The 45,835-nt window shown below is 53.8% G+C and carries 45 protein-coding genes and 3 pseudogenes; 25 read left to right on the forward strand and 23 right to left on the reverse strand.

The window, feature by feature from the left end; all coding sequences use genetic code 11:
* Nucleotides 1–971, forward strand: a 971-nt coding sequence (locus ACW9IR_RS14680) for a hypothetical protein (protein ID WP_457463848.1), incomplete at its 5' end; no start/stop codon positions are given.
* Between the two features lie 9 nt (nt 972–980).
* Here ACW9IR_RS14680 and ACW9IR_RS14685 read toward each other — a convergent pair.
* The 4 genes from ACW9IR_RS14685 to ACW9IR_RS14700 form a co-directional block, all read right to left on the reverse strand.
* On the reverse strand, nt 981–2,810 hold the full coding sequence (locus tag ACW9IR_RS14685) for a P-loop NTPase fold protein (protein WP_457463850.1): 1,830 nt from the start codon (nt 2,808–2,810) through the stop codon (nt 981–983).
* Between the two features lie 22 nt (nt 2,811–2,832).
* Nucleotides 2,833–3,819, reverse strand: a complete 987-nt coding sequence (locus tag ACW9IR_RS14690; protein ID WP_457463852.1) for a hypothetical protein — start codon at nt 3,817–3,819, stop codon at nt 2,833–2,835.
* 372 nt (nt 3,820–4,191) lie between these two features.
* The gene (locus ACW9IR_RS14695; protein WP_457463854.1) at nt 4,192–5,766 is read right to left on the reverse strand and encodes a hypothetical protein; all 1,575 of its coding nucleotides are present in this window, start codon (nt 5,764–5,766) and stop codon (nt 4,192–4,194) included.
* A gap of 269 nt (nt 5,767–6,035) precedes the next feature.
* Nucleotides 6,036–6,251: a hypothetical protein gene (locus tag ACW9IR_RS14700; protein WP_457463856.1), complete on the reverse strand. Its 216-nt coding sequence runs from the start codon at nt 6,249–6,251 to the stop codon at nt 6,036–6,038.
* Between the two features lie 822 nt (nt 6,252–7,073).
* On the opposite strand from ACW9IR_RS14700, the pseudogene ACW9IR_RS14705 reads away from it, so the two are divergent.
* The 13 genes and pseudogenes from ACW9IR_RS14705 to ACW9IR_RS14765 all read left to right on the forward strand — a co-directional run.
* Nucleotides 7,074–7,507, forward strand: a pseudogene (locus ACW9IR_RS14705) (site-specific integrase); the annotation flags it as partial.
* A 261-nt stretch (nt 7,508–7,768) separates the two neighbouring features.
* Nucleotides 7,769–8,959, forward strand: coding sequence for a Fic family protein (locus ACW9IR_RS14710; RefSeq protein WP_185710990.1), 1,191 nt, complete (start codon nt 7,769–7,771; stop codon nt 8,957–8,959).
* A gap of 51 nt (nt 8,960–9,010) precedes the next feature.
* Nucleotides 9,011–9,475, forward strand: coding sequence for a hypothetical protein (locus ACW9IR_RS14715; RefSeq protein ID WP_457463858.1), 465 nt, complete (start codon nt 9,011–9,013; stop codon nt 9,473–9,475).
* A 22-nt stretch (nt 9,476–9,497) separates the two neighbouring features.
* A complete protein-coding gene (locus ACW9IR_RS14720; protein ID WP_457463860.1) occupies nt 9,498–10,007 on the forward strand; it encodes a hypothetical protein in 510 nt (169 codons plus the stop codon).
* Between the two features lie 98 nt (nt 10,008–10,105).
* Nucleotides 10,106–10,492: a hypothetical protein gene (locus tag ACW9IR_RS14725; protein WP_457463862.1), complete on the forward strand. Its 387-nt coding sequence runs from the start codon at nt 10,106–10,108 to the stop codon at nt 10,490–10,492.
* A gap of 116 nt (nt 10,493–10,608) precedes the next feature.
* A complete protein-coding gene (locus ACW9IR_RS14730; protein WP_457463864.1) occupies nt 10,609–10,989 on the forward strand; it encodes a hypothetical protein in 381 nt (126 codons plus the stop codon).
* Nucleotides 10,990–11,343: 354 nt separating this feature from the next.
* Nucleotides 11,344–12,456, forward strand: coding sequence for an AlbA family DNA-binding domain-containing protein (locus tag ACW9IR_RS14735; RefSeq protein WP_457463866.1), 1,113 nt, complete (start codon nt 11,344–11,346; stop codon nt 12,454–12,456).
* 299 nt (nt 12,457–12,755) lie between these two features.
* A pseudogene (locus ACW9IR_RS14740) lies at nt 12,756–13,718 on the forward strand (DUF4113 domain-containing protein); the annotation flags it as partial.
* Between the two features lie 83 nt (nt 13,719–13,801).
* Nucleotides 13,802–14,062 (forward strand): hypothetical protein, encoded by a 261-nt coding sequence (locus ACW9IR_RS14745; protein ID WP_457463868.1) that lies wholly within the window; start codon nt 13,802–13,804, stop codon nt 14,060–14,062.
* A 29-nt stretch (nt 14,063–14,091) separates the two neighbouring features.
* A pseudogene (locus ACW9IR_RS14750) lies at nt 14,092–14,877 on the forward strand (nucleoid-associated protein); the annotation flags it as partial.
* 50 nt (nt 14,878–14,927) lie between these two features.
* Nucleotides 14,928–16,181, forward strand: coding sequence for a hypothetical protein (locus ACW9IR_RS14755; RefSeq protein ID WP_457463870.1), 1,254 nt, complete (start codon nt 14,928–14,930; stop codon nt 16,179–16,181).
* 922 nt (nt 16,182–17,103) lie between these two features.
* Complete coding sequence (locus tag ACW9IR_RS14760) at nt 17,104–18,279, forward strand: hypothetical protein (RefSeq protein WP_457463872.1); 1,176 nt, start codon at nt 17,104–17,106, stop codon at nt 18,277–18,279.
* 975 nt (nt 18,280–19,254) lie between these two features.
* On the forward strand, nt 19,255–19,617 hold the full coding sequence (locus tag ACW9IR_RS14765; protein ID WP_320337504.1) for a DUF6124 family protein: 363 nt from the start codon (nt 19,255–19,257) through the stop codon (nt 19,615–19,617).
* A gap of 86 nt (nt 19,618–19,703) precedes the next feature.
* Here the strand turns inward: ACW9IR_RS14765 and ACW9IR_RS14770 are convergent, their stop codons facing one another.
* The 3 genes from ACW9IR_RS14770 to ACW9IR_RS14780 all read right to left on the reverse strand — a co-directional run bounded on the left by ACW9IR_RS14770 (nt 19,704) and on the right by ACW9IR_RS14780 (nt 23,383).
* Nucleotides 19,704–21,119, reverse strand: a complete 1,416-nt coding sequence (locus ACW9IR_RS14770) for an amino acid permease (protein WP_457463874.1) — start codon at nt 21,117–21,119, stop codon at nt 19,704–19,706.
* A gap of 127 nt (nt 21,120–21,246) precedes the next feature.
* Nucleotides 21,247–22,299: an ornithine cyclodeaminase gene (locus ACW9IR_RS14775; RefSeq protein ID WP_457463876.1), complete on the reverse strand. Its 1,053-nt coding sequence runs from the start codon at nt 22,297–22,299 to the stop codon at nt 21,247–21,249.
* Between the two features lie 49 nt (nt 22,300–22,348).
* Complete coding sequence (locus ACW9IR_RS14780) at nt 22,349–23,383, reverse strand: histone deacetylase family protein (RefSeq protein WP_457463878.1); 1,035 nt, start codon at nt 23,381–23,383, stop codon at nt 22,349–22,351.
* A gap of 119 nt (nt 23,384–23,502) precedes the next feature.
* Here ACW9IR_RS14780 and ACW9IR_RS14785 point away from each other — a divergent pair, with 119 nt between their 5' ends.
* Nucleotides 23,503–24,003 carry an Lrp/AsnC family transcriptional regulator gene (locus ACW9IR_RS14785; protein WP_093433799.1) on the forward strand — a complete coding sequence of 167 codons (501 nt, stop codon included), beginning with the start codon at nt 23,503–23,505 and terminating at the stop codon, nt 24,001–24,003.
* 119 nt (nt 24,004–24,122) lie between these two features.
* The gene (locus ACW9IR_RS14790) at nt 24,123–24,335 is read left to right on the forward strand and encodes a hypothetical protein (RefSeq protein ID WP_150708031.1); all 213 of its coding nucleotides are present in this window, start codon (nt 24,123–24,125) and stop codon (nt 24,333–24,335) included.
* Nucleotides 24,336–24,413: 78 nt separating this feature from the next.
* Here the strand turns inward: ACW9IR_RS14790 and ACW9IR_RS14795 are convergent, their stop codons facing one another.
* The 13 genes from ACW9IR_RS14795 to ACW9IR_RS14855 form a co-directional block, all read right to left on the reverse strand.
* A complete protein-coding gene (locus tag ACW9IR_RS14795; protein ID WP_457463880.1) occupies nt 24,414–25,982 on the reverse strand; it encodes a hypothetical protein in 1,569 nt (522 codons plus the stop codon).
* The gene (gene rffA / locus ACW9IR_RS14800; RefSeq protein WP_102902322.1) at nt 25,976–27,103 is read right to left on the reverse strand and encodes a dTDP-4-amino-4,6-dideoxygalactose transaminase; all 1,128 of its coding nucleotides are present in this window, start codon (nt 27,101–27,103) and stop codon (nt 25,976–25,978) included. The genes ACW9IR_RS14795 and rffA overlap by 7 nt, the downstream gene beginning before the upstream one ends.
* A 32-nt stretch (nt 27,104–27,135) precedes the next feature.
* Nucleotides 27,136–27,510 (reverse strand): EamA family transporter, encoded by a 375-nt coding sequence (locus ACW9IR_RS14805; RefSeq protein WP_110720593.1) that lies wholly within the window; start codon nt 27,508–27,510, stop codon nt 27,136–27,138.
* Entirely contained in the window at nt 27,510–28,436 is a 927-nt protein-coding gene (locus ACW9IR_RS14810; protein WP_457463883.1) for a hypothetical protein, read from the reverse strand. Before ACW9IR_RS14810 ends, ACW9IR_RS14805 begins: the two co-directional genes overlap by 1 nt.
* Nucleotides 28,433–29,098: an acetyltransferase gene (locus tag ACW9IR_RS14815; RefSeq protein WP_457463885.1), complete on the reverse strand. Its 666-nt coding sequence runs from the start codon at nt 29,096–29,098 to the stop codon at nt 28,433–28,435. The genes ACW9IR_RS14810 and ACW9IR_RS14815 overlap by 4 nt, the downstream gene beginning before the upstream one ends.
* Nucleotides 29,095–29,730 carry a methyltransferase domain-containing protein gene (locus tag ACW9IR_RS14820; protein ID WP_457463887.1) on the reverse strand — a complete coding sequence of 212 codons (636 nt, stop codon included), beginning with the start codon at nt 29,728–29,730 and terminating at the stop codon, nt 29,095–29,097. Before ACW9IR_RS14820 ends, ACW9IR_RS14815 begins: the two co-directional genes overlap by 4 nt.
* A gap of 96 nt (nt 29,731–29,826) precedes the next feature.
* Entirely contained in the window at nt 29,827–30,522 is a 696-nt protein-coding gene (locus ACW9IR_RS14825; RefSeq protein WP_102902327.1) for a WbqC family protein, read from the reverse strand.
* A 257-nt stretch (nt 30,523–30,779) separates the two neighbouring features.
* Nucleotides 30,780–31,571 carry a transporter substrate-binding domain-containing protein gene (locus tag ACW9IR_RS14830; RefSeq protein WP_457463890.1) on the reverse strand — a complete coding sequence of 264 codons (792 nt, stop codon included), beginning with the start codon at nt 31,569–31,571 and terminating at the stop codon, nt 30,780–30,782.
* A 59-nt stretch (nt 31,572–31,630) separates the two neighbouring features.
* Entirely contained in the window at nt 31,631–32,500 is an 870-nt protein-coding gene (gene copD, locus ACW9IR_RS14835; protein WP_457463892.1) for a copper homeostasis membrane protein CopD, read from the reverse strand.
* A gap of 3 nt (nt 32,501–32,503) precedes the next feature.
* Entirely contained in the window at nt 32,504–32,878 is a 375-nt protein-coding gene (gene copC, locus ACW9IR_RS14840) for a copper homeostasis periplasmic binding protein CopC (protein ID WP_457463894.1), read from the reverse strand.
* Nucleotides 32,879–32,909: 31 nt separating this feature from the next.
* Entirely contained in the window at nt 32,910–33,779 is an 870-nt protein-coding gene (locus tag ACW9IR_RS14845) for a copper resistance protein B (RefSeq protein ID WP_110720636.1), read from the reverse strand.
* Between the two features lie 11 nt (nt 33,780–33,790).
* Nucleotides 33,791–35,488: a copper resistance system multicopper oxidase gene (locus ACW9IR_RS14850; protein WP_457463896.1), complete on the reverse strand. Its 1,698-nt coding sequence runs from the start codon at nt 35,486–35,488 to the stop codon at nt 33,791–33,793.
* A gap of 53 nt (nt 35,489–35,541) precedes the next feature.
* Nucleotides 35,542–36,222, reverse strand: a complete 681-nt coding sequence (locus tag ACW9IR_RS14855; RefSeq protein WP_457463899.1) for an FMN-dependent NADH-azoreductase — start codon at nt 36,220–36,222, stop codon at nt 35,542–35,544.
* A gap of 102 nt (nt 36,223–36,324) precedes the next feature.
* Here ACW9IR_RS14855 and ACW9IR_RS14860 point away from each other — a divergent pair, with 102 nt between their 5' ends.
* The gene (locus ACW9IR_RS14860; RefSeq protein ID WP_457463901.1) at nt 36,325–37,179 is read left to right on the forward strand and encodes a LysR family transcriptional regulator; all 855 of its coding nucleotides are present in this window, start codon (nt 36,325–36,327) and stop codon (nt 37,177–37,179) included.
* Between the two features lie 6 nt (nt 37,180–37,185).
* Here the strand turns inward: ACW9IR_RS14860 and ACW9IR_RS14865 are convergent, their stop codons facing one another.
* Nucleotides 37,186–37,656 (reverse strand): hypothetical protein, encoded by a 471-nt coding sequence (locus ACW9IR_RS14865; protein ID WP_110720598.1) that lies wholly within the window; start codon nt 37,654–37,656, stop codon nt 37,186–37,188.
* A gap of 165 nt (nt 37,657–37,821) precedes the next feature.
* Here ACW9IR_RS14865 and ACW9IR_RS14870 point away from each other — a divergent pair, with 165 nt between their 5' ends.
* The 4 genes from ACW9IR_RS14870 to ACW9IR_RS14885 all read left to right on the forward strand — a co-directional run bounded on the left by ACW9IR_RS14870 (nt 37,822) and on the right by ACW9IR_RS14885 (nt 40,378).
* A complete protein-coding gene (locus ACW9IR_RS14870) occupies nt 37,822–38,487 on the forward strand; it encodes a ribonuclease T2 (RefSeq protein WP_110720599.1) in 666 nt (221 codons plus the stop codon).
* 135 nt (nt 38,488–38,622) lie between these two features.
* Nucleotides 38,623–39,120 (forward strand): PAAR domain-containing protein, encoded by a 498-nt coding sequence (locus ACW9IR_RS14875; protein WP_150811783.1) that lies wholly within the window; start codon nt 38,623–38,625, stop codon nt 39,118–39,120.
* 3 nt (nt 39,121–39,123) lie between these two features.
* Nucleotides 39,124–39,852, forward strand: coding sequence for an alpha/beta hydrolase (locus ACW9IR_RS14880; protein WP_457463904.1), 729 nt, complete (start codon nt 39,124–39,126; stop codon nt 39,850–39,852).
* Between the two features lie 10 nt (nt 39,853–39,862).
* The gene (locus ACW9IR_RS14885) at nt 39,863–40,378 is read left to right on the forward strand and encodes a hypothetical protein (protein WP_457463905.1); all 516 of its coding nucleotides are present in this window, start codon (nt 39,863–39,865) and stop codon (nt 40,376–40,378) included.
* A gap of 17 nt (nt 40,379–40,395) precedes the next feature.
* On the opposite strand, the gene ACW9IR_RS14890 is transcribed toward ACW9IR_RS14885, so the two are convergent.
* Nucleotides 40,396–41,253, reverse strand: coding sequence for a LysR substrate-binding domain-containing protein (locus ACW9IR_RS14890; RefSeq protein ID WP_110720601.1), 858 nt, complete (start codon nt 41,251–41,253; stop codon nt 40,396–40,398).
* Between the two features lie 109 nt (nt 41,254–41,362).
* On the opposite strand from ACW9IR_RS14890, the gene ACW9IR_RS14895 reads away from it, so the two are divergent.
* The 3 genes from ACW9IR_RS14895 (at nt 41,363) to ACW9IR_RS14905 (ending at nt 44,602) form a co-directional block, all read left to right on the forward strand.
* Nucleotides 41,363–42,067 carry a haloacid dehalogenase type II gene (locus tag ACW9IR_RS14895; RefSeq protein ID WP_457463908.1) on the forward strand — a complete coding sequence of 235 codons (705 nt, stop codon included), beginning with the start codon at nt 41,363–41,365 and terminating at the stop codon, nt 42,065–42,067.
* A 15-nt stretch (nt 42,068–42,082) separates the two neighbouring features.
* Nucleotides 42,083–42,856, forward strand: a complete 774-nt coding sequence (locus ACW9IR_RS14900; RefSeq protein WP_457463910.1) for an aldolase — start codon at nt 42,083–42,085, stop codon at nt 42,854–42,856.
* Between the two features lie 177 nt (nt 42,857–43,033).
* Entirely contained in the window at nt 43,034–44,602 is a 1,569-nt protein-coding gene (locus ACW9IR_RS14905; protein WP_457463912.1) for a sensor domain-containing diguanylate cyclase, read from the forward strand.
* A gap of 224 nt (nt 44,603–44,826) precedes the next feature.
* Here ACW9IR_RS14905 and ACW9IR_RS14910 read toward each other — a convergent pair whose 3' ends face one another.
* Nucleotides 44,827–45,126, reverse strand: a complete 300-nt coding sequence (locus ACW9IR_RS14910) for a hypothetical protein (protein WP_110720605.1) — start codon at nt 45,124–45,126, stop codon at nt 44,827–44,829.
* Between the two features lie 186 nt (nt 45,127–45,312).
* Between ACW9IR_RS14910 and ACW9IR_RS14915 the strand changes: the two genes are divergently transcribed.
* Nucleotides 45,313–45,753 (forward strand): carboxymuconolactone decarboxylase family protein, encoded by a 441-nt coding sequence (locus ACW9IR_RS14915; protein WP_102902342.1) that lies wholly within the window; start codon nt 45,313–45,315, stop codon nt 45,751–45,753.
* The last annotated feature ends 82 nt before the right edge of the window (nt 45,754–45,835 follow it).

Genomic DNA, 45,835 nt, shown 5'->3' on the forward strand with positions numbered 1-45,835 from the left:
ACGACGCAATCCGCCGCGCTGTAGAGCGCCAATTCCCCGAACTCACCGGTGGTTATCACCTGCCGCGCTTTGCCCGGGTTACCGCCGTGGCCGACGCGCCGGCGGACGCCGGACTGTGCGACGACTTCCGTCCGCGCTACGCCGTGGACATTGTAGTACTCGGTCCGGATGACGAGCCAGATCCGGCCATGCCGCCGCTCAGTGGCGTTCCTTTACCGCTGCCCACCGGTGGCGAGGAAATGGGCATATATGCCTTTCCGGAGGAGGGCACGCGGGTCGTGGTGTGCTTCGCTTACGGTCTGCCGAACAAACCCTACATTCAATCGATCTTGCCGCACGGCCTGAGCATGCCCAAGGTGCCGAAAGGTGATCAGGTGTGGCAGCACAGCGAAGCCGCTCAGCAGCGCGTCGACGCCGACGGCAACTGGCTACGCCAAACCGATGGAAAGATCCGTGATCAGGCGATCGAGCGCGAAGTGGAAGCGTTGGACAACCGCGAGCAGTTCCAGAGCCACACGCAGACGATCGATGACCATTCGACCGAATCGGTGGGTGGGGTGAAAAAGATCGAGGCGCTGGGCGCGCTCAAGCTGATGTCGGGCGGATCCGCGAGCTTGGCTGCGGTCGACGATCTGCACCAAGCGACCGGTCGTGATCTGAACTTAGTTGTGGGACAGAAGCACAACGCGACGGTGGGAGGCGATATGCATGAACGGATTGAAGGCTTGCGTCTTAGTGTGACGGGAATCAGCCATCGGGTGCAGGCGCCGAAAAACTGGATTGGTTCTAAAGATGTGAATCTGTTTGAAGTCGTCTGTGACATTTTAAACCTTCTGCAGGAAATGAACGCACAACTGGCTGTCCACGCTCACGGCCCGACCCCACCACCTAACAACGCAGCAGATTTCAGCAAGAACGCGACGCACGCAAACGAATCATTAATAAAGACCCGGCTCGTCACTTTGAGCTAATTTTTATATTTACTCTTCTGACTCCTTTTCAAAGACTATACGATCTTTAAGTTCAGGATAGTCTTCGAGCGTGGGTTTAAAATAACCATACAGCAAGCGTCTGAGTCTTACTCGCTGAAGCACAGTTGCGATTGCGAGCCTTGATTGTAGTTCCTTAATGATACCTATGAACCACTCTGTTTCTTCGCTTAATTTTTGAGACAGTCTTCTCTGTCTGTATCTCAGGCAGATCGACGTGCATACTTGATCTTGATTTCGCGGATTAACGGCTACTAGATGGTCAACAAACTTAATGCAATCCAGTGCCTGAAGAAATGGAATTTTTGAGTAAGGGATATCTTCTGTATCGCCTGTAAGTAACTCATGAAAGCCCCGTAGGTTATTTTCTAGCAAAGCAATGGCTTTTTCCGCAAATTCAGGGTAGCAATCAATCCCTTTTCGCAACCGTTGCTCGCTTAAAAATTGGCTCACCTCTAAAAATTCAGGTGTGTCTCGCCCGATGTATCCCAAACCATCGCTCGATTCGTTATACGCATAAAAATCTTTAGATTTGTACAATGGAGCTAAGAAGTCAGAGTATATATCGTTAACGTAATTTTTTATTTCGATAACAACGTTTTCGATTGTGGTCTCTATAATTCCTTCTCTAGATAGCCATAACTTTAGCGCAAAAACATGCAGCATCTCAGGCACATCATGATATTTCCTTAGGTCAAACCGCTCATCCATATCTCGCAATGCTTCAAAAAATTTTTCGTCATCAATTTGGCTCGCATGCCAAACCAGTCTCCAAGATTTTTCAGTTATCCTCGCGAATAATGGGCTGTTATCTAAATTGCTTCTGATAATTTTCTTGTCAATCATGCCGCTAACCAGCACATCCACAAGTGTGTTTGCGCTTAACAAGTCCCCAGCAACCAAGTGTTCATATCTGGCAATGGAATTTTTAATCCTTTCGAATGGATTACTTTCACCCTCATTGATCCAATTGTCTTCGCCGAGCATTAATCCCGGTAACATTAATAAATCGGATCGGTCGAGGCGTCCAGATCTGATCTCGAATGAAAATGATAGGATAAGTTGTAACAATTGAACCATCGCAGAATCATTTTTTTTGTGTTCCTCAGCGATTGCCTCGTAAACCAGTTCGAAGTCCCAAAGCGCTTGCTGTAAAATTCGCAGGTTATTCAGTTCTGAAAGTCTGTATATTCTTTGAATTTCGAGCTTGTTTGATTTAAGCATTTCTCGTGTAGAGTCTGAACCTATGCCGGAGTAAAAGGTGTCGATTGCACCATTGAAGTCGGGGAATACTTCAAATGTTTTGCCAATTAATTTTTCTCGCTTTCGTTTGTAGTCAGTCCCTTCGTTAATTTCAGCCTCATTAGCAATCAATATAACTTTAGCTCCTTCGTGTTCAACGAACTCGTTAATGTAGCCGAGTACTTCTTCATGTGCCATTTGACAGCGTTCCATGTCATCAAATATATATAGGTCTGGGCTTGGCACCTTTATTAAGTCTTCCATTTTTAAATCATTAGAAACCTGCCAGAAACTTAATATGGATTTGCTTAGGCCGCCTACCAATTTAGCCGCTTTTCCACTAAGTGCTGGATATGACTCACGGAATATGGCGGCGTGAATATCTCTTGCGTTAGCAACTCCATAAAGACTCACGTAAATATATTTTTTCTCGGCGGGGAAAACTTCCTTTAGGAATTTCTTGATGAAGAAAGTTTTTCCAGCGCCCCATGCGCCAGTCAACAAAATTGCATAATATGGTGGCTGAACGAAGTTAACGTATCTTGTCAGAGCTTCTTTTGTACCTATATTTTGGTCCATGGTTCATCTGCCTGATATTTAATTAATCTGGGAAAGGGGTTTCAGTTCTAATTTGAAGCTCGAATTTAAAATTAGTCAAGCAGGTGCTGCATTGAAAGGCATAGCCGTCAGCAATCTTATTCAGCGGTATGGGGATCTCGTTTTTGCATACATGGCAAGCGAATCCACGGTATTCGAGGCTGAGTTCAAAAGGTTGTTTGTCCTTTTGGATAGAATATTCTAGGTCGCAATCAGGGTTTTGACAGGAGATAGAATCATGTGTATCTAGGTAGTGTTTTGTAAAGATTATACCTTTTCCGCATCCTTTACACTCAAAGGACTCGTAATTAACTTTATAGATTATTAAATTCCCTTTTATAATTCGCTCTAATTTATCCAGCATTGCCCGTACCGCATCAGCATCAATGACATAGCTGTCTATCTTTTCTGGCATGGGTAAATGCAGATAACCACCAAGCGAGTTGTAGATTTTGGTCAAATCTCCCTTTTTTAAGTTGTGATAGTTTATGTCGTCCAATTTGTTTCCTTCAGGGTCCGTTATTTCTAAGCGCATATCCATGTCAGCGTATTTATCGAACTCACAATGCAGGCGTACGGCTTTGTATGGTTGCCAGGTGTTGATAATACTTCGCGGAAGTTCGTCTGCTTCACGAAGTAGACGCTGATAAACGTGAGCCTCTATCAACATTCTCATTTCTAAGCAAGCATAACGTAGCGACTGTATTCCTCCGGCTTCTATGAGCGCTTTAGCGTTATTGAAGTGAAAAGTTTTGTCGTACTGTTGAAGGTTGGTCATATCGGGCGCGCTCAGGATTTTTCTCAGTATAAGATCCCTGAGCACATACCACGTTGAAATGCGCACCGTAAACGTATTACGGAAAAAAATGCTCTGCAGAAAAGCACTTATCCCCCTCCCGCCGGCGGGCTTCGTATCCTTTTTTTGTGCAAATGCAACGGCGTTACAAATCAGACCTTCGACCAAGCCCTCTGCGGGGAAGCCGAGCAACATCCGGATTTCAAGGAGTGAAAGGTTTTGCAAAACAGTGAAACAGCGTCGTTGAGCGTGGAGGTCAGGTGAAGTGAGTAGCCAACCTCCAGAGGCCCTGTTTACAGAGGTGCGTCGTCTTAAAATATTCGATTTATCAAGTTTTCATTTACTCAATAGCTCGCATCCGAAGATTGTTGGCGTCTGTCGAGAGGGGGATCAAATCGACGCAAAAGCCCGGCTCACTTGAGTTTTATAGCGCTCAGCGATTTTCACATGTTGTCAAAAAACTAATACCTGATTAGCTGAAACGGTCAAAAATGGACGCTCGGTGATCCTACGACGTCCTCATTAGTACTGCTTCTGAAAATAATAATTTAAGGAATAAAAGGTGAGTTAAATTCCAAATATTCTATTTGAAAGATTCTTGATGAAATTAAGACCTTCTTGATTCTGAATAACAGCGGTCGCCAAAGAAATAAGTGCGACTACTAAAGCGCTGATTGTTAGAGCTTCCATTCTTTGTTGAGCCTTAATGCTTTCCCGAACACTAATAATGCTTGAGAGTTGTTCGAAATGTTCTCGCAAAGAGTGCTCTTCATTGATGACTTGGCTTGAAAGATTTTTGGTGTGAGTACAGAGCTCCTCTGCTATTGTGCGGTCTGCATCTCCTTTTCGCCAATTTGGTGCAGTAAACTTAGTGCAGTCATGTTGAAAGTTCCCCAAAAACTCCGAGCGGGTTTTAAGTTCGGCAGCAATCGCAGGTGTGCCTAATGAACGATCAAAGAATGCCTGGATGTTCTCCAGTGTTTTTAGTCCTTTTCTCCGGCCTACCTTTTGGATCTCCAAGGACGCCCGACTTAGCCTTAAATCTTTTAGAGCTTCCGTTAAGAAACCGACGCTCGCATAGTTGCTAATTATTCCCGTTACTAACTCTCCACAGTAGGAGATGTAAGCTGAATCAGATCGTTTTCCTCTATATTGTATTGCTTCATCCGTGATCTTGGATTTGCACATTGATACAATCAGATGAAACTTATCGCCGCGAACTCCATCGTCATCACTTGTAAAGTTTATGCCCTCGGGGCCATTCCATACATCATATCTTGAAGACCGCGCGATAGTGTCTCTCCAGCTTTCGCCTGCCGTAAACCTTGTTCCATCATCAGGAAATAGCGGGTCGGCTAGCGTCGTGAGTAGTTCTGCTGTGGGTAAGCGTTGGATATCAGTTTTGCAAAAATATCCGGGTAGTTGTGTGCGAAACCACGACTGTGCGAAATTGCGAACCTCTGCTCTTGCGCTTTCGATAGCACGCCTTTTAATTTCTGAAGGCGATATCCTCATAACGCCCCACCTAGGCGCTCGCTCAAACCGTCCAATTCTCTTTTTGTTCAATTCAGATTCGTAAATCCTGGATGATTTTTCCTTGAGTGCAAATCCGATAACTACACAAGTTAAAGCTGGTGTAACTTGAAAAACTTCTACTATCAAATATTTTACGTCGTTCGGAATTGCTAGTTCATTTGTCGGTAGAAAATATTTGCCTCTATCTTTAGGATTTGTAACTATTCCTACGTTATACCAGCCTCCTAATCCATATAGGCGCTGCCGATAGATCCACTCAGCCGCATTATCACGTTTAACTCCCCCGCCGCCAGCACTCCATCCCCATCGAGATAGAGTTTCGCAGAGGTGGCCTGTTTCGGATGGTCCATAGACCTCAGCTCCCCATACAACTTGAACGCGCAATTCCTCCCCCTCAGGGAGTGAACACTTAAGATTGCTTTCGATGTCGTTACTTTGATAGTAATCCGTGTCAGATTTTGAAGAGCGTGGAATGATATTGGGAAATAACCAGTGAGCGCGCCAGAGCACTAGTCGGATCTTCTGAGTTTTCCATTCTTTGAACTTTAAAAAAAATACTGTGTCCTTAAAATTTCTAAAGCTGTCTGCTATGGAGAATCTTGGCATTTCGATCTGTCTCCGATGTAGCACATAGGTACTGTCGACATTTTGGTGTTGGATTTATGCTTGTTAGCACGCCGCTGCTCTTTTAATGCTTTAGCCAACTATTGAATTGGTACGCTTTGTTCCATTGTTGGTTACATAATTGAATTTACTTTATATGATCTGCACATACAACTATCGCTATCTAAAAGCAGGTATCTTTGGTAAATAGAGTTTGTCGCGTGGAACGCTAACCACTCGCCTTTATTAGCAAACAAGAAAGCGGCCACCAGCTAATCTTTTTCCAGGTTTCTCAATCGTGCTAAGCCTTGATTTATAAACCCTGCATTTTCACCAATTCGCTCAAGTGCCACCCGGGCATTCTCACCAACGGTCTCATGTCCCTGCTGCTCGACGAGCAGCACCAATTCCATCAGCGCAGCTTCGAGGCCGAGCTGATTTTCGTACATTTTATCGAGAACGACGGTTAGAGAATATTCGCTGGCCATGCATTCGACTCCATTCGGAAAGCAGGAAGCATAGCAGGGCACCTGAGGGAGCTGATTTCAGTTCGGGGCTGGGAAAAAGGTAATTTTGGTAAGCAGATGCGAAAAAATGGCTGCAGCCCTTATAGGACGTGGCTTCAACGTATTACCTTTGAAGGTAATATTAGGTAAGGGAAGAGGTAATATTTTTCTAAGTGATTGATTTTAAAGGCTTTCGTAGGGACATGAAATTACTACGCCTAAGGGTAATTTTCTAACTCATCTATTACCTTTTTATTACTTTTGAATAAGTCGTATAACCTATTGATTCTATTGGGTTTTATCGTCAATAAAAAAGGAAATTACCAATATTACCTTTTTCCCAGGGGTCAACATGAAAACGGGGTAAGCGAAGACGGGGAGGTTTGCTGGCCTTTCATGCACGCGGTTTTAACTCTCACAAAGGCTCACCCTTGCCGACGATAGACAGTGCCAGGATTGGAGCCGAGAACCGCTGCTTAAAAATTGCTAACGCATTCGGCAGAAGGCATGGGAGTAGGAGGGAGGAAAACAGAACTGGTACGCAACTGGTACACGGGCTGGCGGCGGGGTGTTCGTCCCTTTATTTGCGGGAGGTAAAAGAAGTGTCAGTCCGATCCATCATGGGGGCCACACTGAAGCGTCGAGACGGCTCGGAGCAGGACGGGCTAGTATTTACGGGCGCTTCAGGTTTTTCGAAATTCATTGGTACTGATCTTTTATACAACGGTTTTTACCCATTTTTCCTCGTTTTCGAAGTCGGTTGCTACAATGTAGCAAGTGAATTCGGCAATGTAGCAACTGGAAATGGGCACGATCACATCACGCAAGCGCAAGGACAACTCGACGGCCTACACGGCGCAGATACGGATCAATCGGGATGGGAGCACAGTTTATCAGGAAAGCCAAACCTTCGACCGCAAGCAGGTCGCCCAGGCATGGATCAAGCGGCGTGAGACGGAGCTGGCCGAGCCAGGTGCAATTGAGCGAGCAAACCGCAAGGGTGTGACGGTCAGAAAGATGGTCGAGCAATACCTGGATGAGTACGAAAAGATCCGGCCACTGGGTAAGGCAAAGAACGCAACACTCAACGCGATCAAGGCTACCTGGTTGGGTGACCTCGAAGACTCGGCGCTGACCAGTCAGAAGCTGGTGGAGTTCGCACAATAGCGGATGAGTAAAGAGGGCGCGGCGTTCAGGCGCAGACGGTTGGCAATGATCTCTCGCACTTGGTGTGTGTGTGTGTGTGCAGCAATTTGGTAATCGATTATTTTGATGGATCGACTTAACTCGCGACGTATAGCTGCGCTAATGGGCCCTGTGTGAACGTAGATCAGGACGTAATCAGGTGGGCTTTTGAGGGCGCACTTAAGGCTGTTAATTGTTCCTAATGCTTAAAAAGTCAGTGTTACAATACCGGCAAGCGAACCGGCAAAATAATCGCCGTAAAATTGATTTGGGCCTTTATTTATAGGGCATAGCGCAAGGTAGGTAAACGGCAAATGTCATTCACGCCATATATTCCCCAAGACAAGGCTTCCGAAGAGCTACAGGATCAGATCGTCAAGGTCATGCGCCTTGATGCGGAACTCCACGGCAAGATCCCGCGCCCGCTGCGCGTGCCGATGACCAACCTACTGCGTGTGGTGAATTCGTACTACAGCAACAAGATCGAGGGTAACTCCACAGTACCGGCTGACATTCTGCGCGCCGAACAGGTTGCAGACGCGCCCCAGGAGGTCAAAGTCAGCGAGGACTTCTTGGAGATCAAGCGCCACATTGAAGCGCAGCGCCGCCTCACGGACGACCCGATCGACCCGGTCGATGTCTGCACTCGGGACACCATCTCGCGCCTGCACCGCGAGTTCTACGTCGGTGTGCCAGAGGAAATGCTGGATATCCAAGTTAACGAACAAGGCGACATCATCCGTATGGTTCCCGGCGTTTTCCGCGAGTACGGCGTCAAGGTTGGCCAACATATCGCCCCGACCGCTGAGCAGATGCAGGCCCACCTTGGCCAATTCGAGCGAGTTTACCGACTGGATCGGATTCACGGGCTGTCGCGTTTCCTCGCAGCCGCTGCAGCGCACCATCGGCTGATGTGGATCCACCCCTTCATGGACGGAAACGGCCGCACAGGGCGTCTGTTCACCGACCAGTACCTGAAGGCCTCTGGTTTTGGCGGCTATGGGTTGTGGTCGATGAGCCGCGGCTTCGCCAGAAACACCACGGTGTATTACGACATGCTCAATGCAGCCGACCACCCTCGGAAAGGCGACCAGGACGGTCGCGGCATCTTGTCGGATAGCGGTTTGATGCGCTGGACCCGGTACTTCACCGAGACTGCGCTGGACCAGGTTCAGTACTTCAGCGCGCAGCTTGATCCGGAAAAGCTGGGCGAGCGGATCGATGTGTACTTCGAGATGCGCAGTCGCGGCGCGCTTTCAGATGGCAAGGGCAATGCACTGCCAGAGCTCCGGATCGAGGCCAGGGACGTTTACAAAACCTTGCTCCATATGGGCGACCAGCCACGTGCCGAGCTGCAGGCCAGCCTTGGCGTTGGGGAGCGCACCACCCGGGGTCTGTTGAGCCAGATGGCAAAGGAGGGTTTGATCATCCTCGACGGACGCAAGCCGGTATCCCTGAACCTTTCGCGGCACTCAATCGAGTTCCTGTTCCCCTACCTTTGGTAGGGGGGGCTGGAACACCTTCGGAATGATAGGGAAAATTAAAAGGGAGTTGACATGTTTGGGTTTTTCAGAAGAAAAATTAGAACGGTTGCCGATATTCAGGAACTCTTGACGACCGAGGACAATGCCAAAGCTGGTCAGGTACTGAGGTCTGAGGCAGACAAGGGCAACCACATTTGTCAGATTTTTTTATCCCAGTTCTATCTGGACATGATGGAACGAGAGACCAACGACGTGATTTTGAAAGACCTGACCGAATTTTTTGTCAGGTACTCCAAAATGGCCGCCAATCAGGGCGATGCGGACACCCAATACAACTTAGCCAAACACTTGATGAACGTCGCTTCCGCTGATATCAGAGCCGGGGGTGGCAGGCTGTCAGAGTCGGGTCGGAATACCCTGCGAAACTCGAAGAAGTACTTGCTTTTGGCGGCAGAACAAGGCCTCGATGATGCTAAAGAGTCGCTGTCGAGTCTCGACGAACTGCTCGATTGGGCTGAGGCTCAAGAGTACGTCTAAGTAGTGTAGTTGGGGAAATGGCTTGGACATTGCATCGGCCATGAATGAAGAAAAGCAGAGGCTGTATGAGCGTCTCTATGTTGCCGCCGAAGATTTGGGCATCGCACGCCAATACGCTCAACATCTACTGAAAAAAGGTTGGCACTCTGCGCCTTGGGAGCGGCGTGGTTCTATCTACATTCAGCAATCCGCATTTGTGATGGCACTTGTTGTTAGCTATGCGAGGGCATTCACCAAAAGCTACGGGTGGCCGAGTCTTCCAGCAGGTTTTTTGCCAGAAGATCACGGCGCGACAGCTCTGCATAAGCGGATGATGGGGCTTCGCCATGAGGTGTATGCACATTCGGACAGCAAGCACCATAAAGTCCAGCCTTGGCGCATAGATTCTAGGGCGCTCACCGATTTGCGTGGTGCACCATTCTGGCGTTTTACGAAAGAGGAATGTGAACAGATAACCGAATTGATTGATGGAATTCGTAAGCGACTAATACCGAAGATAGCCATCATGCGAGCCGAAATTGCGGACGCATAGGAAAAGACCAGCAACGCTCCGGATCAGCCGTCAAACCGCTGGGCCGAGGCAGCAAAGGGACGCCCAATTTCGCGTCCGCCAAAACGAAGGAATGTCGGATGAGTGAAAGAAACCTATTCGGTGAGCGGTCGGGGGCAAACTCAATGTCGTGGGCGGATACAGTTCAAGCATACGACAGAGGTGAATTGGGGTTGTACGTGGATCGTGGTCTAGCACTACGCGCAGCTTCCAACGGGCTTAAGACAGGGGCGCTTGGTCCGATTTTTGGCATCGCCGCGCCGTTTGCGCTTATTGCGGGTGTTGCTATGGCGTTTCTGATGGCTTGGTGGTGGGGCTTGATCGGCGCCTTTCTTTGCTGGCTCTGCTTTCGCGTTTCAAGAAGCTCTGCTATCCGAGCAGTCCGAAAAGCTGTTCTGGAGAACCAGGCCCATTTTTACGCCTTGCGGGATCTGAAAGTGGTTTGTTTTGAAAGAATCAAAAGCTGATGGGAATCTGGCCATCCTCTTGGGGCTGCACTGGAAAGCGTTCATTTCCCAATCAAGCTGGCCGGGACAGTCACTGAACGCTTTGCCAATGCAGCTTTGAAACAAAGGAAAACGCTATGCAAAGAACTTCTGCTATTAATACACACCAGCGGGTTGCTTTGCTTGTAACACTTGCTGCGTCGATCTTGGTGATGTTGCTTCACTTTCCCTTTGACGGCTATGTAACGAAGTTTGAAACAACTCTTCCTTCGTTCACCGCATGCCCTAGGGGCGATCTCCAGAGCATGAGAGCACTAGGTGCGGAGGCATTCAATAACGCGCTTGCAGCTTGCCAACCAAAATCTGTGATTACGGAGCTTCTGATTACCGATTGGCATAGCAATGGTGCGCCAATTTTCTGGTTCGCCTCTCTGCTACATGCGCTGGCAACGATTCTCTCGGTCTTACTGATCGGTTTAGCCTGGTTTTTTTCTGCTAGATCAGGAGAAAGGCGTTAACCACGGAACATCAGCTGCACCGTCAGCCTGCCGTCGCGGGCTTTGGCAGCAGGAACAGGGCGGTTTTCCCAAACGTAGCTGACGCTCGAAGCAGCTTCCCCGTGATCAGATATCGGAAAATAGTCTGAGAGTAGACGAAATTATGCGTACAAAAAAATGTGAAAAATGTGGCGAAAAGTTTGAGATTGTTGAAAACAATGGTGACGGCTTTGACAGGCCCACGAGCACTGAAATCGAGTGCCCATCCTGTAAGGATGTGACGTATGAAAAGTCCACTGGTTACTTTGTGACGAAGAAGCTCCCTCGCCGATAGGGAATGTGGGGGATCTCTGATTTTTTCAACATGGTGCTGCAATGACCGATGAAGATTTGATTGAACGGCTGCTTTATACCGGCGAAGGCATCACCTTGGACTACAAAAGGCAGGGGTACATAACTGACGGGGCTGATCCCATCCCCAAAAGCGAGCTGCTCAAAGATATCCTTGCGTTCTGCAATACCTGGCGGTCTGAACCGGCATATATCTTGATCGGGGTAGATAACAAAGATCAGTCAATTTTTCCTGTAGACCGCCATCCCGATGATTCCAGGCTTCAAGAGCTCATAAACACCAAAACGAACCGACCTATAGTTTTCTCCTACAGACCCGTCACCTACAGAAACCAGTCTCTCGGACTTTACACAATCGAGGTGCAGGAGCGCCCGATATTTGCCAAGAAAAAATTTGGGAATGTTGATCAGAACGCCGTATACGTCCGCCGTGGCTCGTCAACAACAATTGCGGATCCGGAACAGATCGCAAAAATGGGCGCAATCGATGCTCAGAGAATGGCGGCAGGCAATCCGCAGCTCAGCATCGATATGTTTAGGCTCGACGATCAGTCGACGCTCAATAATGGGTTTCAGTTCGAATACAAACATCTGCTGCTCGAGGACTATCCCGACTACAAGGCTCCAGCACACGGCTATGTAGTGAATCAATCTGTCATGAACAACAGACAGTTTTATCGGGAGCTGGCGGTACACGAACAGGAGAAAACGGGCGCATTTGGATTTCGTGTTCGAGTAGCAAACAAAGGGAATGCACCGGCAAACAGTGTGAGAGTTCACCTCGGATTTGAACCTGCAGGGACGCTCCGATTGGTATCCGAGACGGCCGAACTGCCGAGTACCGAATTTAACCTCACCGTACCGAATGTTATCAATCCGGCGCATGCTCATTTCGACGTCCAGGAAGATTTTGATCGGACAACCGCTGTGTTTAATTTCGGGAAAATCCATGCAGGCGAAGAGGTTTTGAGCAGCGACGTTTTTTTGATAACTCCTCCCGCGGACCTCACGTCAATTTTGGTGCGGGTACATGCTGATGAGCTCAGTGTGCCTATTTCCTATTCAATTCCCGTTGCCGTCACAGCGCATGCTCATAGGCTAGGTTTTAGTGAGCTGCGAAGCATTGCTCAATGCTAAGCCAAGAGCATAGGAAAAAGGACGTGTAGGGCCGCCCGGTGTACCCGAAACCGGTGACTGAGACTCCCCGGTTTCGTAAGGGAGACGGAGTGAACGCTTTTGGCCGATAGCTGCCTGTCACGAATGATTCCACTAGGCAACGAGCTGTGCTGTCCGCGGTCAACAGCAGATTTCGGTATGGACAAATTAGACTCCGAAAGCCCTTCACAGGGGGATGTCCATGGCCATGGTGTATTCAGCGGGAAACGAGAGTCGGCGCGGGTTTCACTCATGTCCATGGGTTGACATCTTTCCTTTAGGTCGACGAAGCCTTCGTCGACCTTACCGGCATTAATGGCCTAGACGCCCTCGGCCGCAAGATTCGCAGCCAGGTGCTGCGCTGCACGGGCATCCCGGTCGGTGTCGGCATCGCTCACACCAAAACTTTAGCCAAGCTGGCCAACCACACTGCCAAGCGCCTGCAGGCGCAAACCGGTGGCGTCGTGAACATCTGCGACCCAATCAAGCGCGACTGGGTGCTTCGCAACACGGATGTCGCTGAGGTCTGGGGAGTAGGCCGGCGCATGAAAGTGCACTTGGATGGCATGGGGATCAAGACGGCCATGGATCTGGCCAAGGCCGACCCGTGGACGTTGAGAAAAAACTTTAGCGTGGTGATAGAGAAAACTGCTCGGGAGCTGGCCGGCACGCCGTGTCTGGAGCTGGACGAGCCGGATCCGCCAAAGCAGGAGATTTGCTGTAGCCGGATGTTCGGCAAAAGACTGAAGGAGCTGCCGCCGATCAAGGAGGCAGTGGCAACCTACATGCGGGCATCGGAAAAGCTGCGAGCACAGCGGTCGCTATGCAAGAAGATTCGAGTGAGCATCCGCACCGGCATGTTCAACCCCGATGAGGCTAAATACGCAAACGGTGTAGTGATCGATCTACCGTACCCAACGGATGACGTTCGGCTGTTAACGACGGCAGCGGTCGATGCACTTGATCGCGTATTCCGTCCTGGATTCAGTTACAGCAAGGCGGAAGTCCTATTGCTGAATCTATGCCACCCGGGTGAATACACGGATGATCTGTTCGCCATTTCTCAGCCCACTGAGGCAAAAAGGGTGATGGCGGTGTTGGACGAGATCAATGGACGGTGGGGTAGGGGGACGCTCCGGTCCGCGAGTGTGCCGAGCAACCCAGATTGGGGTATGCGGCGGGAAATGATGAGCCAAAGCTATACAACCAGACTCGATCAGCTTTGGTTAGTGACATGCAGTTAATGATAGCAATCAGCCAGATATGAGCTATAAATGGTTAGTTTTCGTCAATGTCTCTACAAAAAGAACAGGGAACGTGAATTCAAATGGCTACTGAAAAAAAACCAGAATCAAGCACTCAGGACATTAATCCTATCGTGCAGCGTTTCGTTTTTCACAAGCTTATTAGCGTACAGGGCCAGAAGCTGGTGCGGACATCGCCAAGGCATGAAGCTATGGTCTTACCTGATGAGAAAGTCAATACGCTGGCTGCGAGCATTCTTAAGAGTTTCAACGGTGAAGCAAGTGTTGCTTTTGCAGGTATCGAAACGGTAGCTGGTTCGAAACTAAAACACGCAAGTACTTAGGTGATACGGCGAAGCCAGAGGATAACTCGGTTTTCTATGATTATTCTATAATGATGATGGAAAAGCTCGCTGATAAAATGGAAGAAGCTCCACTCTCCACTGGCGGTTATTTGACGATTATAGATTACATAATAGAGGAAGAGCGGCATTTAATGCTTGTTCTTATAAAGGACCAGAAAGGTATCGGTATTAATGCGGCGATGGAGCTTGAAGAGGTCGTTACTCTCGGTACAGATAAGCTACATTTTGCCGCTGATATTCATGTCGGGCGTTGGTTGTCAAAAGATGAGGTTGAGCGTGAGCGACACGTCGCTTTTCTAAAAGGAAAAAACCGGCTCGATACAGTAGTTGGTTATTTTAAAAGCCTTTTGAATATCGATGAGTCCCAGTATCACGATCCATCGAAACACACCAAGGAGATTGTCGCGGCGGTTAAAAGCTATTGTGAATCCTTCAAAGATGAGGACGGTGCATTAGCAGCAAGAAGAGCAATACAGGATTGGGCTGAAAGCCAAGCCGCTAATAGTCTCGCAATAACCTTAAGTGCTGTAGCCAATTTGATTGAGCCGGATGCGCCTGAGAAATTCATTGAATATCTGAAAGTGAACAAGTTGGAGATACCAGCCGAATTTGTTCCAGTTACTCAGTTTTTGAAATCATTGATGAAGTACAAGGTCATTGGGCCAAAGAAGCAATACACATTGTCCTTTGAGCAGTCTGCAATCGAGGATGGTCTGATTTTTCAGAATGATAATGGCAACATAGAAATCGCCGAAGCTCCTGCTGCAACTTTGAAACTTATACCAATAAAATGACTAGCTCAGAAGAACTGAAAGATATCGATAGAATATTCAAGCTATTGGACTTGGCCGCGTTTGAGTGGCACCCATCTTGTATAGTTTGCGAGCAGGCTTTCAGTCAGAAAGCGGTTGTTCTGATCAAGGCGCTTATTGATAGTCCTCATACGGAAGTTAGCCTTAAGAAAAAAGGTCAGCATGTTGCGGATTTGAACAGCATTGATATTTTTGAAGTTTCTATAGACTTGCCAAAAGGTGCTCACTGTTGTCTGGTGCGGAGTCCGAACGATCTACTCCGTTTCTACAATTTGCATGCTTTACCAGAAAACTATGCATTTGCAGATCCATTGTATAAGTCTTGGGACGCAAGCGGAACGGAATATCCTGCAGTAATAGAAAGATTAATTTTTGCTAAAAAATTTGTTATGTCACTTGACCAGCACCATATAACTGAGCGTGATGGAAGTAGTAGAAATTACGTAGTGCGAACCCATAATGGGAAAACATGCATACCTTTCAAATCAGAGTCTGATTACTTGGAAAGTGTGTCAGTGGAAATTCAGGAAGCGCTTAAGGTCTTAGATGAGTTATTTAGCGATAGCATTCATTCCAGTGAAAAAGAGCGGATAGTGCGTAATGCCATAGCTGAGGCCATGCGTTCTTGCGATTTAGAAATGCGTCTGCGGCATCTTCTTAAACATGCATTAGAAATTGTGCTGGTTGCGCGTAATAATTATGACTTGTTTGTGGCTAGTTTTTCTTTTCAGAATGATCAAGAGAAGCTTTATGAGCAAAAGCGCGAGTTCAACGTAAAGCTAAACGCATTACTATCAGGAATACAGGGTAAACTGCTAGCAATTCCAGTGTCCACGATATTGGCCACTAGTCAGCTGAAAAACGTGGGCGAGCAGAACTATATTTTAATCAACGCTTCGATAATTTTTTCCGCTGCTTTTTTTACCTTGATAATTGTTTGGTTGATATTGAGTCAGTTGGTTGCATTGACATCTATTAAGTCGGAGATAGAATCGAAGGAAAAACGATTTAAGGTGGAGTTGCCGCGAATATTTAATGAGGTTGAGTCGATTTTTACAGCCCTCAAGGCGTCCTGTATTTTTAATATCAGAGTATCTAAGGTTATTCTGGGGTTGGCCAGCATTCTGTTTTTTGTGACTTTTTATGTTTATATATTGAAGACGCCGCCGTTGTATGATTTTTTGTTATTTGTAGCTGGTTCTGCTAAGTTTTGGTTTTTATGGTTGCTTGAATGGGTAGGGGTTTTTGTATCTACGTTGTGGGCTAATTATTTAATGCAGAATTAAAAGCGGTATACGCCGCGAGAACCCTTCAGATGGTGCCGAACGTATTACTTTTACACTGCGGACAGCTAGAATGCTAGAAGTGGTTAGAATTTCTATCCCTATCCTTTCCCTACATTAATAATCCAGTCGCTGCCTTTACCGAAAGCTCTCAGCAATCGGCGAAAAGCAGCTGCGTGCTTGTGGCTAATTAATGTGATATACCCAGATAAGCACAGCAAAAGATAAGATTGGAATAGAGAATGATATGGGGAACAAGAGAAGTCGTAGCTGTGGCGATGTTGCAATAATTCTTAAGCAGTCCGCGAGGTGCTTTAACATTGGTCGGTACCCAAATCAGTATTTGAAGTTGAGTTCCCGGCTGATTCAAAGCAACCCAGAGATCGATCTGGAGAAGATGAAGATCTGCCCAGAATCGTCCTCGTGAGACTTGGCGGGCTTACACCTTGGAATGGAACCGATGCTAATTCCAGAAAGTCGGTTCTGCAATAGGGCGAGAAGTGAAATCCGTCGATGGGGACATCGGACGCGGCTATGGTGCTGCGAACTCGGCGCGAGTTTAGGGCATATTTAGGGCAAATCCAGAGCCGCTATAGGCCGCAGCATGCCTCTTAAATGTTGTTAGATAGCCGTTTTTAGCGGTCTACAGCGGTATAGGAGGAGGATCGAAGGGGTTCGAATCCCTACCCCCGAGCGCCTGCTCACGACCCATGCTGCCCTTGGGAAAGGTATGGGCGACTAGTGGCTGCTGATCTAAGACACAAGATCGGACTGTTCTCAATAGCCCGATTTAGCCAGTTTTAGGCTGTTCACTACACTCTGCGGAAATTCAACCTATGCTTCAGCCTGTCAATGCGGGACCTGGTGCCCCGCAGTCATGTATTCGAAACGCCCGCTCCATCAAAAACGAAAGCGGAGAGTTCTCATGGCCTTTAACTTCCAGTGCAACGCGGATTTTTCTGTCCCGAACGTTCGTAGGTTTTTGAAAGATCGGGACAACCTAATCTATAACTCGCCCGCTCCGGGAGCCGACGATCCCGATCTCGTTCTTGTGCCAGGTCCAGCCGCACAGAAATCACTCGGTCCTTTTCTCGATGTGGACAAAAATCCGCTGACTGAGCTGGTTGGGGAGGTGGCATGTCGTTTCGACGTATTTGAAAGGCAGTCGCTAATCAGTTCGAGTATCAAAGCCGTTCCGGTCAGCTACGACGTCACAGTTCAGTTGTATGCACAACTATTCGTTAGGAAAGGTGATGACTCAATCATCAGCGACATGCAGGCGATTTTGGCCACCTTCAACCCTCTGAAACAGAGCGCGGACGAGATCGCTGACCAGTTGGCTACTCGGGCAATGAACCCGATAAGGCGCGACCAATACCTAGTGAGCGTGTTCTATGTCATCACTAAGGCAAACCGTGGCACGTTAAAGCAGGCGAAGCCAACAGACTGGGAGGCATCAAAAAATGGGCAGTGTGGAAACACCGAGCTGAATTCCAAATCGAAGATTAATAATGCCGATATGTGCCAGACCCTTGAGAACGGCGGGTATCGCACCGTAGTGACGGAGCTTGGGCCGGACGTAACGCCCCCAATAGCTGCAAGAGATCCAGTACGCGAAGTAGAAGCGACTGACCCCAACGATTCCGCCACAGTTGACAAGGTCTACGAGGGGGTAGTGGTCCTAAACGGTCCCGCCGATTGCGGGATGTTGACGCGAGAGGATCCAATCAAAATCGCTGAAATATTCAGCTACCCGCAAATCAAGATCGAGTGGATAACGGCTACTTTCAAGATCGGCTGCGTTCACATCACGCTGACGTACCCAGTGCTGCGCTATCGCATGGCGACCATCGTGCTCTATGCATTGCTGGCGCATGCTCCCCAGAATTTCGATGAGTACACAAAGAAGGTCGTTATCGAGGTAATCGTTGCTTCAGCTTTATTGGCGGCTATCGTGTTCTACGCCACGGAGAACTTCACCGTTGCTTATGAAACCTTCAAGGGTGCAATTACTAGCGGTCTCAAAAAGATTTTCGGAGACATGATCAAGTGCCTGCTGCCGGAGATTGTGGCGATTACACAAACTGGTGGTTGGCAATGAGAAAGACGATTGCTCTCCTTAGCCTGCTATTGCTTCCCGCCTGCCAAGCCGACCCTGTTCCAGCTCCTGCTCCTGCGGGCCTGTTTGAAAGCAACTCGTATTGCATCGATCGGATCGAAAGAGACCATAAACGGCCAATCGAGTTGCACTAACTGCAAGAGCCAACTCAGTGGCGACGCGGGCAAAGCCGACTGCCTTCTCAGAAAGCAAGGTGACCACGTTAACTTCGGCGAATGCACTAAGGACGGCTGTTACCAGGTTCATTAAGGGACAGCCACTGCGACTGTCCCCCGCAGGTTAGGCTAGGCGTGGTTCGCCGGGCCGCCCCACCATTTACGGCGAACTGTACCGCGTACCGATCGGTGTACCAACCAACGTGTTTCAAAAAAGCAAAGCATTGTACCGATAATGCCCTGGGTGGGTGGTAGTTGGTGCATGCTTAGAAATTGCTACAAAGCAAGATCTGCTTGAGGGATAAGCTAGGCTGGCTGGGGTGCAAGCGAGGGGCTACGCCCAATCCATCATCAGAGCGACGGACAGCTCTTGAAAAAGGAGCGCAGTGCTCTCTGTGCTGTTGCACAGTATTTGGATCAATCAGCGTGCCAGTAAAGCCTTTCCAAACGGAAAATACGTGTCTGTTTAAATGAAGTCTGCTGCTGCAGTCCTTAGCCTACACCACCTTGCGCCACCCCCTACACCTAAGACAGAATCCGCCGGCTTGTGCGTCTAGCTAGCGGGTTCTATCGTTCCTTGGTCACTGAAATCCAGTGATCGGGTTTGGTAGACCCGCAGCACTGATGCATCGCGTCACCTCATGCAGTCGCATTTTTGCGCCTGGATTATGGTGGCCATGCTCAGGGCTTCTTCGGAAGCGCCGGTTCCAGTGCTCCGGTCTACCAACCTGTGTATGGTCACCACCCTTCGTTTGGTAGCGAGAGTGGATGGCTCCAATTTTTTAGTGCTGGAGTTCCATCTATGTTCAAAGTAACGCCCAACCCACCAGAAACCGATCCCGCATCCCCCTACGAATCCCTCAACCCCAAAAAACTCCACGAAGCCGCCGAGCGCGCGCTCGATCACTACCTCCTTCCCGCCGGCCACATCATGGCCAGCGTCAACGAGCCCGAGCGCATGTACCTCGCCAATCCGAAGTACGACTCGGAATCCCTGCTGGCCAATGCCAGTGAGACGCTGAGTTCCGCCTCGGAAATGCTCAACAACTTCGCTGCGACGCTTGAACCCTCGCACCGCAAAACCGCGCTGGGCATTGCGCAGGTGGTGATGTTGGGTGAGTTGGCGGTGAATCAGGCGTTGGATAACGTTGAGGTGAAGGCGTAAAGCCTGTCCCGCCAGGGGCAGGTGAAATGCTCGTTCACTGATAACAAAAAGCCGTCACTTCCAAGTGACGGCTTTCTCTTGCAGATCTAGCCAAACTGACCCGCCGACTCAACCGCAGATTTCGGCTTCCTCATCCGCGTCAACTGGTAAGCAATCCCCAGCCAAACAAACCACCCCGGCATGACCATCAACGCAATCCGCGTATCAGGCCGTAACGCCAGTAACCCCAGCACAAACCCCAAAAACGCCAACGAGAACCAAGCCATCGGCACACCGCCGGGCATCTTGTAAGCCGATTTCGCATGCAGATCCGGGCGTTTTTTCCGGTAGGCGATGTAAGACGCGAGGATGGTCGACCAGGTGAAGATCACCAGAATCGCCGACACGGTGGAGACGATGGTGAACGCGGTCATGACTTCCGGCACGATGAACAGCACCAGTACGCCGACCAGCATCAACAGTGTGGTGAACGCCAGGCTCAGCAGTGGCACGCTGTTGCTCGACAGTCGGCGGAATATGCCGGGGGCGTTGTCTTGGTTGGCCAGCCCGAACAGCATGCGGCTTGATGAAAACACGCCGCTGTTGGCCGAGGAGGCCGCCGAGGTCAGGACCACGAAGTTGACGATGCCGGCGGCTGCGGGAAACCCGGCGACGAGGAACAGTTCGACAAAGGGGCTTTTGACTGGAGAAACCTGTTGCCACGAGGTCACGGCAATAATGCAGGTCAGTGCCAGGACGTAGAACAGGATGATCCGCAGCGGAATCGAGTTGATCGCTTTGGGCAGGGTCTTCTCTGGCGAGCGGGTTTCGGCGGCGGCGGTGCCGATCAGTTCGGTGCCGGCGAAGGAGAAGATCGCCATTTGAAATCCGGCGAAGAAGCCGAACAAACCGTTGGGGAACGCCGCCTGTTTGTCCACCAGGTGACTCAGGGACGCGGTGACGCCACTGGGCGAGACGAACGAGCTGGCGATCAGCACGGTGCTGACGCCGATCAGGGTTACGACGGCGATGATCTTGATGATCGCGAACCAGAATTCCACTTCACCGAACAGCCTGACGGTCAGCACGTTTAGCGCGAACAGCGTTGCCAGCATGCCGACGGCGGGTATCCACGCCGGTACGTCGGGGAACCAGTACTGGAAGAAGCCGCCGACTACAACGGCATCGCCGATCACCGCCACGCTCCAGCTCAGCCAGTACGACCAGCCGAGGAAGAATGCTGCGCGCGGTCCGAGGTAGGCACCGGCGAAATCGGCGAAGGTTTTGAAGTTGAGGTTGGACAGGAGCATTTCGCCCATGGCGCGCATGACGAAAAACACGAACAGGCCGATGATCATGTAGATGAGGATGATCGAGGTTCCGGAGAGCGCGATGATCTTTCCGGAGCCCATGAACAGGCCGGTTCCGATGGCACCGCCCATGGCCATCAATTGGATGTGACGATTGCTGAGCGTACGCTGCAGCGCGGGCTGTTCAGGCAGCCCGGAAGGGGTCGATTTCATTGCAAAACCTCTTGATTTTATGTTTTTGAGTTTTGGCAGAAAGTAGGTGTCGAGCGTTCTTGTTAGAGGTACAGCGGCTAATCACAAAGTGAATCGCCCCCTGTGGCTGGGGGGCGGCGATTAGCGATCAACTGACGGTGCGCAGACGCGAGGTTTTGGCCGGTTGCGTATCAAGCAGCTGGAAGAGGTTTTTGATGTTGGCCGGCGTCGGCACCAGGTGGATGCGCTGGCCGATTTGTTGCGCCTGAGCGAGGTCGTTGAGGTAGCGCAGTGAGGAAAAGTCTTCCAGGGCAAAACCCACCGAATCGAAGACCGTTACCTGCGCATCGTTTTCGCGTCCGGCGACTTCGCCCAGCACAATGCGGAAAAACTCGATCACCGGGGAGTCGGCTGCCAGTTGCTGAATGTCGCCTTCAATGCGCGTTTGCGGCTCGAACTCGACGATGACCCGGGCGTTGCGCAGGATGTCGGCATGCAGTTCGGTTTTACCCGGGCAGTCACCGCCGACCGCGTTGATGTGCATGCCGGGCTCGATCATTTCGGGCGTCAGAATGGTTGCGTAAGCTTTGTCGGCGGTGACCGTGGTGACGATGTCCGCGCCCTTGACCGCGCCCTTCACCGAGCTGGCCAGAATCACGTCGATGTCCGGGAACGCCGCGAGGTTGTGCTTCAACTTGAGGGACGCGTCGCGATCAATATCGAAAATGCGGATTTCGCGGATGCCCAACATTTCATGAAAGGCCAGCGCCTGGAATTCACTCTGCGCACCGTTGCCGATCAGGGCCATCGAGGTCGAATCCGGACGAGCCAGCGATTTCGCCACCAGCGCCGAGGTTGCGGCGGTGCGCACGGCGGTGGTCAAGGTCAGTTCGCTGAGCAACGTCGGATAGCCACTCTGCACGTCGGCCAGCAGACCGAAGGCCATGACCGTCAGCAAGTTCTGCTGGCCATTGTTCGGGTGGCCGTTGACGTATTTGAACGAGTACTGCTGGCCGTCGTCGGTGGGCATCAACTCGATCACGCCGTCTGCCGAGTGGTTGGCCGTGCGCGGCGATTTATCAAACTGCGCCCAGCGTGCGTAGTCCGCTTCGATGTAGCCGGCCATTTCGCGGATGGCGCGGCGGATACCGACCTGGGTGAACAGGCGTGCAGCATCATCGACATCAATAAAAAGCGTCATGGTCTTATTCTCCGATCCAGTCATTGAAGGTTGTAGAGCGCGGGCCGGCTCAGTTGCGTTTGCTCTCGAAACCGTGCAGCACGTTGACGGCATTGATGCCGATCTCATCGACCATGTAGCCGCCCTCCATGACGAACAGGGTCGGGCAGCCGACGCTGGCGATCAGTTCACCGATGCCGATGAAGTCCTCGCTTTCCAGCAGGAAGTGGCTGATGGGGTCGTCCTTGAACGTGTCGACACCGAGGGAAATCACCAGCACTTCAGGCGCGAACTGCTGGAGCTTTTTGCAGGCGTGGAGCAGGGCGTTGCGGTAGCTCTCCCAGGTGGTGTTTTTCGGCAGGGGATAGTTGAGGTTGTAACCTTCGCCGACACCCGCGCCGACTTCATGGCTGTAGCCCGAGAAGTACGGATAGGACACCGCCGGTTCGCCGTGCAACGAGACGAACATGACGTCGCTGCGCTGGTAGAAAATGTTCTGTGTGCCGTTGCCGTGATGGAAGTCGACGTCCAGCACCGCGACACGTTTGGCGCCCTGGGTGATGGCTTGCTGCGCGGCAATCGCGGCGTTGTTGAGGTAGCAATAACCGCCCATGTATTCGCGCGCGGCGTGATGGCCGGGCGGGCGGCACAGGGCGAAGGCGCTGTCGTGGCCTTCATCGAGCAGGGCCAGGCCGGTGAGGGCGATGTCGGCGCTGGTTTTCACCGCTTGCCAGGTCGTCGCGGTAATCGGCGAACCGGCATCCATGGCAAAGAAGCCGAGCTTGCCGTCGATGAACGTTGGCACTTGATCGCCGGCCAGATCGCGCACTGGCCACACCAGTGGCAAGGCGTCGTGGGTGCGACCGGTTGCGCACCATTCGCCCCAGGCAGTTTCGAGAAAACTGACGTAGCGCTCGCTGTGCGCGTTGACGTAGCACGAGCGGTCAAACGCGCGCGGTTCGACGATCTGCCCAAGGCCGACCTGTTTGACGCGGTTGTGCACGGTGTCGGCCCGACTCGGTTGTTCGAACGACGGTTTGAGCACGCCGTCTTTCAATTCGGTGCCGTGGTGCAAACGGTGGGAATCACTGAAAACTGTAAACATTCTGCGCATCCGTTATTGTTAGCCAGTGCAAATATTCTGTTCCGGCTGGGCTGCGCTTTCTTTGCTTTGTGTTCGTTGTTTGATGAATTAATCGGGCGTTTTTACTCAGGAATGGCGTCATGCAGAAAAAAATATCCAAACGCATCAGCCTCGACGAGACCGACCTGGCGATTCTTGAGTTGTTGCAGGAAGACGCCAGTATTTCCAACGCTGAACTCAGTGAGCGGCTGTCGCTGAGCCTTACGCCGTGCTGGCGGCGGCGCAAGCGCATGGAGGAGGCCGGGGTGATCAAGGGCTATCAGGCCAACCTCGATCGGCGAATGCTCGGGCTGGATATCATGGCGTTCGTGCACATTCGTTTTTCCACCCATGCCGACCACGCACCGGACGCCTTCGAGGCGGTGATTGCGCAATTGCCGCAGGTGGTGGCCTGCCACAAGATCACCGGCGATGCCGATTATGTGCTGCAGGTGTTGGCGGAAGATCTTGATAGCTACAGCGACTTCATCGAGCAGGTGCTCAGGCGTCAGGTGGGGATTGCCTCGATTCAGTCGAGTCTGGCGTTGCGCGAGGTCAAGACTGGGAGCCGGATTGCGATTCCCAAACCGGGAAAAGATTGAACGGGCAGGCGATGCTGAACCGCGGCTGTCGATCAGCAAAGTTTCATCTTGCCGCTTGCGAAGCAGGCCTAGTCTGCTGAGACAAGATCGTCGCAGTTCATCCCGAGGGGAATCGTGCCATGAGCGCCAATGTTGTCAAAGTGCTGTTGATTGCTGCTGCAGTATCGGTGTTGAGTGCCTGTTCCGGAGCGGGTGGTTTGACCACTACCAGTTGTTTCTCCAGCGACTGTCAGTCGCCGGAGGGGCACAACGCCAATATCTTGAAGTTTGGTGGCAACAGTATCGGCAGCAGTCTCAATCAGTACAGTTCCGGGATGTTGCATGATGACTGAATGAAAAGGGCGCCCCGGGGGCGCCCTTTTTACGTTTCGATGCCTTCTCAGGCAGTGCTTGCAGAAAGCCTATATGCCTTATAGGCAAGAGGATGAGCGCGGCACATTGCTCTGGCCGGTTCTTTTGTAAACAGTGCCGGCAAATGTTCCGTATGACTTCTCGGGGGAGACTGGAATGGTCGTGACTGCAGTGTAGAGACCAGAGTGTTCAATCGCGTTGGCAATGATGTCCGAGCCGGGAAAGTCAGTTCTGGTAGTCGTCATGACGATATCCGGAGGACAGGCCGCCAGTGCGTTTTTGAAAGCTGATTCATCCAGTCCGTACTTTATGACCATCGCGCTCAAGTGACTGGATTCGTAGCTGGAAGGCAGTAATCCCGTGAGGGGAAAGAGTGAAAACATGAAACCGCTGATACCCAGTGTTCCGTGAGCAGGCGCGACCTTGGCGATGGCATCGGCGGCTAACAGATAGTTGGATTGAGCAATGGCCTCTGGACGCCAGGTGTTGCTGTTGAAACCCCGCAGATTTTCTTTATTGGCTGCGAAGGCGTTCAGCAACGGCGGAACTTTGCTCTGGAGCAAGGTTGCGCATACTGCGATAAGCGCTGCCACTGCTGCTGCTTTTACAGCCTTGGAGTGAGGGCTGACCAGTTGCTCCCACGACAGCGCGCAAAGGCCGGCCAGTCCTGGCAGGCAAACACTGAAGTGATAAGGGAAGCCGATTTTTGACAGAGGCTCCAGCAGCGGTACGGTAGCGACGCTTATCCAGAACAACAGGCGTTTCAGAACATCAAATCGGCGATTGTAAATAATGTGGCCAAGCAGTCCGGCGACGGCCAGGCCAGCCAGCCACAGTGCTATGACACTTTGCTTCGCCGCGAGCGTACCGTTTGCGATGAGCAGTGACGTTATTTGATCTTTCATTGAGGTGTAGAAGTCGCCAGCGTTTACATAGCCATCGACGAAAGATTGAAACCCGCCACGTAAAATCAGTGCCGCTGCCGTCAGAACGACGCCTCCCAGAACGACGCCGAACGAAAATCGAAAGAATGTCTTCCAGCCACGAGAAACGAGGACAGACGCGGCCCCCAATACAACAAAGGGTATAAAGGTTTCCCGCAGCAGAATCGACACAGCACCCAATGCACCGATCCACAGCCAGGTTCGAGCGCCTTGTTCAGCGGTGCGAGACCAGAGTAATGCAATGAACAGTGGGATGTATGCCGCGTAAATGCTGTTTTTGAAACCGGACTGGATAAATAGCGGTTGATTCATCGTGAATAGGAAAATGATCGATATCAACGCCGCTGCCAAATGGCTTTGAGATTCTTTTTCGATGATTCTGTAAAAAAGTACACCCGCTGTGATTGCTGCGATCAGATCTGTGATGCGCAGTAAAAAGAAGTGGTTGAAGGGCAGGTCAAATATCCAGGATACAAGCATGGGGTAGAGCATCAATGTGCCGGTATCCGGCAGTCCGGATCCGGAAGCGACGCTGGAAAACATGATCTGTGAAAAATAGGCGAAAACACCCTCGTCCGTTGAGGGCAAATCGCCTAACACCATGATGCGGGGGAAACCTACAGCGAATATGACGGCAAGCCAGCAAAGCGCTTGTTGGCCTGGAAGTGTCCAGCGGTTCAGCATGCAAGAATCTCGACTACCCGGTTTTGTTGCTCTTCAGTGATGCCGACCCAGAGAGGCAGGCGTACCAGGCGCTCGGACTGGAAGTCGGTGACTGTCATATCACCATGCACTCGGCCATACCGTTGCCCGGCCGGGGACGAATGCAGCGGGATGTAATGAAAGACGGAGCTGATTTCCTGACTTTTGAACGTATTCAAGACGGTTTGTCGGTCGATGTCTTCCGCCAGCAATACGTAGTACATGTGAGCGTTGTGTTGGCAATCTTCAGGAATGATGGGGCGCCGAAGAATGCCTTTGGCTTCGAGAGGCGCAAGTGCTTCGTGGTATCTGTTCCAGCTTGCCAGGCGCTTTTGGGTGATTCGATCCGCTTCTTCGAGTTGGGCCCAGAGAAACGCGGCAATCAACTCGCCCGGGAGGAAAGAGGAACCCACTTCCTGCCACGTGTATTTATCGACTTCGCCTCTGAAGAAGCGGTTTCGATCCGTTCCCTTTTCTCTGATTATTTCAGCGCGCAGCGCCATTGCGGGATCATTCACGAGCAGGGCGCCGCCTTCCCCGGAAATGACATTTTTCGTTTCATGGAAGCTGTAGGCCCCCAAGTCGCCGATACTTCCCAGCGCCCGACCTTTATAGGTGGCCATTACGCCTTGCGCGGCATCTTCCACAACTTTGAGGTTGTAGCGCCGTGCGAGCGCCATGATGCTGTCCATTTCGCAAGCAACGCCGGCATAGTGCACAGGTACGATGGCTTTGGTTCGAGAGGTGATGGCCGACTCGATCAGGGCTTCATTGATATTGAGTGTGTCTTCACGGATATCGACAAAAACCGGTACGCCACCTCTGAGAACAAAAGCGTTGGCCGTCGACACGAAGGTATAAGAGGGCATGATGATTTCATCGCCCGGCTCGATATCGAGTAACAGTGCCGAAATTTCCAGCGCTGCTGTACATGAGTGAGTCAACAATGCCTTGTTGCAGCCGGTTCTTTCTTCGAGCCAGTTATGGCAGCGCTTGGTGAACGGACCGTCGCCGGCCAGGCGTCCATTGAAGTGGGACTCGGCAATGTAGTAGAGCTCTTTGCCGGTCATGTGTGGCCAATTGAAGGGAATACGCTGAGTCATTTTAATTGTCCGTTGAATCGACGATTACTTGATTAGCCACGTGCAGCCACAATCGTTCCCGCAATAATGAGGGCGACGCCGATTGATTTTTGGAGAGTCATGGGCTCGCTGAGTAGCCAGCCACTGAGCAGCAATACAATAACGAAGTTGAGACTCATGAAAGGATAGGCATGACTGAGCTCAAATTTGGTCATGGCCGCCATCCATGCGAGCGATGCCAAAAAACCTGCAAAGAAGCCGGAAATAATGAGCGGGTCAAGAAACAAGTAAAACAGAAACTTTAACTTGGCAATTGGATCCGCTGGTAGCGCACCATATTTGCCAATTCTCCATTTAAGGATGAGTTGTCCGTAAACAGTGAATAAAATGGTCGCCAAAATATAGGTGTAGTCGAACAGGCGAGCCATTAGTGTCTCTCCAGAATGGCAAGACCAAAGCCGGTTTTGCCATATCCGTTTCCGTTGTAGAGCATGTATCTGTTGCCTTTATGATCAAACACGAACGGGTATTCGATCATTTCCGAATCCCAGCCTTGCGCAGAAACACCAATACCTGTTTCCTCCAGTGCCAGCCTCCACTGTTTGCCTGCATCGGTGGTTGCATAGCCGATCCGGTAACTTTCTCCGGCGCCGCTGCGGTAGGAGAACCACATCTCCAGGCCGCCCAGTGGGTTTTTGGCAACAGTGGGACGTGAGAAAGCCTGGGCAACATTGATTTCGAACGGCACTGCAAGTCCGGTCCGTTGCCAGCGCTCGCCATCGATGGAGTGTGCCGAGTTGATGACATGGACCATTTCACCGTTCCCGGCATCCCAGGTCCGGGTCGAGCCATACCACATGTCATAACCGCCGCGACCATCGTCTTCCACCCACGGGTAGGACAGGCTGACAGGGTCGTGTGCGTCGGCGCTCATGAAGGGCGTCTGGCTGGCGAGTGTCAGGGTGCTGGCATCGGCATTGACCACCAGACGCCCGATGTCACCTCTCCAGTGCTGGTCACTTGGCGCTTGCCATCCCATGAAAAGCATATAGCGCACGCCGTTCACGGAGTAGCAGTTACCGATACTGACACCGTCAGCAAAAAAACTGCCTTGTGGTCCATGTTCAAAAAACGGCTGCGGATGTTCCTTGATGATTTTGCGTTGCTCGATATCAATGTCTACCGCACCCACGGAAGAGCGGTTGGTGCAATCTCGGCTACTGAAAAAGACCCGAAAGACGTCATCGTATAAATGTACGGGCAACGGGTTGGCCGCATGAGAGGTCAGTTTGGGATGGCGGGGTTCACCCTCGACCGTAAATAACTGGCCGAGTTTTTTCCAGGTCGACTTCATAGCTTTCTCAGTTTGCTGCTTGGAACTCTGGAGCGTTCAGTGGCGGTCCCTATGTATACGCCTTCCGGTTCGGCGTCCGACAGCAGCAAAGTCCCGGCACCGACCACGCATTTGGCTTCTATCGTTATATGGTCGCGCAGGGTGGCGTTGACGCCGATAAAGCATTGTTCACCGATATTGACTCCGCCGGAAATCACGACATGAGAAGCGATGAACGTATGATCCTGGATCGTGGAGTGATGGCCGATGTGATTGCCGCTCCACAAAGTGACATTGTTGCCGATGGTCACAAAAGGCTGAATGGTATTGTCTTCGAGTATAAAGCAGTTGTCGCCGATTCGACCGTCATTCAATACCGTGGCGTGACTGCTGATATAGCTGGCCAAGGTATAGCCCAAGTGTCGAGCCGCCAGGTATTTTTCCTTTCTTACAGCATTGAGCTTTGAATAACTCAAGGCAATGAAGATGTGGTGACTGTCGACCGGGTATTGCTGGTTAATGGTCTCGAACGGCACAACCGGTAATCCGCAAAAAACGGTCTCGTCGATATAATCGCTGTCTACGGTAAACGCGACAACTTCATAATCGGAGTCGGTGCTGAAGTAAAAATGTGCCAGCTGTGCAATATCGCCGGAACCAAAGATTACCAGTTTCGTTTTCATCCGGTCTTCCTCACCAAAATAGTGAACTCGTACAGTCCGTAATCATGCAACAGGGCGACCTGTCGCGAGTAACGACGTTTGCACAGATCGAATATCAGGCAAGGATCGGCGTAGTACAAATCCGGGCGCTTTTTTTCTTCATCCGAGTAAGAAGTCAGGCAGTTGAAAGAAAAGCCCAGTCGACTGCTCCTGTCCAGCGTATCAAGGGTGTCTTCCAGATAAGCCAGCCATTCCTCATCGGAACGACCGAGGCGAACATTGAAGATGCCGCTGGCAACGCTGTAGTCCGAAACACTGTCGGGCGACGAGGCGCAAATGAATCGTGTCTCGGTGCAGCCCGAATAGCGTTGGTTCGCCGACGCTACCATTTCCTGAGAAACATCCACGCCCAGGTAGTTGAACGTCCGGGCAGTGCTTTTCAGATAGTCGACCAGCGCGCCATATCCGCAGCCAAGGTCACACACAGAAAATGCCTGCTTACTGTCGATGATTTTGCAAAGTTGCTCAAAGCGCAGGGATTGGCCTTGCTCGCCGTTCCAGTCAACACCCCGCGGCGTGTCGCCATGCAAGGCGAGTTTCTCCGAGTAGTAGCTTGCTACTTCTCCCAGCAGAGTTGTTTTATCGCTTTGCATAAATCTTTCTCACAAGAGTGGCAACGGCGCTGGCACGGGAATGGAATTCTTCTGAATGCAAAGCCGATTGGTAGAGAGTCGCTACAATGGAGAGCTTCATTGAGTGACATACCTCATTTTTGTGCAAGACTCTTTTCCGCAGTTGAAAAGCAGGTCAAGTATCGTAACGCCGTGTGTGAACTCACCCCACAACTGTGGATATTCCGGATAGCCTGCATAATCGAACCAGGACAGTTTGATATCCATGTCTTCGAAAACCTTGGGTTCGATATAATCTTTTGCCGCCGGGCCAGAGATGTACTCGCTACCGCCTGCTTGCGCGCACAGATTTGCAAGGCGTTCTGACTTGCCCTCGGACAATGTGTAGTCCCAAGAGTGACGAATAACGGTATTTATATTGAGATATTCGCAAACGGCCTGAATGAAGCGGTAGTTAAGTTCTGAAAGGTGTGTGTAATTGTTTTCCAGGTACAGAGGCTCAAGCCATTGGGCAATTTCCTGAAAAAAAGGCGCGCGGCTATAGTTTTGCACCAACGCCTTCCAGTGTGCGGCCGCCCAGTCACTACCGTCGATTTCGGTCTCTCTGATTTTCTGGTGATACTTGCCTTTGACCAGTACCGGTACAGTGAGCCATTGCGTGCCTTGAGGAGTTTTGATCTGGTTGCGATTTCTCCAGTCGCGCCGAGTATATTGCATGTCGTCATACAGGATGAACTCATCCACTGCAGCGATCATGTCAAAATACCCTTTCCACGGTATGTAGTTGGATTGAAGTATCGCGACTTTTTTCAAGTACTTGTCCTTTGCGGCGGTAAATCTTGATTAAATAACTCTAACTTGTAGTAATAACGAATTTTTAATCTTTTGCTTGCAAGAATATTATTCATCCTTGAAACAAATACTTCGTCATTTTTTGTTGCATCTTAAGCTGCGGGGGGCTGACAGTCACTCTTTTCGTGTGTTTTTTGCCCATTCGGGGCTCGCCCGAAAAGGGCGGCGAGTCCCGATCAGGGCTGACGGGCCGGATAGGCGCTAACGCAAACGCTGCTTTATTGCGCAGGCGCCACGGCCAGCCATTGTTCAAGCACGTGCTGGTATTGACCGGTCACCTTGCTCAAGTGCAGCCATTGATCGACGTACAGTTTCCAACTGATGTCATCGCGCGGCAGCAGATAGGCCTTCTCGCCATATTGCATGTACTGATGCGGATTCACCGCGCACAAGCCCGGTTTGAGTTTCTGCTGATACAGCGCTTCCGAGGCGTCTGTGATCATTACGTCGGCCTTGTTGTCGAGCAGTTGCTGGAAGATCGTCACGTTGTCGTGCAGGGCCAGTTGCGCTTTGGGCAGGAAGGCGTGGACGAAGGCTTCGTTGGTGCCGCCGGCAGGTTCGACCAAGCGCACGTTGGGCTGGTTGATCTGCTCGACCGTCTGGTATTTGGACTGATCGGCACAACGCACCAGCGGAATCTTGCCGTCGGTGTCGAGGGTGTTGCTGAAGTAGGCTTTTTTCTGCCTTTCGAGTGTCACCGAGATGCCGCCCATGCCGATGTCGCACTTGCCGGCCTGCATGTCCGGCATCAGGGTTTTCCAGGTGGTTTGCACCCATTGCACTTTGACCCCGAGGCTGTCGGCCAGCGAGCGGGCCATGGCGATGTCGATGCCTTCGAAATCGCCGTCGGGGCGTTTGAAGGTGTAGGGCTTGTAGTCGCCGGTGGTGCACACGCGCAACTGGCCTTGTTGCTGGATGCTGTCGAGGTGTGAAGGGGTTTGCTCGGCATGGGCGCCGGCGGCCAGGGTCAGTAGGCCGCAGAAGATCATCGTGCTTTTTAGAATTGTCATTGCGATCGGGGCTTCCGGGAAGGACGGTGGCCCAGTGTAGTGAAAGGCTTTCCCGGGTGTCACCCTGCTTCCGGGCTTAACGTGCCTAGCCACGCCACCAGCGCCACGATCAGCAATGCGATTGCCAGTTCAACGACAACGCTGCGCTTTAGCGCATTTGCTGCGATGACATAGTGTCCATTGCGCAACGCTTGCGCCAACGCCGGACCAAGATGAAAGCGGTTCAGCGCCGCCAACACCAACATCCCGGCAAACAGTAAAACCTTGATCGTGAGCAGCACCCCGTAAGTGCCGAGCAAGACTTCATCCAGCCTCGGGCCGACGATAAACAGGTAATTCACCACGCCGGTAATCGACAACATCAGCACAATCGCTGCACCGATCCACTCAAAGCGCCGAACCGCGAACGCCAGCGAACGAATGCGAGCGTCATCGAGCGGCCCCCGCGCCATTAATACCAGCGCCAGCATCGCACCCAGCCACGCGCCCGCCGCGAGCAGGTGCAGAATGTCGCTGAGAAAATGCCAGAACTGCAGTGTTCCTTCGTCCATCGCTCCGTGCCCGCTCCAGGCCAAAGAGGCGAGGGCGATGGCGCCAGCCACCGATGCGAGCCACGCGCCCGGCCTGATCAACACCACGATCAGCGCGATCATCCGCACTGCCCACGCCAGCCCGACGTCAGTTTCCAGGAGCATCATTTGCAGTTGCGGCCACAGCGCCGCGAGCGCCGTTTCGCCGCTCATGGCGCGAGTCATCAGCACCAGACCCGCCACTGACAGCAGCGCCCCGATCAAGGCCATCCCGCGCAACAGCGGTCGAAACCGCAGCAGCGTCCCAGCGCTGTACAGCGCAAACAACGCCAGCCCGAACACCAGCAGCAAATCCACATACAACGCAAACCGCAGGACGATGTTGATCAGCTCAGCCATCGCTTACTTCACTTTGAAGGTGACGTTGCCGGTGATCGGGTGCGTGTCGGAAGACACCGCGCGCCATTGGACTTGGTAGGTGCCGGCGGGTAGCGGCGCGAGCGGGGTGATCAGCATGCTTTTCGGGTCGCTGCCGGCGCTGACTTTGGCTTTCATCGGCATCGGCGAATGGGCCATGCCGGGCATTTCGGTCATCACCAGTTTGGCGCCGGAGAATTGGGTCAGCAGGTTCTCGGAAAAATGCAGTTCGATCTTGCCGGGCGCGGCGCCGTCGGCACCTTCGGCCGGGCTCGACGACAGCAGTTTCGGGTGGGCTTGGGCGAGGCTGCTCAGGAGCAAGCCGCTGGCGAGTACAAGGGTGATTTTCAAGGTGCGCATGCAAGAGCTCCGGGTTGTTTTTTTAGGGGATTCAGAACCACAGCCGCACGCCGAGGACGAGGCGCGCTTCGCTGCGATCCTCGCCTTCTTCGCGGGCGTAATCGGCGGTGTTGCCGTAGGTGCGGTTCCACGTCACGCCGATGTAAGGCGCAAATTCGCGGCGGATTTCATAGCGCAAACGCAGTCCGACTTCGCTGTTGGAAAGCCCGGAACCGATACCGCGTTGCGCATCGTTTTTGCCGTAGACGTTGAGTTCAGCGGTGGGCTGCAGGATCAGGCGATTGGTCAGCAGGATGTCGTAGTCACCTTCGAACCGCAGCGCGCTCTGACCACCTTCACCGATAAACGCAGTGGCCTCGGCCTCGAAGTTGTACAGCGCCATGCCCTGCACACCGAACGCGGCCCAAGTCTGCGGCGCGCCGGGTTTGAAGTCCTGACGCACGCCGCTGACCACGTCCCACCACGGCGAAATCGCATGGCCCCACAACGCTTGAATCTCGGCGTCTTCGGTCTTGCCGTTGCTGCGTTCACCTTCGGAGCGCAGCCACAGGCGATCGATGTCGCCACCGATCCAGCCGGACAGATCCCAAGCCAGCGCGCTGCCGTCGTCGGCGTCCTGCCATTCGAGTTTGTCGGCGAGGAAGTACGTGTTGATCGCGCTGTCGTGGACTTGATGGCCGCCGGGGCTGGTGAACACGGCGGCGCGGTCGGCGTCGGTCAGTGGCGGGATCGGCGTGCGGCTTTCGGTCGGCGCGGCGGGCTGCATCATGCCGTCGTCCATATTTTGCATCGCGGAATGATCCATGCCGGACATCTGGCTGTGGTCCATGCCCGGCATGTCGCCGACGGCCATTGCTGAGCTGCCGACCAGCAGCAAGGAAAACGCGGTGAGTCGAGTCATCAGCGGCCCCTTCATTCTTCCACCCGCACTTCGCGGAACATGCCCATTTCCATGTGGTACAGCAGGTGGCAGTGATAGGCCCAGCGACCGAGTGCATCGGCGGTGACGCGGTAGGTGCGGCGTGTGCCGGGTGGCATGTCGATGGTGTGTTTGCGCACCTGGAAGTCGCCGTTTTCGTCTTCCAGATCGCTCCACATGCCGTGCAGGTGAATCGGGTGGGTCATCATCGTGTCGTTGACCAGCACCAGGCGAATGCGCTCGCCGTACTTCAGGCGCAAAGCTTCGGCGTCGGAGAATTTGATGCCGTTGAACGACCAGGCGAATTTTTCCATATGGCCGGTCAGGTGCAGTTCGACCGTGCGGCTCGGGTCGCGGCCATCCGGGTCTTCGAAGGTGCTGCGCAGGTCGGCGTAGGTGAGCACGCGACGGCCGTTGTTGCGCAGACCGAGGCCGGGGTCGTTGAGTTTTGGCGCGGTGGTCATGGCTTGCATGTCCACCAGAGGATTGTCTTTTTCGCTGTCGGGATGGGATTGCATCGGGCCCATCGCCGAGTGATCCATGGTGCTCATGTCCATTGAACCGTGATCCATGCCGCCCATGCCCATATCGTCCATGGTCACCAGTGGGCGCGGGGCCAGACCCGGTACGGGCGCAGATAACCCGGCGCGAGTGGCGAGGGTGCCTCGGGCAAAACCGGTACGATCCATGGTCTGGGCAAACAGGGTGTACGCCTCGGCGTCAGGCTCGACGATGACGTCGTAAGTCTCGGCCACGGCGATGCGCAGTTCATCGACGCTGACCGGTTTGACGTGCAAGCCGTCCGCCGCGACCACGGTCATTTTCAACCCGGGAATGCGCACGTCGAAGTAGGTCATCGCCGAGCCATTGATCAGGCGCAGACGCAGTTTTTCCCCTGGGCGAAACAGGCCGGTCCAGTTGTTATCTGGCGCGTGGCCATTCATGAGGAAGGTGTAAGTGGCGCCGCTGACGTCGGCAATGTCGGTGGGATTCATGTTCATTTCTGCCCACATCTTGCGATCGGCAACGGTGGCGCCCCAGCCTTTTTCGCTGACGTCGTTGATGAAATCGCCAACGGTGCGTTTGTCGAAGTTGTAGTAGTCGGACTGTTTTTTCAGGGTTTTCATCAGGCTGGTCGGGTCTTCGTCGCTCCAGTCGCTGAGCATCACCACGAACTCGCGGTCGTACTGGAACGGCTCCGGTTCCCTGGCGTCGATCACCAGCGGCCCGTAGACGCCGGCCTGTTCCTGCAAGCCGGAATGGCTGTGATACCAGTAGGTGCCGTTCTGCCGCACCTTGAATTGATAGACGTACACGCCACCCGGTTCGATGCCGTGAAAACTCAGGCCGGGTACGCCGTCCATGTTCGCCGGCAGCAGAATGCCGTGCCAGTGAATCGAGGTGCTGGCGCTGAGCCGGTTGCGCACCCGCAGCGTCACCGTGTCGCCTTCGCGCCAGCGCAGCAGCGGGCCGGGCAGGCTGCCGTTGATGGTCATCGCCGTGCGTGGGCTGCCGGTGAAGTTGACCGGGGTTTCGCCGATGAACAGTTCGAAGTCGCTGCCGCTCAGTTCATGCAATTGACCGGGCGCATTCAGCGCCCAGACCGGCGCGCGCCACAGGCCGAGGCCACCGAGCAGGCTGCCGGCGGCGAGGCCTTTGACGAATGTGCGTCGTGATGGGTTGGAAGGCATGCGCTGGAAATCCCCGTTTGACTCATGACGGGGAGGCTAACCAGCGCCAGCTTTCAGTTGGCTGAGGCGGGGATTACAGTTTTGTCAGCTTCAGTTGCAGCGAGATGATCGGCCAGATCCCGCGCCTGTTGTGACGCCGCGAGCCGCGACTCACGATCAATGTCTTCGCCGAGAATGGTCTTCTCGACGCTCAACTCATGCACATCGCTGATGCCGATAAACTCGAGCCACGCGGCCACGTAGGGTTTCTGAAAATCGAAGCGTTCGGCGGGCGTGGCCGATTGCGCCGAGAAATCCATTCCGCAGGCATAGGCGCCCACGGCGATTTTGTTTCTCAGCAGGCCTTGCAGACCGTGCTCTGGGTCGAAGCTGAAGAGGATGTCCTTTTGCGACACCAGATCGATGAAATGCTTGAGCTTGTACGGGATGCTGAAATTCCACAGCGGCACCGACAGCACAATCAGGTCGGCGCGATGCAGGTAGGCGGCGAGGTGCTTGAGTTCATCCCACGCCGATTGTTGGGCGGGTGTCAGCTGCGTACCGCTGAGGCCGGCGTACTTGGCGTTCATCGCCTCCTCGCCGAACTCCGGCAGCGGCATGCCCCACAGATCCAGGGTTTCAACGTGAGTCTGCGGATGATGCTGCAGATAACGGTCGATGAAGCTGCGGGCCACTTGCAGTGAGGCAGAGCGTTGTTTGCGCGGTGAGCATTCGATGTGCAGAAGGGTGGTCACGTGAAGCCTCGGCAGTCGTTGGAGTGAGTGCGAGGCATTGCAACATAACGCGCTTCAAACTATAAATCGTGAATAAATTGACCATTGATCACGTATCTCACTATGTTTGACGCCCTGTTGCTCAAGACCTTTGTCACCGTTGTCGATGAGGACGGCTTCAGTCGTGCCGCAGAAAAACTGCATCTGACGCAATCAGCGGTCAGCGGTCATCTGCGCCGACTCGAAGAACAAATCGGCAAGCCGCTGCTCAAACGCACCACTCGTTCTCAGCAACTCACCGCCGACGGCGAACGCCTGATCGCCTATGCGCGGACGATTCTGGCGTTGAACCGCGATGCCTGGGCGCAGCTCACGCGCACGCTGTTTCAGGGACGGGTGCGGATTGGCGTTTCCGAGGATTTTGTCGAGGCGCGGTTGTTGCGTGCGTTGCAGGATTGCGCGGCGCAGCATCCCGGTATGCAGATCGATGTGCAGGTGAACATTCCGGGGACACTGCTGGGCCAGATGCAGCAGGGGGATCTGGAGATGGTCATCGGCTCGCTGTGCGAAACCGGCGCGTTGGGGCGTTTGCTGTGGCAAGAACCGCTGGTGTGGGCGTGGGCCGCGCAACCCGTGATTAAACTGCCGACGCCATTGCCGCTGGCGCTGTTTCCCGAACCGTGTCCGTATCGTGAGGCGGCGCTGACGTGTTTGGCTCAGGCGGGCATTTCCCAGCGCACCGCGATGCTGTGCTCGAGCACCGCCGGGTTACGTGCGGCGGCGCAGTCAGGATTTGCCGTGGCGCCGATGCCGGCGAGTCAGGTGGGGCAGGGGTTGGCAGCGCTGGGCGCGGAACAGGGCTTGCCGGATTTGCCGGATGCGCAGTTCCGCTTGTTTGTCGCGCCTCACGCTGATCCGCAGATGATCGATGCGCTATCGCAGGTGATCGTCGAGTTTTGCTCGGCGCGGCGGCAGTAATCGGGGTTAGAGGCCGAGGCCTTCCTGCACCGCCAGCAACAGATTGTTTTCGGTCAGTGCGATGGCATCCAGCTGCTGGCCTGTTTCAATCGACTGCACCCACCAATGGCTTTCACCGTGCTCATCCACGGTGCGCAGCAGGTAGGTGTCCGTGGCTGACGGGATGATCTGCACTCGCCCGGCGCCATCCTCGGTAAACCGCGCAATGGGATCAAATGTCAGGCTTCGATCATTGGCCTCGATCACCAGTTGGTCGATGGCGTAATCGTGAGGCTCACCATCGGGTGAGGTTTCGCAAACGTGGGTCGGATTGCGGCGAATCTTCAGGCCGACTTCGGTGACCGGCTGCAACCACGCCTCGATGCGGTGGTACAAGTCGTACACCTGCGCCGGCCAGCAATCGATCTCCAGCGCGGCATCCGCGTGGGTGTGCCGGGTTTGCTTGAGTTTGGCGGCGAGTTCGTCTGCTTTACTCATTTCGGATCCCTTGGTTTGATGTCTGCCTGTTAATCGTAGACCTTTCAACGGCGTACGGCGTTGCCTTGCGTCATGCGCTTGCAACACAAGCGTGTCGAAATCAGCGCTGGCCAAGTCGGGTCAGGATTGAAAACCACGGACGCAGGCGTCCCAAGGAGCGGGTAGATGAAAAAGCTGTTTACAATTTTGGCAGTGATTGCGCTGACGGCCGGTAGCATCGGTTTGAGTTCGGCGCGCCAATCGCAGTCGAGCAAGGCCCAGGCGGAATCGGTGGCGGGGGTGTTCGATTACTACCTGCTGGCGTTGTCCTGGTCGCCGACCTTTTGTTTGACGCACAAAGATGACGCGCAGTGCACGGGCAAGGGCTACGGCTTCGTGCTGCACGGTTTGTGGCCGCAATACGCCAAGGGCGGCTGGCCGGAATCCTGCCCGCCGCTGACCACGCTGAATGCGGCGCAAACCAGCCAGGGCCTGACGCTGTTCCCGACCAAAAAACTGCTCGACCACGAATGGGCCAAGCACGGCACCTGCAGCGGCCTCGGCGCGATGGGTTATCTGGATGAAGCGGACAAAGCCGTGGCGGCGGTGAAAATCCCCGATGAACTGCAACCGTTCAGCAGTTCCTATTACTTCGAAGCTCAGGAAATTGCTGACCTGTTCCGCAAGGCCAACCCGGGGATTCCGGCGGATGGCATCGCGGTCATTTGCAGCGGCCCGGAACTGTCGGAAGTGCGCGTGTGCATGGGCAAGGATTTGCAGTTCGGCGCCTGTGGCAAGGGCGTGAAAACCCAGTGCCGCGCTGGGGATATCCGGGTGCCGCCGTCGCGCTAAGCTGAGCGGTTTCCACGTATCAAAAAGGCGCCCGATCGGGCGCCTTTTTTGGTCTGAAGGTTTGAAGTACCCGGCGAACTCCCGCATGCTTGCGCCCCCGAAAGGATGACCTCGTTACATTGCAAGGAGCTGTTCATGAGCGGAAAACCCGCCGCCCGCGTCACCGATCCAACCGCCTGCCCATTGCCGGGACATGGCACCAATCCCATTGTCAGTGGCTCCCCGAATGTGAATTTCGACGGCTTGGCGGCTGCGCGGATGACTGACAAATCCGCCTGCGGCAGCCCGATTACCGGTGCTGTTGCGTCGACGGTGTTCATCAATGGTTTGAACGCCGCGACACTGGACAGCACCGGTGGTCACGGCAATGTCGTCATCGGCGGTTCAGGCACGGTCATCATCGGTGACACAGTGACATCGGCTCCCTTCAGTGGCTTGTTGCCGATGCCGGTGCATTTCACTGACCGGTTGAAACTGGTCAATGACGTGACCGGTGAGCCCATGCCTGATCATCCTTACGTTATTCAGCGCGCTGACGGACGTCTGGAACATGGAGTGTCTGACGCCAACGGATTTACTCACCAAGTCAGCTCGCATCTGCCCGAAACCATCAAGTTGTTTTTGGAGGAGTGAGGCATGACTGCTGAAACGGTAACGTGCGCGAAGGGCAACAATTACAAGCTGCAAAAGGAACATGCGCTGACGGACAAGAAGGATGTCAGTGACAAGCCTGTGCCGGTGGAGAGTACCAAGGCGATTGTTCTATTTGTTGGTGGGGCTGGCGACAAAGAGAGTTATTACTTTTCCGGACCATTTGGCAACGTTAACGAGGCAATGACCGGTTTTGATAATCGCAATCTGGACCTGACCAAGCTAGGAAAGTACAAATCTCAATGGCTTGGGTATAACGAGGTGCGGGGAAAGAAAGATATCCAGAAAAATGTTCTGAACATAATTCCCTACAAATCATGCCCTATCTACATTGTGGGGCACAGCTTGGGGGGATGGAACGGCGCGCATTTGACCAGCGTCATGTCTGAGTGGGGCTACAGGATTAACATGCTGGTCACACTCGACCCAGTAGGTGAAGGTGCTTTGGTGTGGCTGGGATCCGATATTTATGGCGATCAACCGACTCCGGTGGCTGACTTTTGGATAAATATTAAAGCTATGCCCTCCAAGCCTGACCAATCCGACTCGGTGGCGGATTTTGGTGAGAAATGGGAAGTACTGTGTGGGCCTGACGTTAATGTAACCATGGACACAAACCATGCTAATGCTCCAGCGATGTTTACCCGTCCTGTTGCTGAAGGAAAATCGGCGAGCGATCTCATGTTCGAAGCCATTCGCAAAGGCAATCGCTGAAATGAAAAGAATGTCTGTTCTTCTGCTGGCCATATTGTGTTCGTCATGTGCCAAAGACCACTCAGTGCCCCCAGCGAATCTCGACTTTCTGTCAATAGAAAGGTCAAGTATTGGTCTGCTCTACAAAATTCATTATGACTCTGATGTAAATCTCCTGGATTTGTTCGGGAGAGGTTTGGGGGTGGGCGCAGCATCGACGATGCTCGAGTGTGCGCTGGGGGATGATCAGAACTTTTCCATCACTAACCGATTCAGATACTCGGCGTATGGACTGATTGAGGTGGATGAGGCCAGTCATGCAGGCGGTAAATTCAACTACATGACGAGTGCTTTTCTGCGGCAGACCCAAAACAACGGTACTTCGCGCGAGGATCTCTCCGTACAGGAGTTGAATGGCCTTCTGTCTGGTAAACAACAAATCCCCTGCAAAGTCGTCGTCACCGCCTACGGCTACAAACCCTACTACTCAAACACCATGAACATTCCTGTCGCGGACCTGCTGCGGGAAATCAACAAACCCCGATAACAGAAGTAAGGGGGATTTCAAGCAAATCCCCCCGCATCCACCCCCAACTCCCCACGCAAGAACTCCACCAACCCACGCTGCAAACCGCTCAAAACCCCATCACGACTAACCAACGCCAATTCCGTCGGCGCCAGTTCCGGCAAATCCGTACACACCTGATGCTCAGGCAACACCGCCGACACCGGCAGCACCGACACTCCCAACCCTGAGGCCACCGCTGCTTGAATCCCGGTCAGGCTGTGGCTGCCAAACGCCACCCGCCACGGTCGCTGGGTAACATCGAGTAAACGAATGGCGCGCTGCCGATACAGGCAGCCTTGCGGAAACAACGCCAAGGGCAGCACGCCAGTGGACGAATCAAACTCCGCACCTTTGACCCACACCAGCCGCTCCGGCCAGGTCGCCCACGCCGGGCCACTATCGGGTTCGCGTTTGATCAGGGCGATGTCGATGTCGCCGGCATCCAGACGCTGGCGCAGATCGAGGCTCATGCCGCTGAGGGTTTCCAGCCGTGCTCGCGGATGGCTGCGGGTGAAGCCGGCGAGAATCAGCGCCATGCGCCGCGCGTCGAAGTCTTCCGGCATGCCGATACGCAGGATTTCCAGATCGAGGTCGCTGGCCAAGGCTTCAGTGGCTTCGGCGGACAGCGCGAGCAAACGGCGGGCGTAGTGGATCAGCAGTTCGCCGTGCTCGGTGACGGCGACATTCAGTCCGGTACGGTCGCGCAGCAGCAGGGCGTGGCCAACGAGGTCTTCGAGTTTGCGCACCTGCTGGCTGACCGTCGACTGGGTCCGGTGTACGCGCTCGGCGGCGCGGGTGAAGCTGCCTTCGTCGACCACGCAGACAAAGGTTTTCAGCAATTCCAGGTCCAGCATGGCGGTGCTCTCGATAGTGGGTTTTCAACTGACAATCGGCTATTTATTTAATTTCACACTATCACCGAGCGCTCATAAGCTGAAGGCCTCACGACAGAGGATTCGACCAATGACACTAATCCACACCCCGCGCCCGCAGTGGCTGACCTTCGATTGCTACGGCACGTTGATTCAATGGGACGAAGGCCTCGAAGCCGTTGTCGGCGAAATTCTCAGCGAGAAGGGCGAGCATCAGGTCGACGTCGGGCAGCTGATCGAAGTCTATGATCGCCATGAACATCGCCTCGAACAAACGCCGCCGCACCGATCATTCCGCGAGCTCAGCACCCTCGGCCTGCAATTGGCCCTGGAAGAGTTGGGCCTGCCCAGCCTGCCCGAAGACAGCCAGCGTCTGGCCGCCGCGATCCCGAAAATGCCGCCGTTTGCCGAGGTGATCGAGACCCTGCGTGAATTGAAAACCATGGGTTTCAAACTGTGCATCGTCTCCAACACCGACGACGAAATCATTGCCGGCAACGTCGCGCAACTCGGCGGCTATATCGATCGGGTGATCACCGCGCAACAGGCCGGTGCCTACAAGCCGGCGCCGCGACTGTTCGACTACGCTCATGAGCAGTTGGGCGTCAGCCGCGCAGAGGTGGTGCACATCTGCGCCAGTCCCATGCTCGACCACACGGCGGCGCGGGACATGGGTTTTCGCTGTGTGTGGATCGATCGCGGCACCGGTCGCCAGTTGCTGCCGGACTATCGCCCCGACGCGATCCTCAACCGCCTCGATCAAGTGTTGCCGCTGTTCAAATCCCTCGGTTGGTAATCACGGAGAATCGTCATGGCTCACACCCTGACCGCCAGTGCGCGGGCCTCACGTCCGACGGCGCTGAACCTCGACACGGAAGCGATCATCACCGCGCGCAGCGAACTGGCGGCGTGCTTTCAACTGGCCGCGCTGCATGGCCTGGAGGAGGGCATCTGCAATCATTTTTCGGCGATGGTGCCGGGGCATGACGATCTGTTTCTGGTCAATCCCTACGGTTATGCGTTTGCCGAAGTGACTGCGCAGAATCTGCTGGTCTGCGACTTCGACGGTAATGTGGTTGAAGGTGAAGGCCAGCCGGAAGCCACGGCGTTTTACATTCATGCGCGCCTGCACAAGCAACTGCCGCGAGTGAAAGTCGCCTTCCACACCCACATGCCTCACGCCACGGCGCTGTGCCTGCTGCAAGGGCCGCCGCTGTTGTGGCTGGGGCAGACCGCGCTGAAGTTCTATGGGCGCACGGCGGTAGACGAGGATTACAACGGTCTGGCGCTGGACGCGTGCGAAGGCGACCGTATCGCCAGTGTCATGGGCGATGCCGACATTCTGTTCCTGAAAAATCACGGCGTGATCGTTACCGCGCCGACCATCGCCGAAGCCTGGGACGACCTCTATTACCTGGAGCGCGCCGCGCAGGTGCAATTGCTGGCGATGGCCACGCAACGGGAACTGAAGCCTGTGCCTCATGCCATTGCGCAAAGAGCCTATGAGCAGATGCGCGAAGGTGATCCACAAAGTGCGCGCGCGCATCTGCACAGTGCGATGCGGCGCCTGGCCCTTCACAACTGACTAACCCGAAAGAGGCAATCGAAAATAAATCTGCGAACAGCGATCATCCAAACTCGTTGCGCGCCGATATACCTGGGCGGGACCGGGGTGTTTGCCCCGTAGATTCCGGTGGGCTACGCTCACAAACATAAGGGTTTTCCCGCTGGCGCCCTTGTCGTACCTGCCCAGGACTTGCTTTTGCCTATCCCTATTCACGACCCGCAACAGGCCCCCGGCGCGCTTAAACGCCTGCCGTTACGCAAAGCCGCGGTGCTGTTTATCGTTGCAGTGAGTCTGTGCCTGTCCGGTTTGCTGTACCTGCAACTGGAGCAGTCGCGACGGCAGGATCTGGCGGTAGCGGAGGTGGCTTCGAGCAACCTGACCCGGGCCATGGCGCAGCAGGCCGAGGACACATTCCTCGCCGCCGATCTGGTGATGACCAGCCTGGTCGACTGGATTCAGGACGACGGCTACGGCGCCGCGCAGAAACCGCGTTTGCAGAGAACTTTTGCCCGACGGGTGCAGCAACTCGATCAGTTGCACGGGGTGTTCCTGTTCGATCGCGAAGGCCAATGGGTGATTACCTCGTTTGCCGATCTGCCCCGTGGCAATGGCGTGGCCGACCGCGAGTACTTCAAATTCCACCAGCAGAATGCCTCGACAGTGGCGCACATCGGCCCGGCGATCCGCAGCCGGGAGAACGGCGAGTGGATCATCCCGATTTCCAAGCGCGTCAATGATCACGCCGGCAATTTTCAGGGTGTGCTGCTGGCCGGGATCAAGATGTCGTACTTCGATCGTTTCTTCGAAAGTTTCAGCCTCGATGACCAAGGCATCATGTTTCTCGGTCTGAGCGACGGCACCTTGCTCGCCCGCCGTCCGTTCGTTGAAAACCAGATCGGCACGTCGCTGGCGCAAGGGCGGATTTATCGCACGTTGCTGCCCGAAGCCACGGCCGGCACCGCGATGATCGATTCGGTGGTCGATGGCGTTGTGCGTTTGTACGGCTATCGGCGCTTGGCGGCGTATCCGTTGGTGGTGTCGGCGGCGACGTCGCGCGACACTATTCTCGAGGGTTGGTACGCCCGCGCATTCCAGTCGAGTGTGATTGTCGCCCTGGTGATCCTTGGCGTCGGCCTGTTTGGCTGGGTGTTCATTCACCAGGTGCGTGACGGCGAACGGATCGAGAAAAATCTGCGCAAGGCCCAGCGCACACTGGAGCAGATTGCGACCCACGACAGCCTGACCGGGCTGGCCAATCGACGTCTGTTCGAGCGCTCGCTGGAGATCGAATTCGCCCGTGGCGCGCGGCAGGTCAGCCCGGTCAGCCTGATCATGCTCGATATCGATTTCTTCAAGCGCTATAACGATGCCTACGGTCATGTCGCCGGGGATCATTGTCTGACTCAGGTCGCCCAAGTGCTGCAGACGTGCTGCCAACGCAAGTCGGATCTGGCGGTACGCTACGGAGGTGAAGAGTTTGCGGTGTTATTGCCGGACACTGACATCAACGGCGCGCTGGCGATTGCCGGACAGATCCGCCGCAGTGTGATTGACAAGCACATCATCCACAGCGGCTCGCCGACCGGGTATCTGACGGTGAGTCTGGGTTGTTATTCGTTTATTCCGAGCGGCAATGACAGTCCGGAAGTGTTTATCCAGCGTGCCGATGCGGCGCTGTATCAGGCAAAAAATGCCGGACGCAATCGCGCGGCGGTGCTGTCGCTGGACGGCGGTTTGGCCGAATTGATGCGCTCCGATCGCTAACCCAGAGCCTGGCACAAACCCTGTGGGTGAGAGGGGATTGTGTGATTGTCGCAGGAACTTGTGGGAGCTGGCTTGCCAGCGATAACGGTCGGTCAGTCAAGGAAGATGTTGACTGTGCTGACGCTATCGCTGGCAAGCCAGCTCCCACAGTGATTGTCATCAAGCCAAGGTTATGTGAATACCCATACCGCCGAGGGTTTTCACCACGGGTGGCTCTTGTTCGTTCAGCCGCCCGTGCCACCGCCCGCACCGCCAGTCCCGCCGCCGGCCGAACCGGTGCCGCCGCCAGCCCCCGAACCCGAACCGCTGGCGCCGCCGTTGGTGCCGGTACCGGAACCGGCACCGTCGGAGCCATTACCGCCCGAAGGCGCGCCCGGCGTGTTATCCGGTGGCATGGTCGAACCGCTCGTAGCGCCGGATTTGGTGCCGGTGGCGTCAGCGCCATCGTTGGCGGCGAAGCTGGCGGCCGAGGCGCTGGCCAGCAGCCCGGCCAGTAACAACGAAGTGAGTTTGCGCGTGATCATGATCCGTCTCCAGAAAGGGGATGTACCTGATATTGGTCAGACGCGCAGGACCCTTGGTGCCGGTTGGCTGACGAGCGGTCAGCCCTTGCACCCAGTGGCCTCCTGATCTTCTGGAATATTGGCTATTTGCCGAGCCGGGTGCGAGGACTAACGTAGCCACACATTCACTTGTTGCCCGGAGCCACCATGAAACCTCGTACCGATTTCTATACCGCTTCCCCAGACGCTCTGAAAGCGATGATCGCGCTGGAAACCGCGGTGTCCAAATTGCCGCTGGAAAAAAACCTGATCGAACTGGTCAAACTGCGTGCTTCGCAGATCAACGGCTGCGCGTTCTGCATCGACATGCACACCACCGATGCGATCAAGGGCGGCGAAACCCCGCGTCGGCTGTTCGCGGTGACCGCCTGGCGTGAAGCGCCGTTTTTCAGCGACCGTGAACGCGCCGCGCTGCTGTGGACTGAATCGTTGACGCAACTGAGCCTGACCCACGCCCCGGACGAAGATTACGAAGTAGTCGCGGCGCAGTTTACGCCGAAAGAAATGGTCGACCTGAGCGTGGCGATCAACACCATCAACAGCTGGAACCGTCTGGCCGTAGGTTTCCGCAAAACCCCACAAGCTTAAGCTGCCCACAATCCCCTGTAGGAGCTGCCGAAGGCTGCGATCTTTTTACTTTTCTTTTCAAAGACAAGATCAAAAGATCGCA

Source organism: Pseudomonas sp. SDT291_1_S447 (assembly GCF_054070155.1).

Excerpts from the sequence above, each read along its gene's own strand:
- ACW9IR_RS14870 (WP_110720599.1), top strand. The coding sequence starts at position 37,822 with ATGAAAAAGCTGTTTACAATTTTGGCAGTGATTGCGCTGACGGCCGGT.
- ACW9IR_RS14770 (WP_457463874.1), bottom strand. The coding sequence starts at position 21,119 with ATGAAATCGACCCCTTCCGGGCTGCCTGAACAGCCCGCGCTGCAGCGT.
- ACW9IR_RS14810 (WP_457463883.1), bottom strand. The coding sequence starts at position 28,436 with ATGAAGTCGACCTGGAAAAAACTCGGCCAGTTATTTACGGTCGAGGGT.
- ACW9IR_RS14865 (WP_110720598.1), bottom strand. The coding sequence starts at position 37,656 with ATGAGTAAAGCAGACGAACTCGCCGCCAAACTCAAGCAAACCCGGCAC.
- ACW9IR_RS14725 (WP_457463862.1), top strand. The coding sequence starts at position 10,106 with ATGAGTGAAAGAAACCTATTCGGTGAGCGGTCGGGGGCAAACTCAATG.
- ACW9IR_RS14880 (WP_457463904.1), top strand. The coding sequence starts at position 39,124 with ATGACTGCTGAAACGGTAACGTGCGCGAAGGGCAACAATTACAAGCTG.
- ACW9IR_RS14700 (WP_457463856.1), bottom strand. The coding sequence starts at position 6,251 with ATGGCCAGCGAATATTCTCTAACCGTCGTTCTCGATAAAATGTACGAA.
- ACW9IR_RS14805 (WP_110720593.1), bottom strand. The coding sequence starts at position 27,510 with ATGGCTCGCCTGTTCGACTACACCTATATTTTGGCGACCATTTTATTC.
- ACW9IR_RS14890 (WP_110720601.1), bottom strand. The coding sequence starts at position 41,253 with ATGCTGGACCTGGAATTGCTGAAAACCTTTGTCTGCGTGGTCGACGAA.
- ACW9IR_RS14830 (WP_457463890.1), bottom strand. The coding sequence starts at position 31,571 with ATGACAATTCTAAAAAGCACGATGATCTTCTGCGGCCTACTGACCCTG.
- ACW9IR_RS14760 (WP_457463872.1), top strand. The coding sequence starts at position 17,104 with ATGGCCTTTAACTTCCAGTGCAACGCGGATTTTTCTGTCCCGAACGTT.
- ACW9IR_RS14780 (WP_457463878.1), bottom strand. The coding sequence starts at position 23,383 with ATGTTTACAGTTTTCAGTGATTCCCACCGTTTGCACCACGGCACCGAA.
- ACW9IR_RS14875 (WP_150811783.1), top strand. The coding sequence starts at position 38,623 with ATGAGCGGAAAACCCGCCGCCCGCGTCACCGATCCAACCGCCTGCCCA.
- rffA (WP_102902322.1), bottom strand. The coding sequence starts at position 27,103 with ATGACTCAGCGTATTCCCTTCAATTGGCCACACATGACCGGCAAAGAG.
- ACW9IR_RS14845 (WP_110720636.1), bottom strand. The coding sequence starts at position 33,779 with ATGACTCGACTCACCGCGTTTTCCTTGCTGCTGGTCGGCAGCTCAGCA.
- copC (WP_457463894.1), bottom strand. The coding sequence starts at position 32,878 with ATGCGCACCTTGAAAATCACCCTTGTACTCGCCAGCGGCTTGCTCCTG.
- ACW9IR_RS14785 (WP_093433799.1), top strand. The coding sequence starts at position 23,503 with ATGCAGAAAAAAATATCCAAACGCATCAGCCTCGACGAGACCGACCTG.
- ACW9IR_RS14795 (WP_457463880.1), bottom strand. The coding sequence starts at position 25,982 with ATGCTGAACCGCTGGACACTTCCAGGCCAACAAGCGCTTTGCTGGCTT.
- ACW9IR_RS14820 (WP_457463887.1), bottom strand. The coding sequence starts at position 29,730 with ATGCAAAGCGATAAAACAACTCTGCTGGGAGAAGTAGCAAGCTACTAC.
- ACW9IR_RS14860 (WP_457463901.1), top strand. The coding sequence starts at position 36,325 with ATGTTTGACGCCCTGTTGCTCAAGACCTTTGTCACCGTTGTCGATGAG.
- ACW9IR_RS14815 (WP_457463885.1), bottom strand. The coding sequence starts at position 29,098 with ATGAAAACGAAACTGGTAATCTTTGGTTCCGGCGATATTGCACAGCTG.
- copD (WP_457463892.1), bottom strand. The coding sequence starts at position 32,500 with ATGGCTGAGCTGATCAACATCGTCCTGCGGTTTGCGTTGTATGTGGAT.
- ACW9IR_RS14745 (WP_457463868.1), top strand. The coding sequence starts at position 13,802 with ATGGCTACTGAAAAAAAACCAGAATCAAGCACTCAGGACATTAATCCT.
- ACW9IR_RS14775 (WP_457463876.1), bottom strand. The coding sequence starts at position 22,299 with ATGACGCTTTTTATTGATGTCGATGATGCTGCACGCCTGTTCACCCAG.
- ACW9IR_RS14735 (WP_457463866.1), top strand. The coding sequence starts at position 11,344 with ATGACCGATGAAGATTTGATTGAACGGCTGCTTTATACCGGCGAAGGC.
- ACW9IR_RS14765 (WP_320337504.1), top strand. The coding sequence starts at position 19,255 with ATGTTCAAAGTAACGCCCAACCCACCAGAAACCGATCCCGCATCCCCC.
- ACW9IR_RS14850 (WP_457463896.1), bottom strand. The coding sequence starts at position 35,488 with ATGCCTTCCAACCCATCACGACGCACATTCGTCAAAGGCCTCGCCGCC.
- ACW9IR_RS14690 (WP_457463852.1), bottom strand. The coding sequence starts at position 3,819 with ATGTTGCTCGGCTTCCCCGCAGAGGGCTTGGTCGAAGGTCTGATTTGT.
- ACW9IR_RS14915 (WP_102902342.1), top strand. The coding sequence starts at position 45,313 with ATGAAACCTCGTACCGATTTCTATACCGCTTCCCCAGACGCTCTGAAA.
- ACW9IR_RS14895 (WP_457463908.1), top strand. The coding sequence starts at position 41,363 with ATGACACTAATCCACACCCCGCGCCCGCAGTGGCTGACCTTCGATTGC.
- ACW9IR_RS14710 (WP_185710990.1), top strand. The coding sequence starts at position 7,769 with ATGTCATTCACGCCATATATTCCCCAAGACAAGGCTTCCGAAGAGCTA.
- ACW9IR_RS14685 (WP_457463850.1), bottom strand. The coding sequence starts at position 2,810 with ATGGACCAAAATATAGGTACAAAAGAAGCTCTGACAAGATACGTTAAC.
- ACW9IR_RS14695 (WP_457463854.1), bottom strand. The coding sequence starts at position 5,766 with ATGCCAAGATTCTCCATAGCAGACAGCTTTAGAAATTTTAAGGACACA.
- ACW9IR_RS14730 (WP_457463864.1), top strand. The coding sequence starts at position 10,609 with ATGCAAAGAACTTCTGCTATTAATACACACCAGCGGGTTGCTTTGCTT.
- ACW9IR_RS14910 (WP_110720605.1), bottom strand. The coding sequence starts at position 45,126 with ATGATCACGCGCAAACTCACTTCGTTGTTACTGGCCGGGCTGCTGGCC.
- ACW9IR_RS14790 (WP_150708031.1), top strand. The coding sequence starts at position 24,123 with ATGAGCGCCAATGTTGTCAAAGTGCTGTTGATTGCTGCTGCAGTATCG.
- ACW9IR_RS14715 (WP_457463858.1), top strand. The coding sequence starts at position 9,011 with ATGTTTGGGTTTTTCAGAAGAAAAATTAGAACGGTTGCCGATATTCAG.
- ACW9IR_RS14885 (WP_457463905.1), top strand. The coding sequence starts at position 39,863 with ATGTCTGTTCTTCTGCTGGCCATATTGTGTTCGTCATGTGCCAAAGAC.
- ACW9IR_RS14900 (WP_457463910.1), top strand. The coding sequence starts at position 42,083 with ATGGCTCACACCCTGACCGCCAGTGCGCGGGCCTCACGTCCGACGGCG.